Annotated in this window: 46 protein-coding genes; 25 read left to right on the forward strand and 21 right to left on the reverse strand. The window is 66.4% G+C overall.

Annotated elements, in window-relative coordinates; genetic code table 11:
- The coding region (locus LH128_RS34880; protein WP_008833260.1) for a 2'-5' RNA ligase family protein at positions 1-277 on the reverse strand (277 nt) is incomplete at its 3' end.
- Positions 278-372: 95 nt separating this feature from the next.
- Between LH128_RS34880 and LH128_RS28965 the strand changes: the two genes are divergently transcribed.
- On the forward strand, positions 373-783 hold the full coding sequence (locus LH128_RS28965) for a hypothetical protein (RefSeq protein WP_008833261.1): 411 nt from the start codon (positions 373-375) through the stop codon (positions 781-783).
- A 1-nt stretch (position 784) separates the two neighbouring features.
- Here LH128_RS28965 and mltG read toward each other — a convergent pair whose 3' ends face one another.
- The 4 genes from mltG to aspS all read right to left on the reverse strand — a co-directional run bounded on the left by mltG (position 785) and on the right by aspS (position 5537).
- Positions 785-1759, reverse strand: coding sequence for an endolytic transglycosylase MltG (gene mltG / locus LH128_RS28970; RefSeq protein WP_008833262.1), 975 nt, complete (start codon positions 1757-1759; stop codon positions 785-787).
- Positions 1760-1763: 4 nt separating this feature from the next.
- A complete protein-coding gene (gene fabF, locus LH128_RS28975; protein ID WP_008833263.1) occupies positions 1764-3023 on the reverse strand; it encodes a beta-ketoacyl-ACP synthase II in 1260 nt (419 codons plus the stop codon).
- Between the two features lie 179 nt (positions 3024-3202).
- Positions 3203-3439 carry an acyl carrier protein gene (locus LH128_RS28980; protein ID WP_007679564.1) on the reverse strand — a complete coding sequence of 79 codons (237 nt, stop codon included), beginning with the start codon at positions 3437-3439 and terminating at the stop codon, positions 3203-3205.
- Between the two features lie 289 nt (positions 3440-3728).
- Positions 3729-5537, reverse strand: a complete 1809-nt coding sequence (gene aspS, locus LH128_RS28985; protein WP_008833264.1) for an aspartate--tRNA ligase — start codon at positions 5535-5537, stop codon at positions 3729-3731.
- Between the two features lie 270 nt (positions 5538-5807).
- On the opposite strand from aspS, the gene LH128_RS28990 reads away from it, so the two are divergent.
- The 3 genes from LH128_RS28990 (at position 5808) to LH128_RS29000 (ending at position 8486) form a co-directional block, all read left to right on the forward strand.
- On the forward strand, positions 5808-6143 hold the full coding sequence (locus LH128_RS28990; protein WP_008833265.1) for a hypothetical protein: 336 nt from the start codon (positions 5808-5810) through the stop codon (positions 6141-6143).
- 65 nt (positions 6144-6208) lie between these two features.
- Positions 6209-7402 (forward strand): ribonuclease D, encoded by a 1194-nt coding sequence (gene rnd / locus LH128_RS28995; RefSeq protein WP_008833266.1) that lies wholly within the window; start codon positions 6209-6211, stop codon positions 7400-7402.
- Between the two features lie 187 nt (positions 7403-7589).
- Positions 7590-8486: a hydrogen peroxide-inducible genes activator gene (locus LH128_RS29000; protein WP_008833267.1), complete on the forward strand. Its 897-nt coding sequence runs from the start codon at positions 7590-7592 to the stop codon at positions 8484-8486.
- Between the two features lie 104 nt (positions 8487-8590).
- On the opposite strand, the gene LH128_RS29005 is transcribed toward LH128_RS29000, so the two are convergent.
- Complete coding sequence (locus LH128_RS29005) at positions 8591-9754, reverse strand: MFS transporter (RefSeq protein WP_008833268.1); 1164 nt, start codon at positions 9752-9754, stop codon at positions 8591-8593.
- A 134-nt stretch (positions 9755-9888) separates the two neighbouring features.
- Entirely contained in the window at positions 9889-10482 is a 594-nt protein-coding gene (gene pgsA / locus LH128_RS29010) for a CDP-diacylglycerol--glycerol-3-phosphate 3-phosphatidyltransferase (RefSeq protein ID WP_008833269.1), read from the reverse strand.
- Positions 10483-10604: 122 nt separating this feature from the next.
- Between pgsA and LH128_RS29015 the strand changes: the two genes are divergently transcribed.
- Entirely contained in the window at positions 10605-11918 is a 1314-nt protein-coding gene (locus LH128_RS29015) for an MFS transporter (protein WP_008833270.1), read from the forward strand.
- 119 nt (positions 11919-12037) lie between these two features.
- Here LH128_RS29015 and LH128_RS29020 read toward each other — a convergent pair whose 3' ends face one another.
- From LH128_RS29020 to LH128_RS29030, 3 genes are all read right to left on the reverse strand, one after another.
- Complete coding sequence (locus tag LH128_RS29020) at positions 12038-12247, reverse strand: hypothetical protein (protein ID WP_231958197.1); 210 nt, start codon at positions 12245-12247, stop codon at positions 12038-12040.
- 164 nt (positions 12248-12411) lie between these two features.
- Positions 12412-12594, reverse strand: a complete 183-nt coding sequence (locus tag LH128_RS29025; protein ID WP_008833272.1) for a CsbD family protein — start codon at positions 12592-12594, stop codon at positions 12412-12414.
- Positions 12595-12714: 120 nt separating this feature from the next.
- A complete protein-coding gene (locus LH128_RS29030; protein ID WP_051211604.1) occupies positions 12715-13122 on the reverse strand; it encodes an EVE domain-containing protein in 408 nt (135 codons plus the stop codon).
- A gap of 98 nt (positions 13123-13220) precedes the next feature.
- On the opposite strand from LH128_RS29030, the gene LH128_RS29035 reads away from it, so the two are divergent.
- From LH128_RS29035 to LH128_RS31620, 7 genes are all read left to right on the forward strand, one after another.
- The gene (locus LH128_RS29035; RefSeq protein WP_008833274.1) at positions 13221-14156 is read left to right on the forward strand and encodes an isopenicillin N synthase family dioxygenase; all 936 of its coding nucleotides are present in this window, start codon (positions 13221-13223) and stop codon (positions 14154-14156) included.
- Positions 14157-14293: 137 nt separating this feature from the next.
- The gene (locus LH128_RS29040) at positions 14294-15904 is read left to right on the forward strand and encodes a putative bifunctional diguanylate cyclase/phosphodiesterase (RefSeq protein WP_008833275.1); all 1611 of its coding nucleotides are present in this window, start codon (positions 14294-14296) and stop codon (positions 15902-15904) included.
- A gap of 171 nt (positions 15905-16075) precedes the next feature.
- Entirely contained in the window at positions 16076-16906 is an 831-nt protein-coding gene (gene dapF / locus LH128_RS29045) for a diaminopimelate epimerase (protein ID WP_008833276.1), read from the forward strand.
- Positions 16903-18081, forward strand: coding sequence for a MiaB/RimO family radical SAM methylthiotransferase (locus LH128_RS29050; RefSeq protein ID WP_008833277.1), 1179 nt, complete (start codon positions 16903-16905; stop codon positions 18079-18081). The genes dapF and LH128_RS29050 overlap by 4 nt, the downstream gene beginning before the upstream one ends.
- Positions 18078-19031 carry a signal recognition particle-docking protein FtsY gene (ftsY, locus tag LH128_RS29055; RefSeq protein WP_008833278.1) on the forward strand — a complete coding sequence of 318 codons (954 nt, stop codon included), beginning with the start codon at positions 18078-18080 and terminating at the stop codon, positions 19029-19031. The genes LH128_RS29050 and ftsY overlap by 4 nt, the downstream gene beginning before the upstream one ends.
- Entirely contained in the window at positions 19031-19678 is a 648-nt protein-coding gene (locus LH128_RS29060; RefSeq protein WP_008833279.1) for an inner membrane-spanning protein YciB, read from the forward strand. Before ftsY ends, LH128_RS29060 begins: the two co-directional genes overlap by 1 nt.
- A gap of 48 nt (positions 19679-19726) precedes the next feature.
- Positions 19727-20446: an alpha/beta family hydrolase gene (locus tag LH128_RS31620; RefSeq protein WP_008833280.1), complete on the forward strand. Its 720-nt coding sequence runs from the start codon at positions 19727-19729 to the stop codon at positions 20444-20446.
- 184 nt (positions 20447-20630) lie between these two features.
- On the opposite strand, the gene LH128_RS29070 is transcribed toward LH128_RS31620, so the two are convergent.
- The 8 genes from LH128_RS29070 to LH128_RS29105 all read right to left on the reverse strand — a co-directional run bounded on the left by LH128_RS29070 (position 20631) and on the right by LH128_RS29105 (position 27532).
- Positions 20631-21215, reverse strand: coding sequence for a F0F1 ATP synthase subunit B family protein (locus tag LH128_RS29070; protein ID WP_008833281.1), 585 nt, complete (start codon positions 21213-21215; stop codon positions 20631-20633).
- The gene (locus LH128_RS29075) at positions 21208-21702 is read right to left on the reverse strand and encodes a F0F1 ATP synthase subunit B family protein (RefSeq protein WP_008833282.1); all 495 of its coding nucleotides are present in this window, start codon (positions 21700-21702) and stop codon (positions 21208-21210) included. The genes LH128_RS29070 and LH128_RS29075 overlap by 8 nt, the downstream gene beginning before the upstream one ends.
- A 104-nt stretch (positions 21703-21806) precedes the next feature.
- Positions 21807-22031: a F0F1 ATP synthase subunit C gene (locus tag LH128_RS29080; RefSeq protein ID WP_008833283.1), complete on the reverse strand. Its 225-nt coding sequence runs from the start codon at positions 22029-22031 to the stop codon at positions 21807-21809.
- Positions 22032-22079: 48 nt separating this feature from the next.
- Entirely contained in the window at positions 22080-22862 is a 783-nt protein-coding gene (locus tag LH128_RS29085) for a F0F1 ATP synthase subunit A (RefSeq protein WP_008833284.1), read from the reverse strand.
- 54 nt (positions 22863-22916) lie between these two features.
- Positions 22917-23237 carry an AtpZ/AtpI family protein gene (locus tag LH128_RS29090; RefSeq protein WP_008833285.1) on the reverse strand — a complete coding sequence of 107 codons (321 nt, stop codon included), beginning with the start codon at positions 23235-23237 and terminating at the stop codon, positions 22917-22919.
- Between the two features lie 349 nt (positions 23238-23586).
- Positions 23587-23964 carry a YdbL family protein gene (locus LH128_RS29095; RefSeq protein WP_008833286.1) on the reverse strand — a complete coding sequence of 126 codons (378 nt, stop codon included), beginning with the start codon at positions 23962-23964 and terminating at the stop codon, positions 23587-23589.
- On the reverse strand, positions 23964-24206 hold the full coding sequence (locus tag LH128_RS29100; RefSeq protein ID WP_051211603.1) for a YnbE family lipoprotein: 243 nt from the start codon (positions 24204-24206) through the stop codon (positions 23964-23966). Before LH128_RS29100 ends, LH128_RS29095 begins: the two co-directional genes overlap by 1 nt.
- Before the next feature lie 47 nt (positions 24207-24253).
- Positions 24254-27532 carry an intermembrane phospholipid transport protein YdbH family protein gene (locus LH128_RS29105; RefSeq protein ID WP_327195316.1) on the reverse strand — a complete coding sequence of 1093 codons (3279 nt, stop codon included), beginning with the start codon at positions 27530-27532 and terminating at the stop codon, positions 24254-24256.
- A gap of 41 nt (positions 27533-27573) precedes the next feature.
- Between LH128_RS29105 and radC the strand changes: the two genes are divergently transcribed.
- From radC to LH128_RS29135, 6 genes are all read left to right on the forward strand, one after another.
- A complete protein-coding gene (gene radC / locus LH128_RS29110) occupies positions 27574-28311 on the forward strand; it encodes a RadC family protein (RefSeq protein ID WP_008833289.1) in 738 nt (245 codons plus the stop codon).
- 4 nt (positions 28312-28315) lie between these two features.
- The gene (locus tag LH128_RS29115) at positions 28316-29065 is read left to right on the forward strand and encodes an NRDE family protein (protein WP_008833290.1); all 750 of its coding nucleotides are present in this window, start codon (positions 28316-28318) and stop codon (positions 29063-29065) included.
- Between the two features lie 94 nt (positions 29066-29159).
- Positions 29160-30470, forward strand: coding sequence for an adenylosuccinate lyase (gene purB / locus LH128_RS29120; RefSeq protein WP_008833291.1), 1311 nt, complete (start codon positions 29160-29162; stop codon positions 30468-30470).
- A 187-nt stretch (positions 30471-30657) separates the two neighbouring features.
- The gene (locus LH128_RS29125) at positions 30658-30996 is read left to right on the forward strand and encodes a LapA family protein (RefSeq protein ID WP_008833292.1); all 339 of its coding nucleotides are present in this window, start codon (positions 30658-30660) and stop codon (positions 30994-30996) included.
- Entirely contained in the window at positions 30993-31670 is a 678-nt protein-coding gene (pyrF, locus tag LH128_RS29130; RefSeq protein ID WP_008833293.1) for an orotidine-5'-phosphate decarboxylase, read from the forward strand. Before LH128_RS29125 ends, pyrF begins: the two co-directional genes overlap by 4 nt.
- A gap of 294 nt (positions 31671-31964) precedes the next feature.
- The gene (locus LH128_RS29135) at positions 31965-32720 is read left to right on the forward strand and encodes an SIMPL domain-containing protein (RefSeq protein WP_008833294.1); all 756 of its coding nucleotides are present in this window, start codon (positions 31965-31967) and stop codon (positions 32718-32720) included.
- 7 nt (positions 32721-32727) lie between these two features.
- On the opposite strand, the gene LH128_RS29140 is transcribed toward LH128_RS29135, so the two are convergent.
- Positions 32728-33087 carry a DUF4019 domain-containing protein gene (locus tag LH128_RS29140; RefSeq protein ID WP_236727294.1) on the reverse strand — a complete coding sequence of 120 codons (360 nt, stop codon included), beginning with the start codon at positions 33085-33087 and terminating at the stop codon, positions 32728-32730.
- Positions 33088-33200: 113 nt separating this feature from the next.
- Between LH128_RS29140 and LH128_RS29145 the strand changes: the two genes are divergently transcribed.
- On the forward strand, positions 33201-33842 hold the full coding sequence (locus LH128_RS29145; RefSeq protein ID WP_008833296.1) for a phosphoribosylanthranilate isomerase: 642 nt from the start codon (positions 33201-33203) through the stop codon (positions 33840-33842).
- Between the two features lie 173 nt (positions 33843-34015).
- Here the strand turns inward: LH128_RS29145 and LH128_RS29150 are convergent, their stop codons facing one another.
- On the reverse strand, positions 34016-34483 hold the full coding sequence (locus tag LH128_RS29150; protein WP_008833297.1) for an outer membrane beta-barrel protein: 468 nt from the start codon (positions 34481-34483) through the stop codon (positions 34016-34018).
- 316 nt (positions 34484-34799) lie between these two features.
- Between LH128_RS29150 and trpB the strand changes: the two genes are divergently transcribed.
- The 4 genes from trpB to LH128_RS29170 all read left to right on the forward strand — a co-directional run bounded on the left by trpB (position 34800) and on the right by LH128_RS29170 (position 38517).
- The gene (gene trpB / locus LH128_RS29155; RefSeq protein ID WP_008833298.1) at positions 34800-36038 is read left to right on the forward strand and encodes a tryptophan synthase subunit beta; all 1239 of its coding nucleotides are present in this window, start codon (positions 34800-34802) and stop codon (positions 36036-36038) included.
- Entirely contained in the window at positions 36035-36286 is a 252-nt protein-coding gene (locus tag LH128_RS29160) for a hypothetical protein (RefSeq protein ID WP_008833299.1), read from the forward strand. The genes trpB and LH128_RS29160 overlap by 4 nt, the downstream gene beginning before the upstream one ends.
- On the forward strand, positions 36286-37062 hold the full coding sequence (trpA, locus tag LH128_RS29165) for a tryptophan synthase subunit alpha (RefSeq protein WP_008833300.1): 777 nt from the start codon (positions 36286-36288) through the stop codon (positions 37060-37062). The genes LH128_RS29160 and trpA overlap by 1 nt, the downstream gene beginning before the upstream one ends.
- 138 nt (positions 37063-37200) lie before the next feature.
- Complete coding sequence (locus tag LH128_RS29170) at positions 37201-38517, forward strand: bifunctional folylpolyglutamate synthase/dihydrofolate synthase (RefSeq protein ID WP_008833301.1); 1317 nt, start codon at positions 37201-37203, stop codon at positions 38515-38517.
- A 97-nt stretch (positions 38518-38614) separates the two neighbouring features.
- Here LH128_RS29170 and LH128_RS29175 read toward each other — a convergent pair whose 3' ends face one another.
- Positions 38615-39925: an AmpG family muropeptide MFS transporter gene (locus LH128_RS29175; protein ID WP_081798926.1), complete on the reverse strand. Its 1311-nt coding sequence runs from the start codon at positions 39923-39925 to the stop codon at positions 38615-38617.
- A gap of 94 nt (positions 39926-40019) precedes the next feature.
- Between LH128_RS29175 and LH128_RS32640 the strand changes: the two genes are divergently transcribed.
- Positions 40020-41480 carry a pseudouridine synthase gene (locus tag LH128_RS32640; protein WP_008833303.1) on the forward strand — a complete coding sequence of 487 codons (1461 nt, stop codon included), beginning with the start codon at positions 40020-40022 and terminating at the stop codon, positions 41478-41480.
- Positions 41477-42034 carry a 16S rRNA (guanine(966)-N(2))-methyltransferase RsmD gene (gene rsmD / locus LH128_RS29185; protein WP_008833304.1) on the forward strand — a complete coding sequence of 186 codons (558 nt, stop codon included), beginning with the start codon at positions 41477-41479 and terminating at the stop codon, positions 42032-42034. Before LH128_RS32640 ends, rsmD begins: the two co-directional genes overlap by 4 nt.
- Positions 42035-42521 lie beyond the last annotated feature (487 nt).

Genomic DNA, 42521 nt, shown 5'->3' on the forward strand with positions numbered 1-42521 from the left:
TCAGCCCCTCGATCCGCGCTGGAGGCGGCGCGGCACGGGCGAGGTCGCTCAGAAGGTCGATCAGTTCCTCTTCGACCGATGGCGGCAGCGCATGGAACAGCGTCACATGGGCGCGCAGGCGATTACGCTCGGGCGGGTAATGCGCACGCCTGAGGGCATCCGCCCAGCCCAGCACGTCGGACGGCAGTTCCGCAGTGACGAGCAAAGGCGCGCCCGCCTTGCGCGGGCCGGTCGCGACCCAGTTTTTGGCGGGCCAGTCAGGCGATTGTTCGGTCATCGTGAAACTCCGCTGCCCTCCCGAATCCGCCCCGATTGCCAGAAAGAACTGCGCAGGGCAAAGTTCGCGCCGGGAGTGCATGAAGGGGGAAGCAGATGCGAACGTTCCGCGTGATCTCGATACTGATCCTGATCTGGAACCTGATCGGCGATGCCGCTTATCTGATGCAGGTCAACGCCGATCTCGACGATGTCGCGAAGACGGACCCGGTCACCGCACAGGCGTTCGGCTCGATGCCCGCATGGGCGTGGGCCGCTTATGCCGTGGCGGTCTGGGGCGGCACGCTGGGCGCGATCCTGCTGCTGATGCGCCGCGAGATCGCCTGGGTGTTCTTCGCCGCGTCGTTGGCGGGCGTGGTGGTGCAGTTCGGCTGGAGTTTCCTCGGCTTCGGGATGATCGCAGCCAAGGGGTGGTCGACGGCGGTTTTCCCCGCCGTGATCTTCGCCATCGCCCTCGCCTCGCTGCTCTATGCGCGGGCGAAGGCGAAGGACGGGACGCTGAGCTAGATTACAGCTCGCCGCGCTCGCGGCGGATGGCAAACCACTTGGCGACATTGCGGTTGTGCTCGGCCAGAGTGCCTGCGAAGGCGTGGCCGCCGGTGCCGTCCGCAACCATGTAGAGCGCGTCGGTCTTGGCCGGGTTCAGCACCGCCGCGATCGATTCGCGGCTGGGGTTGGTGATCGGCCCCTTGGGCAGTCCGACCATCGTGTAGGTGTTGTAGCCGTTGACCGCCTGGATTTCCGACTGGAGGATGCGGCGGCCGAGGCGCTTGCCCTTGGTGATGGGGTAGATGATCGTCGGGTCGGCCTGAAGCAGCATGCCGGTCCGCAGTCGGTTCGAGTAGAGCCCTGCCACCATGCGCCGTTCGGAGGGCTTGCCGGTTTCCTTCTCGACGATCGAGGCGAGGACGATCGCCTGCTCCGGCGTCTTTACGACGAGGCCCTTGGCGCGGTTCGCCCAGAGTTCCTTGAGCGTGCGGCTCATCGCCGCCTGCATGCGCCGCACCAGTTCCTCGCGCGGTTCGCCGTTCTCGAAGTTGTAGGTGTCGGGGAGGATCGAGCCCTCTTCCGGCACCGAAACGTCGCCGGTCAGCGCCGTCTGCGCCTTGAGGCGATCGTAGACCATCACCGAGGGCATGCCTTCGGGGATCGTCACGAAGCGGCGGATGATCTCGTCGCTGGAGATGATCGCCAGCACGGCCGAGGGGCTGGCGTGCGCGGGAATGGCGAACTCGCCCGCCTTGATGCCGCTGCCGCCTCCGAACACGCGGGCGCGCAGCTTGAAGCCGGAAGCGGAGGCGATCACGCCCTGCTTTTCCAGCCTGTCCGCAACGTCCCCAAGGCTGGCGCCGGTGGGGACGACGAAGTGCTTGTCTTCTTCCAGCGGGCCGGAGCCGTACCAGCCGCCGAAGAAGGCCCAGAGGCTCCCGACGAAGAGTACGGCGACGACTGCCGCCAGGCCGCATCCGCGCCGGGAGATCATGAGTTTAGTCGATCTTGCGCATCACGAGGCTGGCGTTGGTACCGCCGAACCCGAAGCTGTTGTTGAGCACGGCGCGCACTTCGCGCTTGCGGGCGACGTGCGGCACGAGGTCGACGCCCTCGCAGCCCTCGTCCGGGTTGTCGAGGTTGAGGGTCGGCGGCACGATCTGGTCGCGCAGCGCAAGGATGCAGAAGATCGATTCGACCGCACCCGCGCCGCCCAGAAGGTGGCCGATGGCCGACTTGGTCGAGCTCATCGAGACATTGCCGATGGCGTCGCCGAACAGGCGGCGCACGGCGCCCAGTTCGATGGTGTCGGCCATGGTCGAGGTGCCGTGGGCGTTGATGTAGTCGATGTCGGCAGGCGTCATGCCGGCCTTCTTCAGCGCCATCTGCATCGAGCGGTAGGCGCCGTCGCCGTCCGGGTGCGGGGCGGTGACGTGGTAGGCGTCGCCCGACAGGCCGTAGCCGATCACTTCGCAGTAGATCTTTGCGCCGCGCGCCTTGGCGTGCTCGTACTCTTCCAGGACGAGGACACCGGCGCCTTCACCCATGACGAAGCCGTCGCGGTCCTTGTCGTAGGGGCGGCTCGCCTGTTCGGGGCGGTCGTTGTAGCTGCAGTTGAGCGCACGGGCCTGCGCGAAACCGGCGATGCCGATCGGACAGACGGTCGATTCGGCGCCGCCCGCCAGCATGATGTCGGCGTCGCCGTCCTTGATCATACGCGCGGCGTCGCCGATCGAGTGCGCGCCGGTCGAGCAGGCGGTGACGACCGCGTGGTTCGGACCCTTGAGGCCGTACTTGATCGAGACCTGGCCCGAGATCAGGTTGATGAGGCGGCCATGGACGAAGTGCGGCGAGACGCGGCCGGGGCCTTTGTCAGCCAGCACCAGCGATTCGCTTTCGATGCCCGGCAGGCCGCCGATGCCCGAACCGATCGAGCAGCCGGCCATGAGCTTGTCTTCCTCGCTCATGTCGGTCAGGCCCGCGTCCTCGAGCGCCTGGCCTGCAGCGTCGATGCCGAAGACGATGAAGGGATCGACTTGGCGCTGGATCTTGTGATCGACGCGCTTGCCGGCGTCGAAGCCGTATTCGTGATCGGCGGGCTTCACTTCGCACGCGATCAGGCACTTCTGGCCCGTCGTGTCGAACTTGGTGATCGGACCTGCGCCCGACTTGCTCGCGAGGATGTTGGCCCAAACGGTCTCCACGTCAGCGCCCAGGGGGGTGACGAGACCAAGTCCGGTTACGACGACACGACGCATATGCTCTCCGAAAATCTCAAATGGCCGCATCCGGTCGTCGGGAAACCGACGGCCCGAAAACGGCGACAGGCCCGCCCCCTTAAAGGGCGAGCCTGCCGATTTCAATCCGGTGTTGCATTCACGCCCCACCCCTCACGAGCGGAGCGCCGAAATGCAGGCCCGAAATCAGACCGAAGGGATTAACCCTTGTTCTCTTCGATGTACTTGATGGCATCGGAGACGGTGCTGATCTTCTCGGCGGCATCGTCCGGAATCTCGACGCCGAATTCTTCCTCGAACGCCATGACCAGCTCGACGATGTCGAGCGAGTCGGCGCCCAGATCGTCGATGAAGCTGGCGTCCTCGGTGACCTTCTCGGCTTCAACGCCGAGGTGCTCGACGACGATCTTCTTAACCCGATCGGCGGTATCGCTCATTTGTATAGACCCCTTCGAAAATAGGCGGGTTTGAATTACGCTAGTCGCCCTAAAGACTGGGCGGCGCGCTGGCAAGAGCCTTGGGGCGGCAGTGATCGCTGATGAGCCTCGCGTTATCCACGGTTGACGGCAGAAAGCGCCCTTGCGGCCAAGGCTCCTCCCCGAGCTTGCCTTGGGGAGGTGGCAGCGCGTCAGCGCTGACGGAGGGGGAATGCCTCACCTCTTCCCCTCCACCACCGCCGGCGGAGGCGGTCCCGCTCCCCGAGACAAGTTCGGGGAGGAATGGGTTTTACTCCGCCGCCTTGGCGGGCGCAGCCTGCTTGACCGGCTCCACCACGCGCAAGTGCAGTTCGCGCAGCTGCTTGGGCTCGGCGTGGCTCGGCGCGTTCATGAGGAGGTCCTCGGCGCGCTGGTTCATCGGGAACAGCGTGATCTCGCGCAGGTTCTGCGCGCCGCACAGCAGCATCACGATGCGATCCACACCGGCGGCCATGCCGCCATGCGGCGGCGCGCCGTACTGGAACGCGCGGTAGAGGCCGCCAAAGCGATCCTCCACGTCCGCTTGCGTCAGGCCGGTCATCTCGAAGGCCTTGACCATCAGCTCGGGCGACTGGTTGCGGATCGAACCCGAAGCGATCTCGAAGCCGTTGCAGACGAGGTCATACTGGTAGGCCTTGATCGTCAGCGGATCCTGGTTCTGCAACGCGTCCATCCCGCCCTGCGGCATCGAGAACGGGTTGTGCGCGAAGTCGACCTTCTTGTTGTCCTCGTCCCATTCGTAGAACGGGAAATCGACGATCCAGCACAGCTCGAAGCGGTCCTTGTCGATCAGGCCCAGCTGCTCGCCAACGCGGGTGCGCGCGAGGCCCGCCAGCTTGGCGGCCTGCTCTTCCTTGCCCGCGGCGAAGAACACGCCGTCGTTCGGGCCAAGGCCGAGCGCGGCGATCAGCGCGGCGGTCTTTTCCTCGCCGTGGTTCTTGGCGATCGGACCGCCGGGGACGCCGTCCTTGATGTTGATGTAGCCGAGGCCCGAATAGCCCTCGCCGCGTGCCCAGACGTTCATGTCGTCGAAGAACTTGCGGCTGCCCGCGCCTGCGCCCGGAGCCGGGATCGCACGGATCGTGCCGCCATTGGCGACGATGCCCGCGAAAATGCCGAAGCCCGAGTCGACGAAGTGCTCCGTCACGTCCTTGATCAGCAGCGGGTTGCGCAAGTCCGGCTTGTCCGAACCGTAGTCCAGCATCGCCTGCGCGTGCGGGATGCGACGGAACTCACCGGCCGGGGTGACCGGCTTGTCGCCCGCGAACTCGGCGAAGGTGGCGCGCAGCACCGGCTCCATCGTTTCCCAGACTTCTTCCTGGGTGACGAAGCTCATTTCGAGGTCGAGCTGGTAGAATTCGCCCGGCAGACGGTCGGCGCGCGGGTCCTCGTCGCGGAAGCAGGGTGCGATCTGGAAGTAGCGGTCGAACCCCGCGACCATCAGCAGCTGCTTGTACTGCTGCGGTGCCTGCGGCAGCGCGTAAAACTTTCCGGCGTGGATGCGGCTGGGCACCAGGAAGTCGCGTGCGCCTTCGGGGCTGGAAGCGGTCAGGATCGGCGTCGAATATTCGGTGAAACCGGTGTCTTCCATGCGGCGGCGCATGTCGCGGATGATCTGCGTGCGCTTGACGATGTTGGCGTGCAGCGTCTCACGGCGCAGGTCGAGGAAGCGGTACTTGAGGCGGATGTCCTCCGGGTACTCCTGCTCGCCGGCGACCGGCATCGGCAGTTCCTCGGCCTTGCCCAGCACGGTGGCGACGCGGGCATAGACCTCGATCTCGCCGGTGGCGAGGTTGGGGTTCACGGTGCCTTCGGTGCGCGCCTTCACGGTGCCCTCGATCGTCACGACGCTTTCCGCGCGCAGCGAATCGAGTACGGCGAGCGCCGGGCTGTCGCTGTCGGTCACGACCTGGGTGATGCCGTAATGATCGCGCAGGTCGACGAACAGCACGCCGCCATGGTCACGCTTGCGATGGACCCAGCCCGAGAGGCGGACGGTCTGGCCGACCTCAGCCGCGCTCAGGGCGCCGCAGGTGTGGGAGCGGTAGGGATGGGTCATGACGGGCTCTTTTGGTCGAATGGAATAGTTGCGGCCCCACTAAAGGAGTGCCGCAGCGATTGCCAGATGGGGATTCGCGTAAAATCCCCGTCATCCCGGCGCAGGCCGGGAACGCTTGCGGTCTTCAGGCATTGGCCGGGAGCCTCGATGCAAGGTGGGCTGTTCATCGCCAGCGGTGCCGGCCTGCGCCGGGATGACGGCGGTAACTCCAAATAAACCATTTGGCGATTATGCTCCCGCGCACGGGTCGCCACACCAAAAAACCGGGAAATGCAGATGTTTGCTGACGGCAAGCTGGACGAAACCATCTTCCACCCGACCGACGAAGAGAAAGCGGCGCAGTACCAGGAATGGGCCGACGCACCGGTTTCCGCGCCTGCGAGCGCTTCGGTCGAGGCCGAATTTCCGGCCATGCTCGACTTGCGCGAACTCGCCGATCCGGAAGCGGACCCGGGATATGAACCCGAGGGCCTGTACCTTCCCCTCCCCTATGGTCACACCACCGGATCGCAGTTGCGCCGCCGCTTCGTGACGGCCGAGAGCATCGCCGAACTGGCCGACGTCAAAAAGCCCAGCCTGTGGCAGCGGCTCCTCGGTCGGAAATAAACTGCGACAAAACGGTAACACGGGGCGTTGATCCCCCGCGCGGTTAGGCGTAACGCCCTCGTTCAATGAAAATTCACCCGCTGATAACGAAAACCGAAGATCTTGCCGCCCTGTGCGAGCGTCTCGCGAAGTCCGATTTCGTGAGCGTCGACACGGAGTTCATGCGCGAGAACACCTATTGGCCCGAACTCTGCCTCGTGCAGATCGCCAATACCGAGGAAGCTGCCGCGATCGACCCGCTGGCGGACGGCCTCGACATGACTCCGCTGCTGGATCTGCTGACGCAGAACGAGGACGTCCTCAAGGTCTTCCACGCGGGCGGTCAGGACGTGGAGATCATCTTCAACTTCACCGGCCGCACCCCGCACCCGATCTTCGACACCCAGATCGCGATGATGGCGATCAGCCAGTCCGAGCAGATCGGCTATTCCAACCTCGTCGAATCGTGGCAGGGCCTGACGATCGACAAGGGCGCCCGCTTCACAGACTGGTCGCGCCGCCCGCTAACCGACCGCCAGATCGAATACGCGATCGGCGACGTCACGCATCTTTCCAAGATCTTCCCCAAGATCCTCAAGCGCCTGATCAAGACCGGGCGCGGTGCCTGGCTGGACCAGGAGATGGAAAAGCTGGCCGATCCGGAAAACTACCGGAACGACCCCAAGGAAGCCTGGCACCGGATCAAGGCGCCGGGCCGCAACCCGCAAGTGCTTGGCCGCCTGCGCGCGATCGCCGAATGGCGAGAACTGGAAGCGCAGGGCAAGAACATCCCGCGCGGCCGCATCGCCCGTGACGAGACGCTGGCCGACATCGCCAGTCACCCGCCCAAGAGCCAGGCCGACCTCGCCAAAGTGCGCGGCCTCTCGCAAGGCTGGAAGGACAATGAAATCGGCCGCCGCCTGATGACCGCCATCGCCAAGGCGGAGCCGCTGACCGACGACGAGATGCCCGCCCGCGCCCCGCGCGGCGCGCCGCTCGGCAAGGAAGGCTCGCTGGTCGCCGACCTGCTCAAGCTGCTGCTCAAGATCCGTGCCCGTGAAATCGATGCCGCGGCCCGCCTGCTGGCGCGCAGCGACGAACTGGAACTGCTCGCGGCGGGCGTTCGCAAGAACCTCAGCCTGCTGCAGGGCTGGCGCTACGACGTGTTCGGCCGCGATGCGCTCGATCTCGTCGAGGGCAAGCTCGCCTTCGCGGTGGAGAACGGCAAGCTCAAGATGACGCGCGTGGAAGACGTCGTCGACGATACGGTGGCCGAATAAGCCCACCCCGCTGCGACTAGGTCCTCCGGACCAAGTCTCGCTCCCCTCCCGCTTGCGGGAGGGGCAACGCTGCGATTTTTCCGCCCCTCCCGCTTGCGGGAGGGGCCGGGGGTGGGCTCCCTTCCTCCTTCTTCCGCATTGCACAACGCCGCTTGGCGAACCGCTCCCACCGTGCAATAGCCACCACATGACCGTCTACCAACCGACGCTCAAGCAGCTCCAGTATCTCGTCTCGCTCCACGAGCACGGCCATTTCGGCCGTGCCGCCGATGCCTGCTTCGTGTCGCAATCGACACTGTCGGCGGGTCTGCGCGATCTGGAAACGCTGCTTGGCGTAGTCCTCGTGGAGCGCACCAAGCGCGCCGTCCGCTTCACGCCGCTGGGCAATGCCGTGGTCGAGAAGGCCCACCGCATCCTGCGCGAGACGGAGGAACTGTCCGAACTCGTCCAGTCCAGCGGCAAGCCGCTCTCGGGCGAAGTGCGCATGAGCGTGATCCCGACGATCGCGCCGTTCCTGCTGCCCCGGATGCTGCCACGCCTGCGCCGCGAACGCCCGAATCTCAAGCTCTTCCTGCGCGAGGAACCGAGCCAGGCGGCGATGGAATCGCTCCACCATGGCCGCGCCGACTGCGTGCTGCTCGCCCTGCCCTATGCGACCGGCGAGGTGGAGAAGGAGACGATCGAACTCGACGCCTTCTTCGTCGCCTTCCCCCGCGACGATCCGCGCGATCCGCCCGCCGAAGTCAGCCCCGACGTGATCGACGAGAACCGCCTGCTCCTGCTCGAGGACGGGCACTGCCTCAAGGACCATGCCCTCGCCGCCTGCAACCGGCCCGAACTGCGGGCCAGCGCGACGATGATCGGCACCTCGCTGCATACGCTGGTGCAAATGGTCGACAACGGGCTGGGCCTGACGATGCTGCCGGAAATGGCGCTCGACGCAGGGATTCTCAATGGAACCAACGTCGTCGCCCGGCCGCTGATCTCGCCCAACGCGAATCGCGAGATCACGCTGGTGTGGCGCAAGAATTCCCCGCGTGCAGAGGAATTCCGGATGCTGGCGGACGAGTTGCGGGCTGGTTGACCTGGCTTTGTAGCCTGAGGGGGCTTCGACAAGCTCAGCCTGAGCGGTATTGAGAGCCAGTCCTTGAACCCCGCTCAGGCTGAGCTTGTCGAAGCCCCGGCGTCCTAGCGCCGCCGCAGCACCTGCAGCGCCACGCCGAGCACCGAAATGCCGATCCCGAGCGCCGAGACCCCGCTCCAGCCCCACTCGTGCCATGCCGCCGTCGCCGCGCCCGAACTGGCCGCCCCGGCCAGAAACATCATCGCCATGTAGACGGTGTTGATGCGTGAGCGCGCCTCAGGCCGCAGCGCGTAGATGATGCTCTGGTTGGAGATCTGGCTGAGCTGCACCGCCACGTCGAGCACAAGCACGCCCACGATCAGCCCGGCGATCGAATGCCAGAAACCGAAGATCAGCCACGCCGCCAGCGTCATCACCGTGCCCAGCACGATGGCGGGATGCGGACCGCGACGGTCGGCGAGTCGTCCTGCGACCGGTGCTGCGAGCACGCCCGCGGCACCGACGATACCGAACAGTCCCGCAGCTTCCGGCCCAAGGTCGAAGTGCTCCTGCAGGCGCAGGGCAAGAATGGTCCAGAACACGCTGAAGACGCCGAACTGGCAGCACTGGGTATAAGTCGCCAGCCGCAGCGCGGGAAATTCGCGCCACAGACTCCAGAGCGAGCGCAGCAGGCCGACATAGCCGAGTCCGGTGTCTTGCGGACGACTGCGCGGAAGCTGGAACGCCATGAGCAGTGCGGTCAAAAGCGCCAGTGGAACCGCGAGCCAGAACATCTCCCGCCACCCGAGCGTTCCGGCAACGAAGCCCGCCAGCGTACGGCTGAGCAGGATACCGCACAGGAGACCGGCCATCACCGTGCCGACGATTGCGCCACGCTTCTCGTCAGGGGCGAGATTCGCCGCGAACGGCACGATCTGCTGCGCAACCGAAGCGAGCAGCCCGACCAGCAGCGATGCGGCCAGCACCAGCCCGGCACTCGGCGCGACGGCGACGAGTGCCAGCGCGGCGGTCAGCGCCAGGCATTGCAGCACGATCAGCCTCCGCCGCTCCACCAGATCGCCAAGCGGCACCAACACGACGAGGCCGAAGGCGTAACCGAGCTGCGTCGCGGTCGGCACGTAAGTCGCCGCCGCACCCGCAAGGTCGCGCTCCATCAGCCCGATCATCGGCTGGTTGTAGTAGATGTTGGCGACGGTCAGCCCGGCAGCGACGGCCAGCGAGAAGACGACCGGGCGACTGGGGCCGCCGACGGCACTGGACGCCGACATGGTGCTGGACGCGACGGTAATGGTGAAATCCTTCGTGCTGTAGCCCCCGCTCCAAGCGCAAATGGCCCTCGAGCCGCGTCAGACCAAGTGCGGGGAACGCAAGTCCGCTTGCCCGCACCGCAAACGCAAGGGGTTCAGTCCATGTGCTTGAGGCCGACCCGCAGGTAGTCCCAGCCCGTCACCACCGTCAGTGCGGCGGCCGCCCACAGCGTCGTCAGGCCCACGGTATGCGGCACGTTGATTACCAGCGCGCCGAGGTCGAGATTCCACCACGGCATCGCCACGCCAAGGATCAGCGCCCCCAGGCAGATCAGCTGGAACGTCGTCTTCCACTTCGCAAGGCGACTGACCGGCACCGAAACCTGCAGCCCCCCAAGAAACTCACGCAGGCCCGACACGGCGATCTCACGCACGAGGATGACGAGGCCCGCGATCACGTGCATGTCGCCCACGAAAGGCCCACGCAGGATGCCTTGCGCGGTCAGCACCAGAATCACCGTCGCCACCATGATCTTGTCGGCGATAGGGTCGAGGAATACGCCCAGCTTCGACACCGTCCCGCTCGAACGAGCAAGATAGCCGTCGAAATAGTCGGTGAGTCCCATCAGGCAGTAAAGCCCGAAAGCCAGTCCGTACCCGAATTCCCATCTGGGCCACCAGAGCAGGAAGGCCAGCAACGGAAGGGCGACGATGCGTGAAAGCGTCAGGATGTTCGGCAGAGTCAGCATGATGGGAATGCCATAGCCCGCAATCGCTACGGGAATAAAGTGGTGAACAGGGCTTGTGCCCCCGCCCCATGCCATTAAGTGTCCCGACGACCAATGAGCAAGGCCGGCGGCATACTTAGATCATGACCACGACGACCCAACTCATCCGGGCGCGACGTTTTCTCCCCCTTTTCGTCACCCAGCTTCTGGGCGCGTTCAACGACAACCTGTTCAAGAACGCGATGGTGCTCTTCGTCGTCTACGAGGTGTACCACTCGGAAGGCCAGGAGGCGCGGTTCAGCGCGATGGCCTCGGCGATCTTCATCATCCCCTTCTTCCTGCTCTCGGCGCTGGCCGGACAGCTGGCCGACATGCGCGACAAGGCGAAGCTGATTCGCATCATCAAGGCCTGCGAGATCGGCATCATGCTGGTCGGCGGCGCGGGCCTTGCCCTTGCGTGGCAGGGGCAGGCGCTCGACGCCGTGGCCATCCCGCTGATGCTGCTGGCGCTGTTCGCGATGGGCGTTCACTCGACCTTCTTCGGACCGATCAAGTACGCGATCCTGCCGCAGCACCTGAAGGACGGCGAAGTCCTCTCCGGCACCGGGCTGGTCGAAGCAGGTACGTACATCGCCGTACTCGCCGGCACGATCGTCGCAGGCTGGATCAGCGTCGACGCCGCCGCGATCGGCGTGATCGTCGTCGCCGTCATCGGCTGGTTCGCCGGACGACAGGTCCCCTCCGCCCCGCCGCTGGGCAAAATCGAGCCGCTCGACTACCACGTCATCCGCGCTTCCGTGCGCCTCGTGCGCACCACGATGCAGGACCGCCGCGTGTTCCTTGCCATCTGCGCGATCAGCTTCTTCTGGGCGATCGGCACCGTGCTGTTCGTGCAGTTCCCGCCGCTCGCCAAGAACATGCTGATGGCCAGCAAGGAAGTGGCCAGCCTGTTCCTCGTGATCTTCTCGGTCGGCGTCGCAATCGGGTCGATGGCGATCAATGCGCTGCTCAAGGGCACCGTTTCCGCGCGCTGGTCGCCGATCTCGGTGATCGGCATGGGCGTGTTCCTCGTCGCCTTCCAGCAGGTCTGCCGCATCTGGCCGCCGCATAGCGGAACGGGAACGCTGATGGACGTGGGCATCTTCGTCGTGCAGCCGCTGGCGATCCCGCTGATGCTGACCTTGCTGGGCATCGCCATCTGCGGCGGTATGTTCGTGGTGCCGCTTTACGCCTTCCTCACCACCTTCGTGCCCAAGTCGCAGACCGCGCGCACGATTGCCGCAAACAACATCGTCAATTCGGGCGCGATGGTCGTCGGTTCGCTGGCGACCGGTGTAATGACGCTGATGGGCGTTGCGGTGGCGCAGCAGCTTCTGGTCGTCTCGCTGTGCTGCGTCGCCTCGGCCTGGCTGGGATACCTGCTGTTCCGCGCCGAGAAGTGCCCCAGCGTGGGTTGAGGCGCACATTTTTCGTAATTGCGAGCGTAGCGAAGCAATCCAGGGCAGTGTCCAGCCGCTCTGGATTGCTTCGCTACGCTCGCAATTACGCTACAGGTAAATGGCGACGTCTCGCCGTATCAGGCGATGAACAGGGTGATCGCCACGAAACTCGCGCAGTAGGCGGTCAGAAACCCCCGCCAGTCGCCGCCGCTGAGGCGCCATTTGCGCGCGGCCTCCACATCTTCGTCTTCCTCCTCAAGCGATTCGGTGAAGACGTGGGGCGGCAGTGAGCGGCGGAACCAGTGCCCGGCCGACTCCTGCGTGAGGACGAGTGCGCGACGTGTCATGCTTCGCATAAGTCACGCATTAACGATTTGTTTACCATTGCGCAAAGCGCTTGGCGAACCCTTCCCGAAACGGGACGATTCGTTCTTGCAAGCATCGGAAACCCAAAGAAAAAGGGCCGCCCTAAGGCAGCCCTCTCGCTGGTTTCCGTCAGGAAGAGGTTAGGTCAGACCCGGTCGCCGAGCGCGCCCTTGACCTTGCCGATGCCCTGCTGAAGCTCGCCCTTCTTTTCCTGGGCCTTGCCTTCTGCCTGCTGGGCCGGGTCGTTGCGCGCCTTGCCTGCGGCCTGCTTGACGTTACCGGCAATCTCGTTGCCCAGGCCCTTCACGGTGTCCTTGAGTTCACCCACGGCGGTATCTCCTTAGCTCGGCGGCGAAACATCTCGCTGCCGTCACGTGAAGAGAACACGCTGCTCCGCCGCTAAGTTTCGTACGCCTGCGCCGAGGCGTGCCTTAGCGGCGATATGTCGTCACTCCCCTGCCAGCCCCAGCACGTAGTCCCACTCCTGCGGCGTCACCACACCCACCGACAGGCGCGAGAACTTCACCAGTTCCATCTCCGCCAGCTTGGGATCGCCCTTCACTTGCGCGAGTGTCACCGGCCGCTTCAGCTTGCGCACCGGCTTCACCTTGACCGCCGCCCACTTGCCCTCGGAATCGCTGGGATCGGTGATCCCGGCCTTGCTCACCGTAGCGATGCCGACGATCTCCTTGCCGATGTTGGAGTGGTAGAAGAACACCTCGTCTCCCACTTCCATGGCGCGCAGGTTGTTGGCGGCGCGGTGGTTGCGCACGCCGTCCCATGTGCCCTCGCCTTCCTTCACAAGATCGTTCCAGCCGTAAGCATCGGGTTCAGACTTCATCAGCCAGTATGCCATGCCCGCACCTTCCATCGTAAATTTCCGGCCCGAATTAGACTGTGACGGCCGGGGCGCCTAAAGGGGCGGCATACCGACTCGTTACGGATTGCACTACCATGGACCTCGCACAAATCCCCGTCCTCAGCCTCGTGGCCGACAGCGCCGACCTGCCCGCGCGCATCGGCGAGAGCTTCCGCACCTTCGGCTTCGCGATGATCCGCGACCACGGTATCGACCAGTCGCTGATCGACCAGGCCTGGGCCAGGACCGAGGAATTCTTCGCCCTCCCGGTCGAGACCAAGCAGAAATACTTCATCCCCGGCCAGGGCGGCGCGCGCGGCTATACGCCGTTCCGCACCGAAGTCGCCAAGGGCGCCAAAGAGAAGGACCTCAAGGAATTCTGGCACGTCGGCCGCGACGTTCCCGCCGATTCGCCGCTCGCCGCCTCGATGCCGCCGAACATCTGGCCGACCGAGGTTGAAGGCTTCGAAGAGACCTTCCGCGAACTCTACGCCCAGTTCGACGAGGCCGGCGCCAAGGTGCTCTCAGCGATCGCCGTCGACCTCGGCCTCGATGCGGGTTGGTTCGACGCAGGGATCGAGGACGGCAACTCGGTGATGCGCCTGCTGCACTACCCGCCGGTTTCCGCTGAATCCGGAGGCGCCATCCGTGCCGGCGCGCATGAGGACATCAACCTCATCACCCTGCTGCTCGGCGCACAGGAAGCGGGCCTCGAACTGCTGAGCAAGGACGGTCGCTGGCTCTCGGTCGCGCCGCCCGAAGGCGCCATCGTCGTCAACATCGGCGACATGCTGCAGCGCCTGACCAACCACGTGCTGCCCTCGACCACGCACCGCGTCCGCAACCCCGAGGGCGCGCGTGCCGGGCACAGCCGCTACTCGATGCCGTTCTTCCTCCACCTGCGCAGCGACTTCCGCTTCGTCACCCTGCCCGAGTGCGTGAGCGACGAGAACCCGGACCGCTACCCGGTCTCGATCACCGCCGACGACTACCTGCAGGAGCGCCTGCGCGAGATCGGTCTGAAGATGTGAACGGCGCCGATTAAAACTCTGTAATAGCCCAAGCCCCGGCCCGCTGATGCAGGCCGGGGCTTTTTCGTTAACTGATATTTCAGAGGAACTGCGTAGCTCCAACGGCTTACAAGCCACGCCCTTGGAGGGGCCATTTCGTGCACGCAGCAAGTATCCTTTCCTCCCGGCGTGACACGGAAGGCAGCGAGGTCGACATCGTCGCTTTCGGCATCGTTACCGCGGCGATCATTCTTTTCGTCGCCACCGGCAGCGAAATCGGCCCGGCGGTCGTCAATTCGCTCGCCGGACAGGGGCCGGGGCCGGACCATTTCCTGCTCAACGCCTTCCTGCTCAACATCGCGATCATCATCTTCGGCTGGAGCCGCTACCGCGAACTGTGCGACGAGATCATGCTGCGCCGCGCCGCCGAGCGTGAAGCGCGGCGTCTAGCCGAAACCGATTCGCTCACCGGCTTCCACAACCGCCGCAGCTTCAACCTGAGCGTCGACGCGCTGATCGATCGCAGCGCGACGGCCGGGCGGGCCGTGGCAGTGCTGATGATCGATCTCGACAACTTCAAACAGGTCAACGACTACAACGGCCACGCCACCGGCGACCGCCTGCTGGTGGAATGCGCCCGCCGCATCACCGCCGCGCTTCCAGAAGGCACCATCGTCGGCCGCATCGGCGGCGACGAATTCGCCGTAGCCGTTCCGTTCGAGCCCCGTCACAGCGAAACCGTCGACAGCATCGCCGCCGCGCTGGTCCAGGCCATCGCCGAGGGCTCGCGCATCAGCAACGCGACGATCGACGTCACCGCCTCGATCGGCCTCGCCCGCGCCGAATCACGCACCACGTCCTCGCCCGCGCTGCTGGAGATGGCCGACGTCGCGATGTACCACGCCAAGCGACAGGGCCGGAACCAGTTCTCGTGGTTCGAGCCGCAGATGGCGCACGAGATGCGTTTCCGCGCCGACCTAGAGGCAGGCATCCGCCAAGGCATTCCGCGCGGCGAATTCGTACCGTTCTACGAACAGCAGGTGGATCTGGAGACCGGCGAACTCACCGGATTCGAGATGCTGGCACGTTGGGATTCGCCGCAGTTCGGCATCGTCGCGCCTGACATCTTCATCCCCGTCGCCGAAGAGATCGGCGCGATCACCGAACTCTCGCGCAGCGTGATCGCACAGGCGCTGGAAGACGCGAAACTGTGGGACCCGAAGCTGACGCTGGCGGTCAACATCTCGCCCATCCAGCTGCGCGACCCGTGGTTCGCCCAGAAACTCCTGCGCATGCTGGTGGAGGCCAACTTCCCGCCGCAGCGGCTGGAGATCGAGATCACCGAAAGCTGCCTCCACCAGAACCTGGGCCAGGTACGCACGCTGGTGACCAGCCTCAAGAACCAGGGCATCCGCATCAGCCTCGACGATTTCGGCACCGGCTACAGCTCGATCGGGCAGCTCAAGCAGCTGCCGTTCGACCGCATCAAGATCGACCGCAGCTTCGTCTCCAGCATGCTCGACGACGAGGACAGCGCCGCCATCGTCCGCGCCGTGGCGACGCTGGGCGAAGGGCTGCACATGCCGGTAACGGCCGAGGGGATCGAGACGCAGGCCGTGCTCGACCACTTGCGCCAGTACGGCGGGATCACCGGCCAGGGCTATCTGTACGGCCGCCCCCGCCCCGCGGCCGAACTCGGCGAATGGCTGGGTGAGGAACCCAAGACCGAAGTCGCCCCGGATGATACACCGGAAGTGAAGCGCGCCTGACGTCGTCCCGGACCTGATCCGGGACCGCTTGCCTTGAGCGACCTTGCTCTCGGCAAGGCGTCTCGCCGACCGCATCCGCCTAAAGACAGCCACCGGTCCCGGATCAAGTCCGGGACGACGAAAACGGCAGGGGAAATTGACCTTCCCCCCCGCACCACCTAAATCGCGCGCATGCGGATCGACTTCACCAAGATGCACGGCCTGGGCAACGACTTCATCGTGCTCGACGGCCGCGTGCACGCGCTGCCCCCGGTGGACGCCGCCTTCGCCTCGGCGCTGGCGGACCGCCACACCGGGATCGGCTGCGACCAGCTCATCGTCCTCGAACCCTCGATGGACGCCGATTTCCGCATGCGCATCTTCAACGCCGACGGCAGCGAGGTCGAGGCTTGCGGCAACGCCACGCGCGCGGTCGGCCTGCTGCACGGTGAACCCGCCCGGATCGAGACGCTCGGCGGGCTCGTCATCTCCACGCCCACCGATGGCGGCATCAGCGTCCAGATGGGCAAGCCGCGCTTCGACTGGAACGCGATCCCCCTCGCCTACGCCATGGACACTCACGCCATGCCCGTCGCGTGGGAGGAACTGGTGAACCCGATCGCGGTCAACGTCGGCAACCCGCACGTCATCTTTTTCGTCGCCGATCCCTACGCGATCGACATGGCCCGCATCGGCCCGATGATCGAGACCGACCCGCTGTTCCCCGAGCGCATCAACGTCAACGTAGCTGGCATCACCGCGCGAGACGCGATCACCCTGCGCGTGTGGGAGCGCGGCGCGGGCCTCACGCGCGCCTGCGGCACCGGCGCCTGCGCCACCGCGATCGGCGCGATGAAGCGCGGCCTCGTCGACCGCCGCGTCACCGTGACGCTGCCCGGCGGCCCGCTGGTGATCGAGTGGCGCGAGGACAACGAGATCGTCATGACCGGCCCCGCGACCGAAGCCTTCCGCGGTTCGTTCGACGCCGCCGATTTCGGAGCGCACATCAGGATCGCCATTTGACCGTCGAGGTCCATTCGCTCGGCTGCCGCCTGAACCTCGCCGAGAGCGAGACCCTGCGCGGGATGCTGGGTGAGGCGGACGACCTCGTCGTCATCAACTCCTGCGCGGTCACGGCGGAAGCCGTGCGCCAGACCCGCCAGGCCATCCGTCGCGCCCGCAAGGCCCGTCCCGACGCGCGCCTCCTCGTCACCGGCTGCGCGGCCGAAGTCGAGCGCGAGGCGCTAGCGGCGATGCCCGAGGTGGACGGCCTCATCGCCAACACCGCCAAGCTCGACCCGCGCGCCTGGAACGTGCCGCTCGCCACGCGAGCGCCGGAAACCCGCGCCCACACCCGCGCCTTCGTGCAGGTACAGAACGGCTGCGACCACGCCTGCACCTTCTGCGTCATCCCGCAAGGCCGAGGCCCGAGCCGCTCGCGCACCGTCACGCAAGTGCTGGACGACGTGGCCCGCCACCTCGACGCAGGCGTACAGGAAGTGATCCTCACCGGCGTCGATCTCACCTCATGGGGCGACGACCTGCCCGGAGAGCCGCGCCTCGGTACGCTGGCAGAAGCGATCCTTACCCGCTTCCCCGGCCTGCCGCGCTTGCGCCTCTCCTCGATCGACGGCGCCGAAGTGGACGACCTGCTGTTCGACCTCCTCGCCTCCGAGGCGCGGGTCATGCCCCATGTGCACCTCTCGCTGCAGCACGGCCACGACCTGATCCTCAAGCGCATGAAGCGCCGCCACTCGCGCGCCGACGCGGTGAACCTCGTTGCAGCCCTGCGCGCTCGCCGCCCGGAGATCGCCATCGGTGCCGATCTCATCGCCGGTTTCCCCACCGAGGACGACGAGGCGCACGCCGCCAACCTGTCGATCATCGAGGCGCTGGGTGTCGTCCACGGCCACGTTTTCCCCTACTCGCAGCGCCCCGGCACCCCCGCCGCGCGCATGCCGCAGGTGGAGCACGCGACGATCCGCGCCCGCGCCGCGCAGTTGCGCGCAAAGGTCGCGGAAACCCGCGCATCGTGGCTTGCCGCGCATCTGGGCTTGCCGCTATGGGTGCTCGCCGAAAGGGGCGGGAGCGGCCACGCGGCCGACTTCGCGCCCGTCCGGGTTCCCCCCGGCACGCCGCCCGGCGCGCTGGTGGAAGTGACCCCGACCCGAATTGTCGAAGGAATGCTGGAAGCATGAGTACCCCTGACCCCCAGCAAAACGAGGGGGCATCAAGCGACTGGTCCGACCGTCTCTTCGGAGGCTTTCGCCAGACCTCGCAGCGCCTCGCGGGCAACCTCGCGGGCCTTGGCGGCGGCACCCGTCTGACCTCGGCGCAGCTCGATGCGCTGGAAGACGCGCTCATCATGTCCGACCTCGGCCCCCGCGCCGCCGCCCGCATCCGTGACCGGCTGGCCGAGGAGCGCTTCGAGCGCGACGCGGATGAACGCGCCATCATGGAAGTCGTCGCGCGCGAGATCGCCGAAATCCTGCGCCCGGTCGCCAAGCCGCTCGACATCGTCGCCTTCCCGCGCCCGCAGGTGATCCTCGTGATCGGCGTCAACGGCTCGGGCAAGACCACCACGATCGCCAAGCTGGCGCACCTGTTCCAGGAGCAGGACTATTCGGTCATGCTGGCAGCCGGAGACACCTTCCGCGCCGCCGCGATCGGCCAGCTCAAGGTCTGGGCGGAGCGCCTCTCGATCCCGATCGTAACCGGTCCCGAGGGCGGCGACCCCGCCTCGATCGTGTTCGACGGCCTCAAGGCCGCGACCGAGCAGGGCATCGACGCGCTGATCGTCGACACCGCCGGGCGCCTCCAGAACAAGCGCGAACTGATGGACGAACTGGCCAAGATCCGCCGCGTCCTCGGCCGCCTGAACCCCGCCGCGCCGCATGACGTGGTGCTGGTGCTGGACGCCACCAACGGCCAGAACGCGCTCTCGCAGATCGAGATATTCAAGGAAGTGGCTGGCGTTTCCGGGCTCATCATGACCAAGCTCGACGGCACCGCGCGCGGCGGTGTCCTCGTCGCGGCGGCGGAGCAGTACGGGTTGCCGATCCATGCCATCGGCGTCGGCGAAAAGATCGACGACTTGCGCCCCTTCAACCCCGACCTGCTCGCGCGGGTCATCGCGGGGATCGCGTGATGAGCGCCGATGCTGCCAAGAAGCCCAAATCCAGCTGGCTGAACCTCGTCGTCGATTTCGGGCCGCTGCTGGTGTTCTTCCTCGCCTACCGGCACTTCTCGCCCGAGGGCGACGGCAATTCGATCGCCACCGTCACCGCCGTCATCAAGGGCACGATCGCCTTCATGGTCGCGACCGTGGCGGCGCTGGTCGTGTCGAAGTGGCGGCTCGGCCATGTCTCGCCGATGCTGTGGCTGACGACGGTGCTGATCCTCGGCTTCGGCGCGCTGACGGTGGTGTTCCGCAATGCGATCTTCATCCAGCTCAAGCCCACCGCCGTCTACCTGATGTTCTCGGCCGTGCTGTTCTTCGGGCTGTGGCGCGGCAAGGCGATGCTCAAGTACCTGCTGCAGGCCGCCTTCGAGGGGCTGGACGACGCCGGCTGGATGATCCTGTCGCGCAACTGGGCGTGGTTCTTCCTGGTGCTGGCGGTGCTGAACACGGTGCTGGTCTATACCGTCAGCTTCGACACGTGGCTGCAGGCCAAGCTCTGGGGCTTCACGGTGCTTTCGTTCCTGTTCACGTTCTCGCAGCTGCCGATGGTGCTGAAGCACGGCATGGGCGAAAGCGCGAAGGAAGAACTGGTCGAGAACCCGCCGCACGATTGAACTCGACCTACCGTCCGCGACATCAGGCCGTCCGCGCGCAGAGGGCGCATGCATCACATCACCCCGCCTGCCCGCACGATCATCGTCGTGGGCCGCACCGACAAGACCCGCGATTCGGGCGATATCCAACGCATCCTGCTGATGCTGGAAGCACAAGGGTTCAAGGTGCACTGGTTCGTATCCGACTATACCCGGTCTTACGAGGACATCGGTGCGCGCATCGTCGCCAGATGGCCCCGACTGTGCTGGCGGGACCGCGACACCGCGCCGCGCCGCATGCTACGCATGCTGCTGCGGCTCGTGCTGGTGGTGCTGGATCAGCACCGCTACGACCACCTCTACACATTCCTCCCCGGCCGGTCTGCCAACGACGCGCGGCAATTGCGACGAATGCTGGATGCGATGGGTGATCATGCCGCCTGCATCGTGACACATTCTGCAGGCGGCATCTCGGCCACCAGTGTCGCCGATCATCGCGCAATCGCCCGCATCGTCTGCTTCGCGTACCCGTTCCGGCATCCGGAGCGCCAGCCACAAGCCTACCGGACGGCGCACCTGCCTGCCGTCACCAAGCCGCTGCTGATCGTCCAGGGCGATGCCGACGACTATGGCGCCGACCCGTCCGACTTCCGACGCCACCTGCCCCCGAGCGCGCGCGTGGTATCGCTCGCCTGCGGTCATGACTGCGACCGACTACGATCCTCCGAGTTCAGCCGCGCGTGGGCGGCGGTTTCCGGTTTCTTGGAGATGCAGTCCGAACAGACATGAGGGTGTTCCCGAAAACCTGCGTCTTTCCTACAAAGGTACGGCCACGATACTGTCGGCAGCCGCTCAGGCCATGAGCGGACCGCGAATGCACATAGTGACACCTTGTTGTAATGCAGGCGCGCACAAAAAAAGCCTCCGCCCAAGGACGGAGGCTTCTTGATCCCACCCGCAAAGGTGCGGAAAATCAGATCCCGGCGATCGCCTGGTCCACCAGCGCCTTGTCGGCGGCGGCGGAATGGTTCGCGGCGATCAGGCCCTTCGCGGCAGCGGCGGCGGCAGCGGCAGCCTGATTGCGCAGCTGGGTCACGGCAGCGAACTCGGCTGCGGTAATCTTGTCCTGCGCCATCTTCTCGCGGCGGGCGATGGTCTCGGTGGTGTCCGCCTCGGCCTTGGCGACGATCGCCTCGGCTTCGTGACGGGCATGGTCGAGCATCGCGGCGGCGTCCTTCTCGGCGTTCGCGATCTTGCTCGCGTATTCCGAACGAAGGACTTCCGCTTCGGCGCGCAGCGACTTGGCTTCGGCGAGTTGGGCCTTGATCTCGGCGATCTTGCCGTCGAGACCCTTGCCGATCATCTTCGGCACGCCTTTCCAGGCCAGGATCGCGAGCAGCACGATCATCGAGCTGCTGACGACCGCGACCGGCGGCGCGAAGCCGAGGAACAGCGGTTCGGCGTGATGCTCGGTCGAAGCGTGCGTACCTTCGGCACCCGTCACTTCGGCGGCTTCATGGTCGAGGCCGTGCTCGACGGCGGCGTTGGCGTCAGCCATGGACCAGGTTCTCCTTCACGGCGCCGCGCACGACGTCGTCGCCCAGCGACAGGCCGGCGATGCGGCTGACGATGTCGCGGGTCGCCTCGGCGGCCACGGTCTCGATATCGTCGGCAGCGGCACGGCGCGCCTCGGCGATGCGGGTTTCCGCACCGGCTAGGGTGGCGTCGATCGATGCCTGGGCAACGGCGAGGCGCTGCTCGGCAGCGGCTGCGGCCTTGGCGCGGGCGTCGGCGATGGTGCCCTGCGCCGAAGCGCGGTTGGCGTTCTCGCGGGTGCGCCAGGAGGCCTCTTCGGCATCGGCCTGGGCACGAGCGGCTTCGGCTGCCTTGAGGTCGGCGGCGATCTGGTTGTCACGGCTGGCGACGGTGTCCATCACCTTCGGCACCATGCCCCGTCCAACGACGAAGAAGGTGATACCGAAGAAGATCAACAGCCAGAAGATCTGGCTGGAGTAGAACTCGCCTAGCTGAGCGATCTGAGGCATGGGTTCAGCCCTGTCTCGAAGGAAGCCGGAAAAAATCTTGCCGGAAATCCCGGCCGCCTCACCAAAGGGTCAGGGCGGCCGGAAATCCGGTCAAACGCGAGCGATCAGGCGAAGATCAGCAGCGCGGCAATGACGAACGAAAGCAGGCCGAGAAGCTCTGCACCGGCGAAGCCGATGAACAGGCGACCCTGCTGGGCGTCAGCGGCGCCCGGGTTGCGCAGCGCGCCTTCGAGGAACTTGGCGAAAACGTTGCCCACGCCGATCGAGGCGAGGCCGGCGCCGATTGCAGCGAAACCGGCTCCGAGCAGCTTTGCAGCTTCTGCGTCCATATCAAAAACTCCCTTTGGTGTGCCCGCAAGTGAGGCGAAAAAAGATGATCAGTGAAGGTTCTCGGCGTCGTTGAGATAGACGCAGGTGAGAAGAGCGAAGACGTAAGCCTGGATGCCGGCGACCAGCAGTTCCAGCGCGCAGATGCCGACCATCAGCACGAAGCTGGGAATGCCGGCGATCGCGAACATGATCGGGCCGTTGTTGCCGCCCGAGATCACGAAGCTGGAGAGCACTTCGAGCAGCACGTGTCCGGCCATCATCGCGACGAACAGTCGCAGGCCGAGGCTGAACGGGCGCACCAGGAACGAGATCAGCTCGACCACGAAGATGATCGGGATCATCAGCGCCGGCGTACCGTGCGGCACGAAAAGCGAGAAGAAGTGCAGCTTGTGCTTGGCGAAGCCGACGATCAGCACAATCGAGAACGACAGCACCGCAAGAACGCCCGTGGCCGAGAAGTGGCTGGTGAAGGTGAAGGCGTGAACGCCCAGCACGCCCAGCGGCATCAGGCCGAGGAAGTTCGCGAAAAGGATGAACATGAACAGCGAGAAGATGTACGGAACGTACTTCTTACCGTTCTTGCCGACGTTCGCGGCGAGCATGCCGTCGATGAAACCGGTGAAGGTTTCCACCGCCATCTGCCAGCGACCGGGCACCAGTTGACGCTTCATGCCGCCCGCAACGAACACGATCAGCGCGAGGGTGGCGATGGCCATCCACAGCGCACTGTTGGTGAAGGCGATATTGTAACCGGCAATGTTCCAGTCCGCGCCCGCCAGCTTTTCAAGCTGGAACTGGTGCATCGGATCGAGCTTCGCTTCGGCTGCCACGCGATTACCCCTGTCGCCTATTGAACTACAGCGCCCCACTCCCCAATTCGCGGGTCAGTCAGGACGCTGGTTCGTAATCCTTAGTATGTTCCTGAAGGCAATACCAATTCCCACGAACAGCATCACCATCAGACTCAAGGCCATATATCCGCTGAAATGGCCGATGAGCCATCCCAGGAACAGACCGCCCGCGACACCTCCCAGCAATTCCGAAAGCACCCGGTTGCCCATGCGATAGCTCGCATCGGTTTCCGCGCCGGCCTTCGGTCGGTTGCGTTCCTCTTCCCGCTCGCGAAGGGCCTTCAGCCTTTCGTCGAGCGAATCGATGCGCGCATCCTCGCCAACAGGGTCTCGTGCAGGTTGCTCGTCGGTCATGTCACGTCCTCCTCACGATGACAGGAACGTTAGACACAAACGACGGCTGCCCGCCAAGAGCACCGGCCCCTTAGGGTGGGGCTTATCCCGAGTCAACCGGGGCGGCGGCTCCTCAGCGCCTGTTGTTGACAGGACACGGGGCGAAGATGCGACACGGATGAAGTAGAACTGCGGCGATCCACCCAATACCGCAATGGCGATGCAGCCGGAATGGACGCGAAAAAGGCCGGAAAAGCGTGCCCGCCTCCGGCCTTTTCTTGATTCGTCAGTGCGGTGACGAAAGTGTTGAACGCCTGTGACCTAGTACTTTTGGCCGCGCCCCGTTTTCACCGCCTCATGGATATCAATGTCACGGGCAGCGCGGGTCCAATTCCGGCGCACCGGCGCCGCGCGTCTTCCACGAACCGTCGAGGCCCTGGTACTTCTCGCCGGGCTTGGTGTCGCGGATCAGCTTGCAGCCGGTGGTGAAGGCGTATTCCTCGATGGTGCTCTTGCCCTGGGCGGCGGTGGTGTAGACCGAGCGGCGCTTGTTGTTGATGTCGCGGACCATGGCGGAGATGTCCCCGCCGCCGCTGATCACGCCGAGATAGCCGTCGCGCTGCTCGCCGACCTGCCCGGCCGCGCGCGCAGCGACGTATTCCGGCGAGCGCTGCGCATAAGCCGTGGACGCACCGGCGACGGCGAGAACCGTTACAGCTGCGGCGGCAATGAAACGAATGCTCGTCATCAGAAAATGCCCTTGTTCTCGTCCACCGTCTTGGCCGCGTCGGCGGCTAGGCGGTAGACGACTTCCTGCCGGATGTTGATGTTGAGTTCGATCACGATCGGCTTGTCGGGGGCTGCAACCTGAATGCAGCCTCCGAGACCGAAAGCGACCGCCATCACCGTCGCGGCCATCATTGCGGCGCGAACGGCGCGCCTGCCGGACCGTGTGCCCACCTGCTGCTCTGTCGAATACCCGTCGATCATCACCGGGCTTGTCGCAGCCGGAGGGCTTCCGGTCAATTCCGAGGGCATCATGGCTTTTTCTCGCTGACTGGAGGCTGAATAGCGCCGGATGGAGCCGAAGTCGGTTTGGGGGGCGCCAGATTGAGCGTCGCATCGGGCGCGGTGGTCGAGCGCGTCCCGTCCGTATTGAGCAGGCCGAGCACCCTCGGGTCCGTCACGTACGTCGGATCGTAGAGCGAACGCATCGAGCCGAACAGGCTGAAGAACGGCGCCTTGATGTTGACGATGAAGCGGAGCGGCAGCTTCGCGATCTGCTTGGTGATGAAGTTCTTGCTGGCGCCCTGCCCCTGGCTGAGCCCGTCGAAGCTGATCTTCGTGACGATATCGCCCGAGAGCGAACCGCCCAGCCCGATCTCCATCTTCTTGTAGTTCACCGACTTGAGCGCGTCGAAGGCGTAATTGCCCATGGCCGACAAGTCCTTGTACGTCAGCGCGCCGACGTAGGAGACGTTGCCGCCGGGATCGCGCGAGCGAAGGAAGCCGTTTTCGATCCGGCCGCCGTTTTCGTCGAAGATGAGCGGAAGCTCGCCGTCGAATATGCCGCTGGCGTTGATGTTGGTGAGTTCGAGATGCTGCACGAAGTCCGCCGCGTCGAGGCCCGTGACGCGCAGCGTGTAGTAGCGTGTTTCCGCCGCCCCGATCTGCATCTTCGCCGGGTCGAGGGTCAGCGTACCGTCCATGAACGGCCACTTTCCGCCGTGGACGATGAGGTTGTAGCCGGGGCGTATCTCGTAGGAGAGCGTGCCGTCGGTCACCTCGATGCCCGGGTTCATGGAGGCGATGCGTACGTTCTGATTCGGCGCGGTAACCATGCCGAGGAGGTCGGTGAACACCACCTCGCCCGACAGCCCCCGTAGCGGACCGAAAGCGGCTGCGAAATCGACGCCGTCAGTGGAGAAGCGGCCACGGCTGGTCACGCTCTTCGGGTTCCAGTCGATCCGCCCGGTGCCGCGCACGACGCCCTTGAGGTCGGACACTACGCCCAGCACCAGCCGCGAGAGCGCGTCGGGCTGCAGCTTGTCGTCGAAGACAATCCCCTCGACGGCGAGATTCGCATGACCGTCGGCCCTCGACAGATCGTGGACGATGTCGGCGCGGACGACCGCCCGGTCGCTGCTCGGCTCGCGGAGCAGGGCCTGCGCGGTGATGCGGTTGTCGGCCAGTTGCAGCGTCGCGTCGCGCGCCACCATCGGCTGGAAGCGTGCCACCTGTTGGCGGTCCACCAGCGTGAACTGTGCGCCCTCGATCGAGGCCACGCCGCTGGCATAGCGCCAGCGGCCCGCAGCCTGCCGCATGTCCAGCGGTACGGCGGCAAGGCTGATGTCGGCCTGATCGAAGGTGCCCGCGATGTCCTTGCCGATCTGCCCGTCGAGATGGCTGACGAGGAAGTGCGATGCGGTGTCCGCCGGGCCAAGCGCCACGTTGATGGCGCTGGCCTTGAGGACACCGGGCCTGCCCCCGCCCATCGCGAAGCCGAGCGGCCCGCTGGCGATCCGGATCGGCGTCTCGCCAAGGTGCCCGGACAAGTCGAGCGCGGTCATGCCTGCCGCGAGCAGCAGGTTGTCGGGGCGCCCTTCCACGATCGCCCCGCCGCGCGCCGGGCACAGGGTGAGCTTGCGCTTGTCGATGGTCAGGTTGGAGAAGCTCAGGGCATCGAACGCGACGTCGGTGCAGCGGCGCCACACGGCGAGCCTGCCGTCCGCGCCCCATCGGCCATCGACCGGAAGCTGCAGGTTGCGCGTGTTGCCGCCCGGAAGATCGCCGCTGAGGACGACCTGCCCGTTGAAGGAGAGCGCGCCGTCTGGCGCCTGCTCCAGCGACAGCCTCGGCACGCCGACCATCGCCGATCCGGCGCGGTAATCCGTCATCGTCGCGCGCATGGCGAGGTGGCCGTCGTCGCCGCTCTCCATCCGCCCCCACGCCTGCGGCAGCCCTCGCCCGCCGGTCGTGAAGTTGCCGTTCACCCTCGGCACGCCGCCCTTGCGGCCGAACATCGCCTGCACGCGCGAAAGCGACAGCACCGACTCGCCGCTGCCGCCCTTCAGCGACCCGCGCGTGACGACGACGCTGAGGCCCTCGCGCGAATTGCGCACGAGGAGGCCCGCATTGATCGTACTGCCACGCATCTCGCGGCCGAGCGCCTGCCGCACTTGCGCCGTGATCGGCGCGCCGAGGGTTCCGGCGGCCGCCTGCTGCGCTGAGAGCAGTGCGCGGTCCACGGTATTGCCAAGCGCCAGTTCCCTGCCGGTGAGGTCCGCGTCCACATCGAATCGCGCGATGCCGCCGGTGGAGCGCGCGCGCCCTTCGAGGGTGACTTCGCGCATCCGCGCCTGCGGCGTGTCGAGTCCGCGCCCGGTAACCCGGTACGTCGCGCTCAAGGCGTTGCCGCGATAGGTGAACCGCCCCGAGCCGCTCGCTCCAGCCAGCTTTTGAACCCCGAAGCGCGCGGCTCCGGCGGAAAGGCCGAGCTTGCCCGAAGCCCCGTCGAGCGCTTCGTCGAGCGTCACGTCCAGTTGCACACCGGCCTTGGCCAGTCGCAGATCCTGCGATGGGCACGACAGGCTGTCCAGCCGCACCGGCCCCTCGAATCGCGGCTTCGCGGCCGAAGTCGTCAACTTGCCGTAAATCGTCGCGCGCCCGGTCGAGCAGCCGCCGCCGGTGAGCGCGGGCGACAAGGCCGCCAGTTCGCCGGAGAACCCGCCGCGCAATTCGCCTTCACCCGCCAGCTTGACGCCGATGCGGCCGTGGTCGCTGTCGATCAGGGCGCGCCCGTCGACAACCGCAAGGTCGAGGTCGGGCATCTCGAACGGCCCGCCCTTGCCGCTGAACAGCGCCTTGTCGAGACTGCCGAAGCTGGCCTTGCCGCCGCGCCACGAACCGTAGAGGCGCGGCTTCACCACGGTGATCCGGCCGATACCGGGAAGTCCCCAGGAAAGGCGCGTCGCCACCCGCAGTTCCTGCACCGTCAGGTCCGGCCGCGCCGGATCGCCGATGACGAGGTTCCGAATCACCTGCTCCGAGGGTCCGATCCGCACGATCTCGTAGCGGGCATCGAGGCCCAGCGAATCGAGTTCGCGCTCGATGAGGTTCGCCGCGATCTCCTCGCGCGATAGCCAGGCAGCACCCAGCGCCGCCGCCAGCAGGCCGCCCACCACAAGCACGGGAGCGCCCCAGCGCCTGCGCCAACTGTGGCCGCTCCGAAAGCGCCCACGCGAAGAAAGGCCCCCGGTAGCGGCCTCGTCGGTGTCCGGGGTCTGGTCGATCTCTTGCGACATCCGATCGTTCACTTGCGCCGGGCGGACGGGAAAGGCAATTGTTTGTACGCAGCATGGACGGACAACCTCCCCTCTTCGATGAACGCCCCCTCCCCCTCAGGGAGGCGCGCGGCGATTTTGCCAATGATTCGAGCGGCCACCGCGCACGGTTGCGCAAGCGGTTGCTCGATGGCGGGGCGGAGGCTCTGGCGGATCATGAGGTCATTGAACTCCTGCTGATGCAGGCCGTTCCGCGCCGCGACATGAAGCCGCTCGCGCGCAGCCTGATCCATCGCTTCGGCTCGCTCGCAGGGGTGCTGCAGGCCGAGCCGCGCGCCCTCGCCGCCCACCCCGGCATGGGCGAGGCCACCGCCGCGGCGCTGCGCGTGGTCACCGTCGCCGCCACCCGCATGGCCCGCCAGAAAGTGCGCGAGGCACCGGTGCTGTCCTCGTGGCACGCGCTCATCGACTACCTGACGATCGATATGGCGCACCTGACGGTCGAGCGCGTCCGCGTCCTCTACCTCAATGCCCGCAACATGCTGATCCTCGACGACCTCGTCGGCGAAGGCTCGATCGACGAGGCCGCGATCCACCCGCGCGAGGTGATCCGCCGCGCGCTCGACCTTGGCGCCACGGCGCTGATCCTCGTCCACAATCACCCTTCGGGCTCGCCGCAGCCGAGCCGGGCGGACATCGACATCACCAACCGCATCGCCGAGGCCGGTCGCCTGCTCGGCGTCTCCGTCCACGACCACGTGGTGATCGGACGCGAGGGCCACATGTCACTGCGTGCCAAGGGACTGATCTGACACCATGTGCGTCGCGGCCGTCGCCTGGGATGCCCATCCCAACTGGCTCCTCGTCGTGGCGGGCAACCGCGACGAGTTCCATGCCCGTCCCGCCGCGCCGCTCGCGCACAGGCCGGACGGCATCATCGCCGGGACCGACCTCACCGGCGGCGGCACCTGGTTGGGCGTCACCGAAGAAGGCCGCTTCGCCCTCGTCACGAACTACCGCGTGCCGGAAGGCTCGCAGCCCGGCCGTCCCTCGCGCGGGAAGCTGGTAACGGATCTGCTGGAGGGCGCGCTCCCGGACACGCTGACCGACGCGATGGCGCAGATGAATCCGTTCAACCTGATCCTGGCCGATACGGGCGAGGCCTCGTTCCTCACCAATCACCCGCAGGTCGAGGCGCGGCCGCTGTCTCCGGGAATCCATGGGCTGTCGAACGGCGGTTTCGACGTGCCCTGGCCCAAGACGCTGCAGGTGGGGGAAGCGATCGAACGGTGGCTGGAAAATGGATCGTCCGATCCCGCGCCGCTCCTCGACGCGCTGCGCGACGAGACACCCGCACCGGCGCCCGCACGCCCCGAACTCGGCCCCGAACCGCGCTTCGCGCCGGTTTTCATCCGCGATGCGACTTACGGTACGCGGTGCAGCACGGTGATCATGATCGACCGCGCAGGCCGGGGCGCGATCGCCGAGCGCAGCTTCGATGCCGACGGTGCCCGCACCGGCGACGTCCGGATCGACTTCGCCTGGCCCGGCATCGGAAGCCGGTAGATCGCCGCGCAAGCGCCTTGCCTTTCGCGCCCGCGCCGCCTAGCGGCACCGGCACGAATTGGCCGCTACCCGCGTCAGCTGCAAGGAGTCGAACATGGTCCCCCGCTACGCCCGCCCCGCGATGACCGCGATCTGGGAACCCGAAGCCCGCTATCGCATCTGGTTCGAGATCGAGGCCCATGCTGCCGTCAAGATGGGCGAGATGGGCACCGTCCCCGCCTCCGCCGGCAAGGCGCTGTGGGACTGGTGGGCGACCAGCCCGAAGATCGACGTCGCCGCGATCGACGCGATCGAAGCCGTGACCAAGCACGACGTCATCGCCTTCCTCGACTGGGTGGCGCAGCAGGTCGGCCCCGAGGCGCGCTTCATGCACCAGGGCATGACCAGTTCCGACGTGCTCGACACCACGCTGAACGTGCAACTGGTCAAGGCCGCCGACATCCTGCTCGCCGACCTCGACGCCCTGCTCGCCGCGATCAAGCGCCGCGCCGAGGAGCACAAGTACACCCCCACCATCGGCCGCAGCCACGGCATCCACGCCGAGCCCGTCACCTTCGGCCTCAAGCTCGCCGAAGCCTATGCCGAGTTCGCCCGGTGCCGCATGCGCCTCGTCTTCGCGCGTGAGGAAATCGCGACCTGCGCGATCTCGGGCGCGGTCGGCACTTTCGCCAATACCGACCCGGCCGTGGAACGGTACGTCGCCGACCAGCTGGGCCTCGGGATCGAGCCGGTCTCCACGCAGGTCATCCCGCGCGACCGTCACGCGATGTTCTTCGCCGTGCTGGGCGTCATCGCCAGCTCGATCGAGCGCCTTGCCGTCGAGGTCCGCCACCTGCAGCGCACCGAAGTCCTGGAGGCCGAGGAATACTTCTCGCCCGGCCAGAAGGGCTCGTCGGCGATGCCGCACAAGCGCAACCCCGTGCTCACCGAGAACCTCACCGGCCTCGCACGCGTGGTGCGTTCGGCCGTCGTCCCCGCCATGGAGAACGTGGCGCTGTGGCACGAGCGCGACATCTCGCACTCCTCGGTCGAGCGCTTCATCGGCCCCGACGCGACGATCACCCTCGACTTCGCTCTGGCGCGCCTGACTGGTGTGATCGACAAGCTGCTGATCTATCCTGCGCGCATGCAGAAGAACCTCGACCGCATGGGCGGCCTGGTCCACTCGCAGCGCGTGCTGCTGGCGCTGACGCAGGCGGGCCTGACCCGCGACGAGAGCTACCGCCTCGTCCAGCGCAACGCGATGAAGGTGTGGGAATCGGACGGCCAGCTCTCGCTGCTCGAACTGCTCAAGGCTGACCCCGAAGTCGCTGCCGCCCTTCCGGCCGAAGTGATCGAGGACAAGTTCAACCTCGACTACCACTTCAAGCACGTCGACACGATCTTCGCCCGCGTGTTCGGCTGAGCCGATCGTCGTCCCGGACTTGATCCGGGACCGCTGGCTGTCTTTAGATGCGCGCTGTCGATAAGGCGCCTGGCCGAGAGCAATGTTGTTCTCGGCCAGCGGTCCCGGATCAAGTCCGGGACGACGGCGGAATCCCTTCCCTTGCGGAAAATTCACGCCTAGCATCGCCGGGAAAGCAGGAGGAACAATGCAGGTCATCCGCACCATCGCATGGGTCGTGCTCACCGCCGTGCTCGTCGCATTCATCGCGATGAACTGGACCAAAGTGCCGGTAAACTTCTGGCCTCTGGCAGACGGCAACTACTTCCACTTCGAATGGCCGGTCGGCGTCGTCGCGCTGCTCTTCTTCGGGCTGGGCATGCTGCCGGTGTGGGCTTACCTGCGCGCCGTGCGCTGGCGGCTCAACCGCCGCATCGCCAGCCTCGAGAACTCGCTGCGCGCCACCTCGATGCCCTCGCTCGCCGAAGCGCACGAAGCCGTGCTCGTCACCCCAATCGAAACCCCGTCGGAAATCGAGAAGTCATGAACCGCAATCCCGTCTACCTCGCCCTCGACCTCCCTCGCCTCGACGCCGCAGAAGCGCTGGCGCGCAAGGTCTCGGGCCATATCGGCGGGATCAAGCTGGGCCTCGAATTCTTCTGCGCCCACGGCCACCACGGCGTCCATGAACTGCACAAGGTGGGCCTCCCCATCTTCCTCGACCTGAAGCTGCACGACATTCCCAACACCGTCGCTGGCGCGATGCAGGCGATCCACGTGCTGCAACCCTCGATCGTCACCATTCACGCCGCCGGTGGCCGCGCCATGATGGAAGACGCCAAGGCCGCCGCCGGTGAAAACTGCAAGGTCGTCGCCGTCACCGTGCTCACCAGCCTCGACGGAGACGACCTCTCCGCCATCGGCGTGAACGCCAACCCCTACGACCAGGCCCTGCGCCTCGCCGACCTCGCTCACTCGGCGGGCCTCGACGGCATCGTCTGCTCGGGCCACGAAGTCGGCGCGGTGCACAAGCAGTGGAAGGACGGCTACTTTGTCGTCCCCGGCCTGCGCCCGGCAGACGGCAAAGTCGGCGACCAGAAGCGCACCGTCACCCCGCGCGAAGCCCGCGATGCAGGCGCCAGCGTGCTCGTGATCGGACGGCCAATCAGCCGCGCGGAGGATCCCCTCGCAGCGGCGAAGGCTATCGAGGCTACTCTTTAAGAACGGAAAAAGAGGATTCTGGGGCCATCGCCCCAGACCCCTTTACTGTCATCGTTGTGCGCGCAGCAGCGTCGCGTCCACATTGCGCCGCAGGCTATTGGTCTTCCAACACAGCCTCATTGCCGTACGATGCTGCGCGCCCGACCTCGACGGGTCACGGGGTGCAGGGGTGGTAAACCCCTGCTTCCTCCTCTGCTCACCTTAACATTCGCACACTTCACCGTTCAGCCCTTCGCAACCTCGCTCCGTCCAGATCGTTGTCCACCGAACAACCCCCGGGAGTGCGACCCCATTATGAAGACCCTGAGCCTGCTCGCCGCCACGGCTATGGCAGCATCCGCCCCTACCGCCTTCGCCCAGCAGGCCCCTGCTCCCGCCATCGAGGCCGGGCACACGATGCTCACCGTCACCGCCGAAGGTTCGTCCACGCGCGAGCCCGACATGGCGAACTACAGCGCCGGTGTGACCACGCAGGGCACGACTGCCAGCGAGGCGCTTTCGGCCAACTCGGCGCAGATGACCAAGGTGATCGCCGCGCTCAAGCGGGCCGGGATCGCCGACAAGGATGTCCAGACCAGCAACCTCAACGTCAATCCGGTCTACGCCCAGCCCAAGCGCCTGCCCGATGGCTCTTACGAGGACGACGGCCAGCAGCGCATCGTCGGTTACCGTGCGAGCAATTCGGTCTCGGTCCGCCAGCGCAAGTTGCAGGACATGGGCAAGGTGATCGACGCGCTCGTCACCGCCGGTGCGAACCAGGTCAACGGCCCGAACTTCATGCTCTCGCAGCCCGAGGCGGCGATGGACGAGGCGCGTGTCGAGGCGATGAAGTCCGCCCGTGCCCGCGCCGAACTCTATGCCAAGGCATCGGGCCTGCGGGTCGCGCGCATCGTCTCGATCAGCGAGAGCGGCGGTTATTCGCCGCAGCCGGTGATGTTCGTGCGCAAGGAGGCCCGTGACATGGTCGCCGCCGCCGCGCCGCCGCCGGTCGCTGCGGGCGAGTTGGAGATGAACGTCAATGTGACGGTGCAGTTCGAACTGGCGCCGTGATCGACCATCAATTGACCATCATCTCGTTCGATTGAATGTGATAGCCGACGAGCGCGAGCTTGTCGGCTTCACTTTTTCGGAACACGAATTGCTCGGTTCCACTACCGCGTTCGAACACGGTTTCGTTGGTTGTCGTGGTGAAGCTGCCGATGGTGCTGGCGTTGCGGTTCCAGCCGACCTGCTTGCTCGACTTCACGTTGCCCAGCTTGCGATGGACCGCGTCGAGCAGGGCGACGAACTGCTTCTGTGTGGTGGCCTTGCGCATGTCCGGCCCGGTCGCATCCCAGATCGCCTGCGAGCGGCCTGCGTCCAGCGCCTGGTGGAAACGGACCACTTCTGCGTCGGCTTGCTGGATCGACTCCTTCACGCTGCAACCGCCGAGCATTGCCGCTGCGAGGAATGGCATTAGATAGCGGCCCAACCGATTCACTTCACGTCCTTCATTTCATGCAGGACCGCAGCTTAGGGCAAGGCGCGCATATGCCAACAGCGGCAATCAAGATTTGCGGTATCAGCACCGCCGCTTCGCTGGAAGCGGCCATCCGCGCCCGCGCCGCGCACATCGGCCTGGTGTTCTTCGCCAAGAGCCCGCGCGCGGTGAGCCCGGTGCAGGCGGCGCAGCTTTCGGCGCGCGCGGCGGACCGAATCGGCCGCGTCGGTCTGTTCGTGGACGCCGACGACGCGCTGCTCGGCGAGGCCGTGGGCGCGGCGAAGCTCGACGCGCTGCAACTCCACGGGTCCGAGACGGCCGAACGCGCCGCGCAGCTGCGTGCCCGCTTCGGCATCCCCGTATGGAAGGCATTGTCCGTCGCCACCTCAGACGACGTCACCCGCGCGAACGCCTACGCGGGCGCCGCCGATGTTGTCCTCTTCGACGCCAAGACGCCCAAGGGCGCCCTGCCCGGCGGCATGGGCCTCAGCTTCGACTGGGGCCTTGTCGCGAATTGGAAGGGACCGCTGGCATGGGGCCTCGCGGGGGGCCTCGACCCGGCGAACGTCGCCGAGGCCATCCGGCTGACAGGAGCGCCGCTGGTCGATACCTCCTCGGGCGTGGAGAGCGCGCCGGGCGTGAAGGACGAGGCGCGCATTGCCGCCTTCTGCGCGGCGGTTCGATCGGCCTGACCCAACCTTTCGTCATTGCGAGCGTAGCGAAGCAATCCAGGGCGACTCAACAAGATTGCTCTGGATTGCTTCGCTACGCTCGCAATGACGAAGGCCAGACGAAGAAAGGGGCGGCCCGTCGGACCGCCCCTTTCCTGGCTTACACTGCTTTCGCAGCGATCAGATCCGTGGGATCAGAACTTGACGCCCACGCCCACGAGGCCGCGGTCGGCGTCGGGGGTGTTGTCGCCGACCAGCAGGTGCTGGTATTCGGCCTTCACGTAGTAGCGCGAGCCCATGTCCTGCTGGACGCCGCCACCGACGCCCACGGCACTGTTGCAGTACTTGCAGTTCTTCGATTCCCAGTCGGCCAGCGCGTAGACCTTGGTGCCCGGGATCGGCTGCACGCCGATGCGGCCGCCAGCGCCCCACGAAACGCGGGTGTTGTCGGTCAGGATCTTGTCGGCCGAACCCTGCACACCCACGAAGAGCTTGTCGCCCAGGTCGTAGTCGTAGCCGGCGGCGACACCTGCAACTGCGTCGCTGTTGCTACCGTCCCAGATCACACCGCCGCGTGCTTCGACGCGAGCCTCGTTGGCCAGGGCGGGAGTGGCAGCGGCCACGGCAGCAACCGCGGCGAGCGAAACAAGTGCAATACGCATATTATATAACTCCAAGTATTCCTGCGATCCCGACCCTCATCGGGGTTATCGTCGGGAGCCCCGCCGCTGGACCCCGTCACCTTTCAGTCAGATGAACGGTAAATTCTTGGAATCGTTCAAAACGTCACAAAACTGCAGTTTATGCCGGTTAGGTGCTTTTGCCGATTTTCAGTTGCATTGTTTGCAATTGAATGTCCGCCAGGCGATCACCAAGCCCCTGTAGGCACCCATGGTTTTCCGGCGTTCCCGGGGCAAACATGGCCCCTCTCCTCAAGGCGTCTGGACAAGCGCGGGGGGGTCTGCCAAGCGCCGGATCATGACCGTTCAGAGCCCCAATTCGCTTCGTTCGTACCCCGATGAGTCGGGTCACTTCGGCCAGTTCGGCGGACGCTACGTCGCCGAGACGCTGATGCCGCTGATCCTCGACCTGGAAAAGGAATACCGTGCCGCGAAGCTGGACCCGGCGTTCCAGGCCGAGTTCGACGATCTGCTCAAGAATTTCGTCGGCCGCCCCAGCCCGCTCTATCCGGCGCCGCGCATCACCGAGCATTTCCGAAAGCTCGCGCCCGAGGGCAAAGGCCCGAAGATCTACTTCAAGCGCGAGGATCTGAACCACACCGGCGCGCACAAGATCAACAACTGCATCGGCCAGGTTCTGCTCGCCATGCGCATGGGCAAGACCAAGATCATCGCCGAGACCGGCGCGGGCCAGCACGGCGTCGCCACCGCCACCGTCGCGGCGCGCTTCGGCCTGTCCTGCACGATCTTCATGGGCGCCAAGGACGTCGAGCGTCAGGCGCCCAACGTGTTCCGCATGAAGCTGCTCGGCGCCGAAGTGGTGCCGGTCACCAGCGGCGCGGAAACGCTCAAGGACGCGATGAACGAGGCGCTGCGCCACTGGGTCGCCAACGTCCACGACACCTTCTACATCATCGGCACCGCCGCAGGTCCGCACCCGTACCCGGAACTCGTCCGCGACTTCCAGAGCGTGATCGGCACCGAAACGCGCGAGCAGATTCTCGAAGCCGAAGGCCGCCTGCCCGACATGCTGGTGGCGGCCGTGGGCGGCGGATCGAATGCGATCGGCATGTTCCACCCCTTCCTCGACGACGCGGACGTGGCGATGGTCGGCATCGAGGCCGCCGGTCACGGCATCGAGAGCGGCCAGCATGCCGCCTCGCTGATGGGCGGGCGTCCGGGCATCCTCCACGGCAACAAGACCTACCTGCTGCAGGACGAGGACGGCCAGATCACCGAGGCCCATTCGATCAGCGCCGGTCTGGACTATCCCGGCCTTGGCCCCGAACATTCGTGGCTGCACGAGGCGGGCCGCGTGAAGTACGTGCCGATCACCGACACCGAGGCGCTTGAAGCGTTCCAGCTGTGCTGCGCGCTGGAGGGCATCATCCCGGCGCTCGAAAGCGCCCACGCCCTCGCTGCACTGCCGCAGCTGACGGCTCAGCTGGACGCGGACAAGCTGCTCGTCGTCAACGTCTCCGGGCGCGGCGACAAGGACATCTTCACCGTCGCCGAGGCGCTGGGGGTCGAGCTTTGAAAAAGGGCGGGTGGCAACGGTCGCTGATCGACGCCGCCGTGCTCTGGATGGCGGTGTTCCCGGCAATCAAGGTCCTCGCCGACCTCGTCCGGGTGCGCTCCTTCGACCTTTCGGGCGCGGGCTATTACTGGGCCTTCGCCTTTCGAGGAAGCTGGAGCGACATCGCCGTCAGCCTCGCCTACCTCGCCGTTTTCGTCGGCCTGACCGCCGCCATTCTCCGCTATTCCGGAAAGACGCTGTTCTCCTGATGACCCGCTTCGAAACCGCTTTCGCCAAAGGCCCCGCGCTCGTCTGCTTCATCACCGGGGGCGACGGCGACACCGCATCGAACCTCGACGCGCTCGTCGCGGGCGGCGCCGACGTGATCGAGCTGGGCATGCCCTTCACCGATCCGATGGCGGACGGTCCGGCGATCCAGGAAGCCAACTTGCGCAGCCTCGCCAAGGGCACGCGCACGGCCGACATCTTTCGCATCGCCGCCGAGTTCCGGCAGCGTCACCCCAACGTGCCGCTGGTGCTGATGGGCTACGCCAACCCGATGACCATCCGCGGCCCCGAGTGGTTTGCCGAGGAATGTGCCAAGGCCGGCGTCGACGGCGTGATCTGCGTCGACATCCCCAGCGAGGAAGACGCCGCCCTCGGCCCGGCGCTGCGTGAAAAAGGCGTGTCGCTGATCCGCCTCGCCACCCCGACCACCGACGCCGCGCGCCTGCCCAAGGTGCTGGAGGGCTCCTCGGGCTTTCTCTACTACGTCTCGGTCGCGGGCATCACCGGCATGCAGCAGGCGGCGCAAGGCTCGATCGAGGACGCGGTGGCGAAGCTCAAGGCCGCCACCGACATTCCCGTTGCGGTCGGCTTCGGCGTCCGCACGCCCGAACAGGCGGCGGCGATTGCGAAGGTCGCGGACGGCGTGGTCGTCGGCTCGGCCTTCATCGATATCGTCAAGCAGCATGGCGATGCCGCGCCCGGGCCGCTGCAGGACTATACCGCATCGCTCGCCGAGGCGGTGCATTCCGCTCGATAGAGCCAAGCCGATGGGGCTTCGACAAGCTCAGCCTGAGCGGTGTTGGAGGCTTACGCCACTTCCGCTCACCCGGAGCTTGTCACAGGGTCGGACACAGCCTCTCGAAGCCCCCACGCGCAAGGCGCCGTCGAGGACACCATGAAAGACTTCGCCGTGTCGGACTCCCCCGCCGTACAGGCCCAGCTCGATCGCCTTGCCGCGCTGTCGCTGCCGCAAGGCCGCATCGGGCTTGAGGCGATCCGCACACTGCTGGCGCGCCTCGGCGATCCGCACTTGCGCATCGCGCCCGCGTTCCACGTCGCGGGCACCAACGGCAAGGGGTCGACCTGCGCCTTCCTGCGCGCGATCCTGGAGGCGCAGGGGTACAAGGTCCACGCGATCACCAGCCCGCATCTGGTGCGCTACAACGAACGCATCCGCATCGCGGGCGAACTGGTCGGCGACGACGAACTCGCCAGCCTGCTGGCCGAAGTGCTGGACGCGGCGCACGATCTCGAAGTCAGCTTCTTCGAGACGACGATCGCCGCCAGCTTCCTCGCCTTCGCGCGCCATCCGGCGGACGTCTGCGTGATCGAGGTCGGCCTCGGCGGCCGGTTCGACGCGACCAACGTGCTGCCCGCACCGCTGGTCTGCGGCATGGCGACGCTGGGCATCGACCACGAACGCTTCCTCCTCGCCCCCGAGGACGGCACGCCCGCCGAGCCGCTCACCCGCATCGCCTTCGAGAAGGCGGGCATCCGCCGTCCGCACGTGCCGCTGGTGACGCAGAACTACCCGCACGAAGTCGCCGCGTTCCTGCAATCCCTCGCCGCTTCAGAGGACGTACCGCTGCAGTCGCGCGATGCCGAGTGGAAGGCGCAGGTCACCCGCGACGCCATCTGGTTCGAGGACCGCCACGGCTCTTTGACCCTCCCCCTGCCCGAGATGCCCGGCGCGCACCAGGCGGACAACGCCGCCCTCGCCGTCGCCATGCTGCGCGCGCAGGATGTGCTGAAGATTGATCCTCACGCCTTCGCCGAGGGCATCCGCGCCGCGCGCTGGCCCGCGCGGATGCAACTGCTGGGCGACGGGCCGCTGACCGCGCTCGTCCCCGGCACGCCGGTCTGGCTCGACGGCGGGCACAACCGCGACGCGGGGCTGGCGCTGGAAGCATTCCTGCGCGAACGGGGGCAGGCGCCGCATCTGATCCTCGGCATGATCGCGGGCAAGGACCCCGCCGCGCTGCTCGATCCGCTCCACCGCCTCGTCGAAAGCGTGACGCTGGTGCCGGTGCCGGGGCATGACTGCCACCCGCCCGAGGCGTTCGCGGGCTGGTCGCTGCCGACGTCCTCCGCGCCGGATGTGGCGACGGCGCTGCGCGATCTGGAAAAGCTGGCCCCACGCGCCGTGCTGATCGCGGGTTCGCTCTACCTTGCGGGCGCGGTGTTGCGGGACAACGGCGAAGTGCCGGATTGAGGCGAAGGCGATCCCATCCCGCTGCGACTAGGCGATAAATCGCCAAGTCTCGCTCCCCTCCCGCTTGCGGGAGGGGTTGGGGGTGGGCCTTCTGCTGTTACTCTACCTCGCCCGCAGACCCCAGCGCCTGATCGACGAGCCCTGTCCGGCTCAGCCACCAGAACAGCGCGATGCCGGGCAGCGACGCCACCGTGGTGAGCAGGTAGAAGTTCACGTAGCCCATGGCCTCGATCAGCGCGCCCGCCGTCGTGCCGGTGGCGAGCCGCCCGACGACGCTCGCTCCGGCCGAGATCAGCGCATACTGCGCCGCCGTGTAGCGCAAGTCGCACAGCGCCGAGAAATAGGCGATCACCACGACGCCGCCGTAGCCCGAGGCGATGTTCTCGAAGCCGATGGCGCCCGCCATGCCCCAGTTGCTGTGCCCGGCCGCAGCCAGCGCCGCGAAGCTGAGGTTCGACACACCCATCAGCACCAGCGAGAGCATCACCGAACGCTTGAGGCCCATGCGCGCATAAGCGACGCCGCCGATGAACACGCCGATCATGTAGGCCCAGAAACCCAGGCCGATGTCATAGATCGCGATCTCGTCGTTGCTGAAGCCGAGGTCGTCGAACAGCAGGCGGAAGGTCAGGTTCGCCAGCGTGTCGCCGATCTTGTGGACGAGGATGAACAGCAGCACGAGAAACGCGCCGTTGCGGCGGAAGAACTCCCCGAACGGCCCGGCGATCGAGGACCAGACTTCGGCCAGCCCCTTCTTCTCGACCACCACCTTGCGGCGCTCCGGCTCGCCCAGCACCAGTGCGGTGAGCATGGCGGGCAGCGCGAAGACGGCGCATGCCGCATAGCCCACGCCCCAGCCGTAGCGCGCCGAAAGCACCAGCGCGAGCGCGCCCGCCCCCGCCGAGCCGATGCGCCAGCCGTACTGGCTCATGCCCGACCCGGTGCCGAGCTGGTAGGGCTTGAGCGTCTCGATGCGGTAGGCGTCGATGACGATGTCGAAGCTGGCGCCCGCCACGCCCACCAGCACGGCGGCGAGCACGGTCGCGCCGATGTCCGCCGCCGGATCGACCAGCGCGAGGTTGAGCACCGCCGCAATCACGGCAACCCCGCAGACCAGCATCCACGAGACGCGCTGCCCCATGCGGTGCAGGACCGGCAGGTGCACGCCGTCGACGATCCAGGCCCAGAACACCTTGAGATTGTAGACCAGGAACGCCAGCGTGAAGGCGGTAACGGTCTTCTTGTCGATCCCGTCCTGCGCCAGGCGCGTGGTCAGCGTCGCGCCGATCATCGCATAAGGAAAGCCCGAGGACAGGCCGAGCATGAACGAGGCGAGCGACTCCCGCTCGAAATAGGGCTTGATCGAATCCCCGACGCTGCGACGCTCTGCGATGGTATCGGCGTCCACGCCGGTCTCCTCATTTGCGGTTGCCGCCAACTTAGCGGCGGCGATCCGTAAGGGAAGGCTGGATGAAGCGGCGATCAACAGGTATGGGCCACGCATGTCCAAACCTCCCAGCAAGTCTTCAGGCGGCAGATCAGGCGGCTCCGGCCGTGGCCGCGATTCCGGTTCCTCTTTCGGCGCGGGTCCGCGTGGCGGCTCTTCGCGAGGCGGTGCATCGCGTGATGGCGGCCCCCGCTACAACGCCGGAAGCGGCAGTGCACGTGGCCGCACCGGCCGCGATGACGGTCACGACGCGCCCCGCGGCGACGCTCCGCGCGGCGGACGCGGGCGCCGTGAAGCCCCCCGTATCGGCAGCCGCGAGGACTTCCGCAATGAATTCCCGCGCCGTGGCTCCAGAGACGGTGGGCGTGACGGCGCCTCCCGCGATGCTGGTCCGCGCGATGCCGCTGCCCGCGATGGCGCCCGTACCGGCGCCCCGCGTGGCGATCGTCCGCGTGAGGATACCCCGCGTGGCGGTTCCTACCGCAGTGGTCCGGGGCGCGACGGCGCGCCGCGTTCAGAGCGTGCGCAAGGCGGCGGATCGCGCGATGCGACCTATCGCAGCGGACCTGCACGTGATGGCGCCCGCTCCGATTCCCGCGACGGCGAACGCGGCTATCGTCCGCGCCGCGACGATCGCGCATTCGGCTCGGATCGCGGCCCACGCCCTGCCCGCCCGACCGGCCCGCGTCCCAACCTCAAGCCCGGCGCCGCCCCGCGCGCCGCCGCGCCGACGCCCAAGGACCCCTCGCTGCCTGCCCGCGAAGGCGAGCGCGTCGCCAAGCTGCTCGCCCGCGCCGGCGTCGCCAGCCGCCGCGAGGTCGAGCGCCTGATCATCGAAGGCCGCGTCACGCTGGACGACGTGGTGATCGAAACGCCCTCGACCGTGCTCACATCCTTGCGCGGTGTCGCGGTGGACGGCAATCCGATCGCGGAAGCCGAAGGCACGCGCCTGTTCCTGTTCCACAAGCCGTCGGGCCTCATCACCGCCGAGCGCGATCCGGCGGGCCGCCCGACGATCTACACCGCGCTGCGCAACGCCCTGCCCGAAGGCACCGGCCGCGTGATGCCGATCGGCCGCCTCGATCTCAACACCGAGGGCCTGCTGCTGCTGACCAACGACGGCGAGTTCAAGCGCCAGCTCGAACTGCCCGCCACCGGCGTGCCGCGCACCTACCGCGCGCGTACTTTTGGCGACATCACGCAAGAACAGCTCGAACAACTGATGGAAGGCATCGAGGTCGACGGCGTGATCTACGGCAAGATCGACGCCAACATGGAGCGCCGCACCGGGCGCAACCAGTGGATCGAGATGACGCTGACCGAAGGCAAGAACCGCGAAGTGCGCCGCGTGCTCGAAGCGCTCGGCCTGCAGGTCAGCCGCCTGCTGCGCACCGCCTACGGCCCCTTCCGCCTCGGCGACATGCCCAAGGGCATGGCCGGTGAAGTCTCGCAGCGCGACCTCGAGAACTTCCGCAAGAGCCTGCCGAGCCAGAATCCCACGAGAACGCAGGCATGAGCGGAAACCTGCGGATTATCGCGGGCGAATGGCGCGGCCGCAAGCTGGCCGCGCCCGAGGGCGACACCACTCGCCCCACCGCCGACCGCACGCGCGAAACGCTGTTCTCGATGCTGGTCAGCCGCCTCGGCGATTTCGAGGGGCTGAAAGTGGCGGACCTGTTCGCGGGCTCGGGCGCGCTGGGGCTGGAAGCCCTGTCGCGCGGGGCGGCGCACTGCCTGTTCGTCGATCAAGATGCAGGCGCGATCCGGGCGATTCGCAAGAACATCGCCAACCTGCAGGCGCAGCCGCGCAGCGACGTGCGCGCCTCCTCGGTGATGTCGCTGGGGACCGCAAAGGAGCCGCTCGACCTCGTGCTGCTCGACCCGCCTTACGATACCGGCGCGGGTCAGGTGGCGGTGGACAAGCTGGCGCGGCTCGGCTGGATCGGCGAAGGCACCTGGGTGAGCCTCGAAACCGGTAAGGGTGAAAGCGTGGCGATCAAGGGCTTCGAAGCCGACGCCACGCGTGATGTCGGCAAGGCCAGGCTGCACCTCCTGCGCCGTACATCTTGACATTTATAACCAAATAGGATATATGCCCCAACATCCGAGCGGTGATGTACAAGCCGCTTTCGGTGTATCGGGTCGGCGTCGTGGGCCGGGATGCGGTTTCAGCCGTGATCGCGCAAACCACGCGTCCGTTCGAAGACCCGGACTGTCTCTGCGCTACCGGAAACGCCGTCCATACGTTCCTGCGACACACGGCAGGACTTGGGACGGCCATCCCGGATAGCCTTCGGCCGATAACGATGCGAACCCTAACGACGGCCACATGGGACTTTCCGATGGAATACAGGTCGAGCCGGGCTGCACCGTGAGTTACCCGGCCGCTCGCCAGAGCTTCACGGAAAACAAAACCCCGCGTCCCGGTGAGGACGCTCCCGACGCCGACCCGATGTTCACTTCGGATGCGTTGATTTCCCCGGCGTAATGGCCCGCACTCGCCAGCGGGTATTTTTGCGTGACCCCGCTGCACGAACGACATCGTCATCCCAGCGAA

The sequence above is a fragment of the Sphingomonas sp. LH128 genome, assembly GCF_000293195.2.
GTDB lineage: Bacteria > Pseudomonadota > Alphaproteobacteria > Sphingomonadales > Sphingomonadaceae > Novosphingobium > Novosphingobium resinovorum_A.

Bases quoted from the DNA above. Each gene is read 5' to 3' on its own strand.
- LH128_RS31620 (WP_008833280.1), top strand. From the start codon at position 19,727: ATGCATCACATCACCCCGCCTGCCCGCACGATCATCGTCGTGGGCCGC.
- LH128_RS29015 (WP_008833270.1), top strand. From the start codon at position 10,605: ATGACCACGACGACCCAACTCATCCGGGCGCGACGTTTTCTCCCCCTT.
- pyrF (WP_008833293.1), top strand. From the start codon at position 30,993: ATGAACCGCAATCCCGTCTACCTCGCCCTCGACCTCCCTCGCCTCGAC.
- pgsA (WP_008833269.1), bottom strand. From the start codon at position 10,482: ATGCTGACTCTGCCGAACATCCTGACGCTTTCACGCATCGTCGCCCTT.
- trpA (WP_008833300.1), top strand. From the start codon at position 36,286: ATGACCCGCTTCGAAACCGCTTTCGCCAAAGGCCCCGCGCTCGTCTGC.
- LH128_RS28990 (WP_008833265.1), top strand. From the start codon at position 5,808: ATGCAGATGTTTGCTGACGGCAAGCTGGACGAAACCATCTTCCACCCG.
- LH128_RS28980 (WP_007679564.1), bottom strand. From the start codon at position 3,439: ATGAGCGATACCGCCGATCGGGTTAAGAAGATCGTCGTCGAGCACCTC.
- purB (WP_008833291.1), top strand. From the start codon at position 29,160: ATGGTCCCCCGCTACGCCCGCCCCGCGATGACCGCGATCTGGGAACCC.
- LH128_RS29135 (WP_008833294.1), top strand. From the start codon at position 31,965: ATGAAGACCCTGAGCCTGCTCGCCGCCACGGCTATGGCAGCATCCGCC.
- LH128_RS29100 (WP_051211603.1), bottom strand. From the start codon at position 24,206: ATGATCGACGGGTATTCGACAGAGCAGCAGGTGGGCACACGGTCCGGC.
- LH128_RS29095 (WP_008833286.1), bottom strand. From the start codon at position 23,964: ATGACGAGCATTCGTTTCATTGCCGCCGCAGCTGTAACGGTTCTCGCC.
- LH128_RS29060 (WP_008833279.1), top strand. From the start codon at position 19,031: ATGAGCGCCGATGCTGCCAAGAAGCCCAAATCCAGCTGGCTGAACCTC.
- rsmD (WP_008833304.1), top strand. From the start codon at position 41,477: ATGAGCGGAAACCTGCGGATTATCGCGGGCGAATGGCGCGGCCGCAAG.
- LH128_RS29150 (WP_008833297.1), bottom strand. From the start codon at position 34,483: ATGCGTATTGCACTTGTTTCGCTCGCCGCGGTTGCTGCCGTGGCCGCT.
- LH128_RS29005 (WP_008833268.1), bottom strand. From the start codon at position 9,754: ATGTCGGCGTCCAGTGCCGTCGGCGGCCCCAGTCGCCCGGTCGTCTTC.
- LH128_RS29035 (WP_008833274.1), top strand. From the start codon at position 13,221: ATGGACCTCGCACAAATCCCCGTCCTCAGCCTCGTGGCCGACAGCGCC.
- LH128_RS29115 (WP_008833290.1), top strand. From the start codon at position 28,316: ATGTGCGTCGCGGCCGTCGCCTGGGATGCCCATCCCAACTGGCTCCTC.
- fabF (WP_008833263.1), bottom strand. From the start codon at position 3,023: ATGCGTCGTGTCGTCGTAACCGGACTTGGTCTCGTCACCCCCCTGGGC.
- aspS (WP_008833264.1), bottom strand. From the start codon at position 5,537: ATGACCCATCCCTACCGCTCCCACACCTGCGGCGCCCTGAGCGCGGCT.
- mltG (WP_008833262.1), bottom strand. From the start codon at position 1,759: ATGATCTCCCGGCGCGGATGCGGCCTGGCGGCAGTCGTCGCCGTACTC.
- LH128_RS29000 (WP_008833267.1), top strand. From the start codon at position 7,590: ATGACCGTCTACCAACCGACGCTCAAGCAGCTCCAGTATCTCGTCTCG.
- LH128_RS29080 (WP_008833283.1), bottom strand. From the start codon at position 22,031: ATGGACGCAGAAGCTGCAAAGCTGCTCGGAGCCGGTTTCGCTGCAATC.
- LH128_RS29030 (WP_051211604.1), bottom strand. From the start codon at position 13,122: ATGGCATACTGGCTGATGAAGTCTGAACCCGATGCTTACGGCTGGAAC.
- radC (WP_008833289.1), top strand. From the start codon at position 27,574: ATGGACGGACAACCTCCCCTCTTCGATGAACGCCCCCTCCCCCTCAGG.
- LH128_RS29090 (WP_008833285.1), bottom strand. From the start codon at position 23,237: ATGACCGACGAGCAACCTGCACGAGACCCTGTTGGCGAGGATGCGCGC.
- LH128_RS28965 (WP_008833261.1), top strand. From the start codon at position 373: ATGCGAACGTTCCGCGTGATCTCGATACTGATCCTGATCTGGAACCTG.
- rnd (WP_008833266.1), top strand. From the start codon at position 6,209: ATGAAAATTCACCCGCTGATAACGAAAACCGAAGATCTTGCCGCCCTG.
- ftsY (WP_008833278.1), top strand. From the start codon at position 18,078: ATGAGTACCCCTGACCCCCAGCAAAACGAGGGGGCATCAAGCGACTGG.
- LH128_RS29170 (WP_008833301.1), top strand. From the start codon at position 37,201: ATGAAAGACTTCGCCGTGTCGGACTCCCCCGCCGTACAGGCCCAGCTC.
- LH128_RS32640 (WP_008833303.1), top strand. From the start codon at position 40,020: ATGTCCAAACCTCCCAGCAAGTCTTCAGGCGGCAGATCAGGCGGCTCC.
- LH128_RS29145 (WP_008833296.1), top strand. From the start codon at position 33,201: ATGCCAACAGCGGCAATCAAGATTTGCGGTATCAGCACCGCCGCTTCG.
- LH128_RS29125 (WP_008833292.1), top strand. From the start codon at position 30,658: ATGCAGGTCATCCGCACCATCGCATGGGTCGTGCTCACCGCCGTGCTC.
- LH128_RS29070 (WP_008833281.1), bottom strand. From the start codon at position 21,215: ATGGCTGACGCCAACGCCGCCGTCGAGCACGGCCTCGACCATGAAGCC.
- LH128_RS29020 (WP_231958197.1), bottom strand. From the start codon at position 12,247: ATGACACGTCGCGCACTCGTCCTCACGCAGGAGTCGGCCGGGCACTGG.
- LH128_RS29075 (WP_008833282.1), bottom strand. From the start codon at position 21,702: ATGCCTCAGATCGCTCAGCTAGGCGAGTTCTACTCCAGCCAGATCTTC.
- trpB (WP_008833298.1), top strand. From the start codon at position 34,800: ATGACCGTTCAGAGCCCCAATTCGCTTCGTTCGTACCCCGATGAGTCG.
- dapF (WP_008833276.1), top strand. From the start codon at position 16,076: ATGCGGATCGACTTCACCAAGATGCACGGCCTGGGCAACGACTTCATC.